The sequence below is a fragment of the Saccharibacillus kuerlensis DSM 22868 genome (assembly GCF_000378145.1).
Lineage (GTDB): Bacteria > Bacillota > Bacilli > Paenibacillales > Paenibacillaceae > Saccharibacillus > Saccharibacillus kuerlensis.
In genome coordinates this window covers 115,344-157,405 of the sequence record NZ_KB899285.1, presented here as the reverse complement: position 1 = coordinate 157,405, position 42,062 = coordinate 115,344, and the positions used below count along the sequence as shown (strand labels likewise).

The following is a 42,062-nucleotide window of genomic DNA, read 5'->3' as shown; positions in this document are numbered from 1 at the left end:
CGAATCTTTTCGGAACGAACAGGTGCTTATCTTAGGGCCTGTATGCAAACCTGTTTCCGCAAAATCCGAAAGAGTTTATTGAAGGTGCAATAGGGGGAAAGAAAATAAGTGCGCCTGTACACTTATTTTTCTCGAATTTTTAACTTTCGCTGAAATAAGTGCTCCTATACACTTATTTCAGCGTTTTCGCGTTTCTAACCTTACTTTTATGTGAAATAGTTGCACCTGCGCACTTATTGTACAATTTGGCGAGCTTTTGCGGAAAATAATTGCATAGGAGCACTTATTGAACTTTACGTCAAATCTTATTCATGGAATCTTATTAGACGCTTTTTATCAGAAGTATCCTATTCATCGTTTCTTGTTGAACGCGTCTTATTCAGCATTTCTTATGGGACGCATCCCATTACGGCATATACGCGAACCAATAATCGGCTTCGTATTTACGTTCAAAGGCTTCATTTAAACTTGGAAACCGGACCTGGGCGTTGAAAGCATCTTCTATTCGAAAAAGTTGATGAGTTTGCGTACACGTCCTAGAGAAGAATAAACCTTTTTTTGAGGAAGTTATCAAGTTCAGCAGCCATCACTTTCTCTTTCGGGTAATGATAGTTATTGATGGAATAGATATGTGCTTTATTCAAGTTAAACGGTAAAAAAAGCGAGGTTATCCTATTGTTCACCCTTATGGCTGCAAAGTGTCTTCGTCTCCTGCCCAATCAGGCAAAAAAGACACCTCTGATTCCCGTTGAGCCCGTGAAAGAGAAAAGAGAAATGAAAGTTGAGACATCCGTAAAAATTACAGATATTTCCCTGTACTATCCCTTGGAAGCCACACAGGAAAAGTTTCCGGTTTATATCAATTTTCACGGCGGAGCATTCATCATGTATGAAAAGGAAATGGATGATCCGTACTGCCGTTACCTGGCCAACCGGACAGAATGTGTCGTTGTGAACGTTGAGTACGCAAAAGCGCCGGAGTACCCTTTTCCCAAACCGCTTGAACAAGTCTATGAGGTTTTTCAATGGATCAAGCAAAGAGCCGAAGACTTGAATATTGATGTGGAAAAAATGATGGTTGGCGGGCAAAGTTCAGGGGCAAATCTGGCCGCTGCTCTCTGTCTCTATCTGGAAGAAAAAAGGGAGAAGCAGCCGCTGCTCCAAGTACTATCATGCCCGATGCTGGATTTTGCCACTCCGCATGCGGACAAACCGGAACCGGATAAATGGCGTGCCCGGTATCCCCAAGCAGCCAACTTTTTGAACATGTGCTATGTACCGGAAAAAGGTCAAGCAGAGCATCCTCTCGCTTCTCCCGTTCGTGCTGTCGTAAGTGACCGGTTAGCCCCTGCCCTTATCCTCATCGCGGAGTATGATGCATTCAGGCCGGAAGCGGAAGTTTATGCGGGAAAATTAAAAGCAGCCGGGGTAAACGTTCAGGAAGAAATATTCAAAGACTGCAAACATGCTTTTACTCATACGGGTTCAAAAGAAAAAGCGGAGGAAGCCTGGGCAATGGTCGCATGTAAAATCAGAGAAGCGGCCGAATTTTCTACATATTAAAGGGCTCTCCAACAGCTTGTCTCTATCAGAGGTTCAAGTTTGTTTTAGGAAGGAATTGGCATGTAGAATAATAGAAAGTGCATACCGGCTTGGCGCAAAAGTGAACAACATTTTCGATTCATAGGAAGGAGAAACCCCAACAAGTGAAAACGACAAACAAAAACGTATTGGTTATTGGAGGCGGACTTGGAGGACTGTCGGCTGCGATTTCGCTGGCACAGGCAGGATACGGTGTCTCATTATATGAAAAAAACGATCACATCGGAGGAAAGCTGAACCGACTGGACCAGGATGGTTTCGGCTTCGATTTGGGCCCCTCCATCCTTACGATGCCCCGGGTCTTTGAAGATTTGTTTGCTGCCAGCGGCAAATCCATGAAGGATTATGTTCGGATTGAAAAGCTGGATCATCAATGGCGTTCCTTTTTCCCTGACGGAAACATTATAGACTTGTATGAAGACCTAAAAGAAATGCAGGAGAAGAACTCTTCCTTAAGCGAAAAAGATATGCGTGAGTATCAGGATTTGCTCAACTACTCAAAAATGCTTTACGAGATGACGGACAAAACCTATTTCCAGCATGGCGTCGATACAACAAGAGAAATCATGAAGCATACGACTCTGTTTACCGCTTTGAAAAACTTTGATTTGTTTTCTACCGTTCGCCGAGCCATCGACAAACGGATCAGCAATAAACAGTTCAGCGATATGCTGTCCTACTTCATCAAGTACGTGGGTTCGTCTCCTTATGACGCACCGGCCGTTTTGAATATGATGATCTACATGCAGCATGATCAGGGAGTATGGTATGTACCCGGCGGTTTGAATAAACTGGCGGAAGGTTTGGTGAAACTTGGCGAGGAAGTCGGGGTTGACTTCCACCTCGGCAAATCGATCGCCAAGCTTGAAAAAAAGAACGGCGAAATCACAGGAGCCGTCTTGGAAGACGGAACAAAGCTGACCGCGGATTACTACGTTTCAAATATGGAAGTCATACCGGTTTACGAACGGTTACTGGAGGAAGACAGTCATTTTGTAGATAAATTAAAGAAAAAATTCGAACCGGCCAGCTCCGGTCTCGTGATGCATTTGGGCGTCAAAAAAAGCTATCCGCAGCTTCGCCATCATAATTTCTTTTTCGCAGAAAATATGAAGCAGCAGATGCAGTCCATCTTCCATGATCATAGACTGCCGGATGACCCGGTTATTTATTTAGTCAACGTTAATAAAACAGATCCGTCGCAGGCTCCGACAGGACATGAAAACATAAAAGTACTGCCCCATATTCCTTACATTCAAGATCAGAAACCGATCACCCAGCAGGAATATGAACAATTTGCGGAGCGGACCTTAATCAAATTGGAGAAAATGGGCCTCCACGATTTGCGAGCCAATATCGTGACAAAAGATATATGGACACCGGAAAATATCAGGCAGATGTATGGCTCTGACCGGGGTGCCATTTATGGAACCGTGTCAAACCGCAAAAAAAACAAAGGCTTCAAGCATCCGAAACAAAGTGAACGCTATACCAATTTATATTTTGTCGGCGGAACCGTAAACCCGGGAGGCGGAATGCCTATGGTCACTTTAAGCGGCCAGCTTGTAAGCAAGAAGATCGTCCAGAGAGATCTTTCCCATGCCGGACAATAACAGTGATTTTTTAAAAGCACTGCCGGAAAGGCAGAGAGAAGAACTTTTGTCCAAGGGAAGCCCTTCAAATGAGGTGCGTAAAGGGCAGCTTTCAAAGCTGAAAAATATTCTTTTGGAGCGCGAAAAAGAATTTACCGATGCCCTGTATGCAGATTTGGGAAAACCGGCCTTTGAATCTTTTTCATCCGAAATTGCCGTTCTATTGAACGAAATCGATTATGTATGCAAGCACATCACCAAATGGAATCGGCCCAGAGGATCTCGGCATCTGAAATTGGGCTGCGTGGAAGTGCTGAACAAAAAGAGACATCCGTATGGGAGCGTACTCGTCATCGGTTCGTGGAATTATCCGGTCCAGCTTACCTTAATGCCTGTTATTGGGGCCATTGCCGGCGGGAACTCCTGCGTGATCAAACCATCTGAATACGCACCCGCAACCGCCGAACTCCTCAAGAACATTATCAATCAAACGTTCCCTCTTGAGCAGCTGCACGTTGTGACAGGAGACGCACAAACCGCCAGCCTGCTGACTGCAGCCCCTTTTGACTTGATTTTCTTCACGGGCAGCGGACAAACCGGGAAAGCGGTGGCCGATCAGGCAGCCAAGCATCTTACACCGGTAATTCTGGAACTCGGCGGGAAAAACCCGTGCATCCTTGACGAAACGGGCTTTTCAACAGCAGCTGTCAGGGACATCGTCTGGGGTAAATTCCTGAATGCCGGCCAAACCTGTATTGCACCGGATACCCTTTTTGTCCATCACTCCATTTACGAAAAAACGCTGGACGAAATTTCCGATGCGCTTTCCGCTTTCTACGGAGAGCATCCTCAGGCAAGCGGGGATTACGGAAGGATTTGTACCGATGCTCATTTTCAGAAGGTGGTTGGGTTTATCGGACAGGGCACTGTCCGGCACGGCGGTGAGCATGATCGCGTAGGCCGGTTCATCTCCCCTACCGTGCTAACGGATATGGAACCGGGGAGTCCAGTGCTGCAGGAGGAAATTTTCGGTCCGGTGCTTCCGGTTATTCCCTATACCGATTTGGAAACTTTATTATCCAGCGGCATTCTTCAGCGCGATGCGCTTACGGGATACATCTTCAGTAAAAACAAACGTCAAATTGGGCTGTTCAACGACTATATGCGCTCATCCACGATCAGTGTCAATCAAGTGATCCATCATGCCGCAAGCCCCCATATCTCATTTGGAGGGGTCGGCCAAAGCGGCTACGGCGCTTACCACGGCAAAACTGGTTTTCTGGCTTTCAGTTATGAAAAAACAAGTGTCCAAACCTATCATTATCTGCGTTTTAACGGTAAATTTCCGCCGTATTCCGACCGCAACATGAGCGCATTAAAAAAGTTAAGAAAATGGCTGCTGTAACGAAATGAATGAAGCAAATATGAGATGGAAATGAGGGTTCGCATGAGTAAAAAGGTGATTGTCATTGGAGGGGGGGTAGCAGGTCTTGCCACTGCCATAAGGCTGCAGCATGCGGGTTATCAGGTGGAAATCTATGAAAAAGGGTTAACACCTGGAGGCAAAATGAATCGCATTGAATTGGACGGGGGATACACATTTGATTTGGGGCCGAGCATCGTGATGCTGCCGGAAATCTACCGGGAAGTCTTTGAAGTGTGCGGCCGCAATCCGGACGATTACATTCCGATGCAAAAACTGGATCCGATTTATCGGGCTTATTTTAGTGATATTCCCGACCAGCCTTTTGACATCTCCTCCGACATGACCAAGCTCACTCAAACGATCGAAGCGATTAGCGAAGAAGATACAGCAGGCTTTTTTCGGTATATGCATGAAATTTACCAAAAATTCATCATAGCCAAGCATTACATTCTTCAAAGGCCTTTCCGCAAAAGATCCGACTTTTATAACCTCTCGATGCTAAAAAAAGCAGTCAAGCTGAAACCTTACGACACCGCGGATCAGTTTGTCGGTCGCTATATCAAGAACAAAAGGCTGAGACAGATGATTAGCTTTCAAACGCTGTACATCGGCATCTCCCCTCTGACCAGCCCTTCTTTTTATACCATGATTCCCATGCTTCAATTCCTATACGGAGTGTGGTTTATCAAGGGCGGGATGTACACCATGGCGTTGTCGATGGAAAGACTCTTCAAGGAACTTGGAGGAATCATTCATTATGGACAGGATGTACAGGAGATCTCTATTCAAAATGGAAAAGCGGAAGGGATTGTCGTGGACGGACAAAAAATTTCTTCGGATTATGTCGTGTGTAATGCAGACTTCCCGTATGCGATTAAACACCTGGTACAAGACAAGCCTGCCAAAGGAAAACATACCGACCAGAAAGTCGACAGCATGAAGTATTCTTGTTCCTGTTTCCTGCTGTACCTCGGGATGAACCGAAAGTATGAAGAAACGGACCATGTGCACAATTTTATTTTCAATGAAGACCTGGATAAGAATCTTAAAGATATTTTTGACGGCAAAAAACTAACGAATGCTTCTTTTTATGTGTACATCGCTTCAAAAATAGATCCGTCTATGGCCCCCGAAGGAAAAGATGGATTGTATATCCTGATGCCCGTATCGAATGCAGCTGAATCTAATTATGAATGGGACGAGGAGACAGTTTCTTACTATCGCGGTTACCTCTTAAATGAATTGAAGAAGATTCGCGGCTTCGAAAACATCGAGAATGAGATTGTAACCGAAACGCATATCACACCACTCGATTTCAGTTCAAAGTTCAATGCGCATCATGGCGCCGCGTTTGGTTTGCAGCCTATTCTAAAACAAAGCAACCACTATCGTCCGCAAAGTAAAGCGAGCCATTGCGAAAATTTGTACTTTACCGGAAGCAGTACACATCCCGGTGCAGGCGTCCCGATCGTGCTCCTGTCAGCCAAAATCACTGCCCAGGAATTGATCCAAGACGATACAGGCAATCTGTTTGATTATTCGGTGAAATAACGATTTATCAAGAATTATAAAAATCGCCTGCTTACACGTAGAGAAAGGATACTGGTGTTATGACGGCTGTGGAAATCATTAAACTGGCGATTGGATTTGCGGCGGTTATAATTGGCGTCCTCATGTTCTGGTCGCTGCCGGTCCCTGTTTCCTCCTCCAAGTCTGCGACCCGCCTTCCGTTCCTGTCCATCATTATTCCGGCCAGAAATGAAGAAGGCAGAATCCTGCCCCTGCTGCAGTCACTGCGGGAGCAGCGGTTCACACAATTTGAAATTTTGGTTGTTGACGACGATTCAACGGACAGCACTGCGGCTGTTGCGGAAAGCTTCGGTGCCAAGGTTCTGCAGAATAATGGAGCAGGAAAATCTTCAGCCTGCTGGTATGGTGCCGAGCAGGCCCAAGGAAGCTGGTTGTTGTTTTTAGACGCGGATACAAGATTCGAAAGCGCAGACGGGTTAAGCCATCTGCTGCATTTCTATCAGGAAAAGGGTGCTCGAGGCGTTACGGCACTGCAGCCCTTTCATACTGTTGAGCGCTTGTATGAATACATCTCCGTTGTCTTTAATATCATCGTTGTGGTAGGAATGAATCTTTTTACCATTTGGGGATCACGGTTCAGAACGGCCGGTTCGTTCGGTCCATGCATTTTATGCAATCGGGATGATTACTTCTTGTCCGGAGGCCATAAAAAAATCGAGGGCGCTATCATGGATGATCTGGCACTGGGAGAAGCATTTCTTGAACAGGATCTTCCTGTTCGCTGCCTCGGCGGCAAAGGCATTATATCTTTGCGTATGTACCCGGAAGGCGTAAGAAGTCTGATCGAGGGCTGGTGCAAAAGTTTCGCTGTCGGCTCCAAATCCACTCATCCGATTGTTATGCTTATGGTCATCTTATGGATTTCCGGCAGTTTCATCGCTGCAGCAGCCCTAATCTCTTCCCTTATCGCATGGAACCCTGCCTCCATCCTGTTCAGCGGGATATTATATATCCTGTATGCTATTCAAACCGCATGGTTTGCCGGCAGGATCGGTAATTTCAAAATGGCGGTTTTTCCTTTTTATCCGATCTTGTTTTTGTTTTTCGTAGGCATCTACTTGTATTCCTTCATCAGGGTGAACATTTTCCATTCCGTGAATTGGAAGGGTCGTAAGATCAAGGTGTGAACGTTCTTGATAAAGAGAACACCAAAGAACACATCCTCAATGGACTTAACGATACAGTTCGGTCCGGCGGTCTTCGAAAACTGGAATGTGTCCGCGTGCTTCCCCTGTCTCTGCGGTATCGATCTCGGCGCTGAGCAGCTCGTCATCCTTGCCGGCTTCCGCCACAATGTCTCCCAGCGGATTGATAATCATCGAATTGCCGGCAAATTCATGATCCGGATCGGTGCCGCTTCGGTTGCAGCCGACTACCCAGCACTGATTCTCAATCGCCCGGGCCATAAGCAGAGCGCGCCAGTGCGAAAGTCTCTCCGCCGGCCACTGGGCAACGACGAACAGCACTTCGGCTCCTGCTGCCGCATGCAGACGAATCCATTCGGGAAAACGGATATCGTAGCAGATAACGCCCGCAGTCTTGATGCCATCCAGTTCGAAATCTCCGGTCTCTTTGCCCATCTGCAGATGAAGATGCTCGTCCATCAGCTGAAACAGATGCGCTTTGCTGTACTCCGCAATTTGCTGTCCTTCCCGGTCATAAGCGAGCAGCGTATTGAACACCCCGTCTTCGGTACGCTTGGCAGCCGATCCGCCGATCAGATGAACGTTGTGCTTGCGGGCTAATTTTGCGAGAAAAGCTTTGGTCTCTGCCGCATCGTCTTCCGCAATCTCGTTCAGCCGCTTCAGATCATAACCTGTTGTCCAGAGCTCCGGCAGTACCAAAATATCCGGCCCGCCTTCCATCGCTTTTTCGATTTGTTTCTCGACCGCTTTATAGTTAGCCTCCGGATCGCCGAATATCACGTCCTGCTGGATACAAGTAATTTTCCACTTCGCCATTTATTCAGCCTCCTGTTCCCTATTTACTTGCGATGAATTTGTCATGCATTTCCCATACATTTGAAATGCATTTACAATCCTGATTTTCGATCCTCTCGAGCTCTTTCAAATCGCTCTTCATCGTTGACACTCCGGGCAAAGCATGGGATAATTTGCACATATGTACGATCCATATGCTGCAATTTGTACATCTTATCAAGAGCAGGCGGAGGGACCAGCCCGATGAAGCCCGGCAACCGACCCCATTAGGGGCACGGTGCTAATTCTTGCTCGTTCATTCGAACCTCCGCGGCGCGGAAGTGACGAATGGGCGGAGAGATAAGAAGAGACTTTCGCTTATTCAAGCCTCTTCTTAATGGGAAGAGGCTTTTTTATGCTTCTCTCCCGATTATTGATCTGCGGTCCATCCGATTGTTGTTTCTTTTCTCCATTTTGCGTAAGCCCGGCAACTGCCGGTTCTTATATGGACGAGTGCTGCGTTCCACAGCGTACACTTCCGTCCTGTCGGCCGCTTTCCCGCGTCCGGCTGCCGCAACGTCGTTCAGTCTCCCACCGGCGGATTGTCCGGATCGTTCTGTTCTTTACCCGATCCCGACTGCATAACGCGTATGATTCCATCCTCAAATGCGATCATCCGGACCGCCGGTGGCCAAAGAACAGAAGCCCTCCGCAGACCAGCCTTCCGGCCGGCCCGGCGAAGGGCTCTTTTCTGTTCCCTATTCTGTTCTTTACCCAAAAAGATGTCAGATCTCTCCCGCCATCTCCCGCTGGAACTTGGCAATCGATTCGTATTCGTTCTCCAAACTGCGCGCCACAGAAATAAAGATCGGCAGCAGATGCTTGTAGACCTTCGCATTCGCTTCCATCGGTTCGTGCCGATGTGTGCCGCCGATCATGTCCTCAACCACATCCAGGGAAGGCACACGGCCAAGCGCATATAGACCAAGTACAGCTGCTCCCAGACAGGAACTCTCGAAGCTCTCCGGCACCACGACTTCCTGATCGAAGATATCCGCCATCATCTGCCGCCACAGCGGCGAACGGGCGAATCCTCCGGTAGCATGAATTTTCTGCGGTCGACCGATCTGCTCCTCCATGGCCAACATCACGGTATAGAGGTTGAAAATAACCCCTTCAAGCACGGCGCGGATCATATGCTCTTTGCGATGGTTCATCGTCAAGCCAAAAAACGATCCTCTTGCATCGGGATTCCACAGCGGCGCACGTTCTCCGGTCAGGTACGGATGGAACAGCAGCCCTTCCGAGCCGGCACGCACCTGCTCCGCAATTCGGGTCAGGACGTCATAAGGATCGATCCCCAGCCGTTTGGCCGTCTCCACTTCCGAAGCGGCAAATTCGTCTTTCACCCAGCGGAACAGCATGCCCCCGTTGTTGACCGGTCCGCCGATGACCCACAATCCGGGCGCAAGCGCATAGCAGAAGAAACGGCCTTTCGGGTCGGTCACCGGACGATCCACCACTGTGCGAATCGCCCCGCTTGTACCAATTGTTGCCGCTACAACGCCCGGACGAATGGCTCCCACACCCAGATTCGACAGCACGCCGTCGCTTGCGCCTACGATAAACGGTGTATCCACCGACAGCCCAAGTTCTTGCGCCAGCACTTCCGGAAGACCTTTGACGATATGTGTGGTCGGTACCGGCTGCGACAAACGCTCTGGCGTGATCCCCGCTATTTCAAGCGCTTCTTCGTCCCAATCCAGCTTCTCCAGATTAAATAGACCTGTCGCTGAAGCGATCGAATGATCAATCACGTACTTGTCGAACAGACGGAAAAAGATATATTCCTTGATCGAGATAAATTTTGCCGAACGTTCGAACCAATCCGGCTGATCGTGCCGCATCCACAGCAGCTTCGTGAGAGGCGACATGGGATGAATCGGTGTACCTGTACGCATATAGATCTTATCACCATTGAGCTCTTTCTTGAGTGTCTTCGTCCAAGAAGCGCTGCGGTTATCCGCCCAAGTGATGCACTGCGTTACAGGTGCTCCTTCAATATCGACGCCGATGATGCTGTGCATGGCCGAACTGAACGATACCAACAAGATTTGTTCCGGCTCTATACCCGCTTCCCGTACAGCTCCCGCGATCGAACGAACGACCGCCTGGTAGATTTCGTCCGGGTCCTGCTCGGCGACCGAAGGCGAAGGCGTGTGCAGCGGATAGCCGATATTGGCCTGCGCAAGCACCTCTCCTTTCTCTTTGAACACCACCGCTTTGGTGCTCGTCGTGCCGATGTCGACGCCAATCATCAGTTTATCGTTCATTTGCCGAGAACCTTCCTTCCGAATGCGGCAAAGCAGGCCGGAGATTCCGGCCCGCTATGCCTGCGTATTTGCCCTGCTCCCTGTTACTCTCTATCTATTAAACGAAAACGCTCAATGTAAGAATAAAAATTAAACCGACCACGGACAAGATCGTCTCCATTGCCGTCCATGATTTAAGCGTCTGAACGACGGTCATGCCGAAGAATTCCTTGATCATCCAGAAGCCGGCATCATTAACGTGAGACAATACAAGCGAGCCGGCACCCGTAGCCAGTACGACCAATTCGATGTTGACGCCGGTCGAAACGGCAAGCACCGGTGCCACGATTCCCGCAGCCGTAGTCATAGCTACTGTAGCCGAACCTGTTGCAACGCGGATCAGCGCTGCTACAAGCCATGCAAATACAATAATATTGATATGCGACTGGCTCGCAAGCCCCGCGATCGCATCACCGACACCGCTGTCGATCAGTACCTGCTTGAAGGCGCCGCCCCCGCCGATAATCAGGATGATCGAAGCGGTCGGTGCCAGACAGTCGTTCGTGAATTTCGAAACATCGGATTTAGTGAATCCCCGGGCGAAGCCAAGTGAGAAGAACGAGAAGACGGCCGAGATCAGCAGCGCAATCACTTCATGACCGACAAACTCCGCAAAGTGCGTAAACCCGCTTGTTCCTTCCGGATCGACAATACCTGCAATCGAGCCGAACAGCATCAGCAGTACCGGCAGTAGAATCGTGAACAAAGTAATACCGAAGCCCGGCAGATTGTCCGAGCTCTTGGCCGAGAACTGATCGGCCAGCTCGGAAGGCGGCGCAACGAGAATGCGCTTGCCGATAAACTTGCCGAATATCGGTCCTGCAATGATCGCGGTCGGAATACCGACGATCAAGGCGTACAGAATCGTTGTACCCAGATCGGCTCCGAATGCACTGATGGCGATCATCGGCGCTGGATGCGGTGGAACGAGCCCGTGTACCGTCGACAGGCCGGCCAGAATCGGAATACCAATATGCAGCAGCGACATGCCCGTCTTGCGAGCTACCAAGAAGATGATCGGAATCAGCAGAATAACTCCGACTTCGAAGAATACCGGAATACCAACGATAAAGCCAACGACGACCATCGCCCAGTGCACCCGTTTGATACCGAATTTGTCAATCAGCGTGTTGGCGATTCGTTCCGCGCCGCCCGATTCGGCCATCATCTTGCCCAGCATCGTACCAAGACCGATGACGATCGCGATCGTGCCAAGTGTGCCGCCAAGGCCGCCAGTGACCGACTTGATTAGTGTCTGCGCTTCCATTCCGGCCAGCAGACCGAGTGCAAGTGCAGACATCAGCAGCGTAACGAACGGGTTCCATTTATATTTGGCAATCAACAGAACGAGGAACACGATCGCAACGGCCGTCCAGATGAGCAGCGTCGCATTGTGGCTAAGCCCGAATATACTTTCCATAAGATCCTCCTTCAAGATGTGCGATGGCGCATTCAAGCCTATCTGCAATTTTGAACTTCATAACGCTTACAAGTTTATTTTTACCTGTTTCAACTATTTGAAAAGACAGGCTTACCTAAATAATTTCTCTCTTTCGGTATACTTGTCGACAAGTTGGCCGAAAAGAAGCCGCTGCCCCCTTTCTAAGGGAGGCTGCGGTCCAACGTTTCTCCGGAATCATCAAAATAGTTTTTTACAACTTTTCGAATGCTGTCGGCACTGCCTGTACGCAGTCCTTCAACGATCATCCGATGTTTGTCCGCTACCCAATTCATCCGCTCCTCGCCCTGCTTGAAGCCTTTTTCCGTCGTCAGAAGAATAACGGTCATAACGATGGGACGAATGCTGTTCCATAGGTGCAGGATACGGATATGATTCGCTTCCGTTACAATCCGTTCATGAAACGAAAAATCCTGATAGGCGAACTCTACATAATCCCCATGTTTGGCCGCCAATTTCATTCGGTCGATCGCCTGTTCAAGCTGCGAAGCCAGCGCCGCATTGTCCCGATTCGCCAGCCGCTGCTGGGCGAAGCTCTCGATCAGATAGCGTACGTCATACAGTTCTTTCACATCTTCGAGATTCAGTCCCACTACGACGGCTCCCATCCGCTCCAGGCGAATCAGCCCTTCGCCGGCCAACATTTTCAGCGCTTCGCGCACGGGCGATCGGCTGGTACCGAATGTTTCCGCAACGCGGTTTTCCGAAATGACCTCCCCGGGTTTGATCTCTTCGTTGATAATCTGCAGACGCAGCCGACTGGCGATCGATTCGCCGAGCGACACGCCCTGAAGCCAAGCGGAAGGATATTGCATGGTTAAACGACTCCCCGTTCCCGAATTTGCAGGCCGGATCACGCAGTTTTCTCGTCTCCGGCACATGCCATTCCCCTGATTTTAGCATACTTGCCGGGAAAGTTCTGCTCTGCCGGGCGGGTTATGCCGAGCAATTAATCTTCCTTCACAACGGCATGTCCGCCAAATTCGTTGCGCAGTGCCGCGACCACTTTGCCATGGAACGTATCGGTCTCCAGCGAACGGTAGCGCATCAGCAGCGACAGCGCGATGATCGGCGTTCCGACTTCCAGATCCAGAGCTTCCTGTACCGTCCACTTGCCTTCTCCCGAGCTCTGCATAACGCCTTTGATCTCGTCAAGATTCGGATCTTTGGAAAAGGCGTTTTCCGTCAGTTCCATCAGCCATCCGCGGATAACCGATCCGTTGGACCAGACGCGGGCTACCGCTTCATGATCGTAATCGAACGCGCTCTTCTCCAGCACCTCGAAACCTTCCCCGATCGCCTGCATCATGCCGTATTCGATACCGTTATGCACCATCTTGAGATAATGCCCGCTTCCGCTCGGCCCAGTGTACAGATAACCATTCTCGACGGCGAGATCCTTGAACAATGGCTCGATCGTCCCGAACGCTTCCTTGTCGCCGCCGATCATGAAGCAGCCGCCGTTCTGTGCACCGGACATGCCGCCGCTGGTGCCTGCATCGAAGAAGTGAATGCCTTTGCTGCGTAGGCCTTCCCCACGCCGAATCGAATCTTTGTAATGCGAATTGCCGCCGTCGATAATCATGTCGCCCTCTTCCAGCAGCGAAGCCAAACCATCCAATACACCATCGACGATTGGACCGGCCGGTACCATGACCCAGACTACACGCGGCTTCTCCAGCTGTCCGACCAATTCAGCTACCGATTCTGCGGCGAATGCGCCCTTCTGCGCCAATTCGCGTCCTGGTTCCGGGTTGACGTCATTGACGACAACTTGATGCCCGTTTTCCAACAGATTCAGGACAAGGTTATAGCCCATTTTGCCAAGGCCGATCATTCCGATTTTCATACTGTTCACTCCTTCTTCTGTTTCCTATATCCTGTATCCAAATAAACAAAACGATCGAAAAATAAACAAGTATACCTGTATACAACTTCTTTTTTATCTTACTCCTCTACTTAAGAATTTGTAAAGAGAAAATTGAAAGCGGTTTATTTGTATGGAAATTCACAGCCGGTGGAAGGAAAATGCTGCACAAACAAAAACGGCACCCTCCCCGGATGCCGCATGTACTTTCTGCTCAGGGGATGCTCTGTTCAACATTACCCCGATTCTTGATGAAAAAACAATATTTTCCTTTTGTTTGTAGAGTACTATAAATTTTTTGTAACAGCGAAAAGTGATTAGGGGCTGTATGCAAACCTATTTAAGCCATATCCGAATCGAGATTAGCACCAAAAAGTCTTAACATGTTCGCTGTCTTGTCATAACAAGCTGCTCCGGTACGTGCAACCTAAAGTACTGCATTCAGTCATTGTCTCCAGTCTTTGGGAAGCCGTTCTCCTTGTGTTTTTCGGACAGGGTGCAGGAAAGAATCAATGGCATTCCACTCTTCGTCGGTTAAAACGCATCTCGTCTCATGTCTTTAATTTAACGGATTTAAAAGCATTCTTGATGTTTGCGTACAGACCTTAAAAGGGATGTCATTCGCTCATCGAGCAAACGACATCCCTTTTTTATAAGCGAAGGCGTAAAGAGAAAAGAGAAAAGAGAAAAAAGAAAAAAGAAAAAAAGAGAGAAACGAAAAAGAGAGAAACGAAAAAGAGAAAAAGAGAAGTGAAAAAGAGTTCACCGGGAAGACACCGAAAAGACCCTGAATGATCGCCTAAAGCGTCGAATGGAGTTTGAAATAAGTGCACTCATACAACTATTTTGAAGCAAAGAGTGCTTTTTAAACAAATAAGTGCTCAGATACACTTAAATCAAAAGTTTAAGCGTGTTTTCTCTTTGGTCACTCCAAATAGGTGTACTCTTGCACTTATTTGCTCATCTACGCACGATTTGCCGTAAATAGCTGCAGCAGCGCACTTAATTTCAAAAAGCTCAAGCCAATTCGCAGTTTGCGTACACACTGTAGAAAAACGAATAAGCTTATTAAAAAGCTTAAGCGACCTTTTCCCCTTTGCCGCTTATAATCTTCAGCATATCATTCTCATAACCGACCCGGTAAGTCAATTTGTAGTCCGTATAAACGGTACCCGACTCCTTGAATTCTTCAGCCGTGATAGTTATCGTTACGATAACTTCCTGTCCGGAACGTTCGGAGAAGATGGAGTTGATCTGGATCTCACCGGTTTTTAGATAGCCGTCCCGGAATCCGTTGTAATCTGTTCCTGCCTGCCAACTGCTCCCCAGAAAAGAATAGGCCGTTACGTAATCTTTCGAGGACAGACTGATGTAATAAGCGGACAGCAGATACTCGGCATCATCCGTCATCGACCAGCCTTCATTGCTGACCCCTTCGCCGTCGGCACTTTTGCCGGAAACGAGCTTTGGCAGATCAATGCCCGGCTTCGCAGACCAGCCTTGAACCGTATCAAGAATCTCGGTAACGGGAATACTGAAGCCTATCGAGCTTTCCTCTGTAAACTTCGCTGAATTAATACCCAGTACGGCTCCCGTCCTCAAGTCGACCAGAGGGCCGCCGCTGTTGCCCGGAGCGATCGGAGCAGAGATTTGGTACAAGTTGTTGTAGACATACGGATCGATCGTAAGATCGCGGCCCGTTCCGCTGATGATTCCTGTCGTTACGGTATTTTGCAGTCCAAGAGGACTTCCGAGCGCCAACACTTCGTCGCCGATTTCTCCATTGACTTCAGCCATTTGGAGCGGCGCTTGGCCGGCCAGTTCAGGCACCCGGACTACCGCTATATCCGTCTCCGTGCCGGCACCGATGACTTCGCCATCCAGCGTACGTGCATCGGCCGTCTTGACCTTGACCTGCCGTGCACCTTCGACCACATGCGCGTTGGTAATTACGTCGCCCTGCTCGTTATACAGAAAGCCCGAGCCCAGCGACCCGTCTTCCAGTTTGATCATCACGACTTTCTTCTGTGTCGCGTTAATGACGTCCTTAAGCGCAGCCGGTTTTGGAGAATCGGGCTTTGCAGCTGCCGCCTGCTTATCTGCCATCTGCGCAGCTGCCAGAACCGGCGCACCCTTCAGCTCTTCCGGTACTTTTTCCAATACGTACCACGAAGCTCCGCCTGTTCCCGCCAGAACCAGCAGAGAGGCCAATCCGCTGAATATCCATCCTTTTTTCATGTTAGACCTCCCTATTCCAAGTACCAGGTAACGTTATCGACTTTAATCTGTACATAATCGTACCATCCGTAATCGTAGGTGCTGAACGTCCCGCTCGCGCCGGGAGCCAGGCGATACGGCGAAGCGAACGTTGAAGAAGAGAACAGATAAAGACCCGCAGCGTCATACGCCGAATAATGAATCTCAATCCCATAGATTGGCCGCGTTGCCACATTCGTCACGGTACCGGTCGTTGTAATGTCGCCGTATTCGGAGATCGTGACATTCATGTCGCTTACGTCGACGGCGGCCGTACGGTTGTTCAGATCGTCGGCTTGTGCCTGCTGCTGCGCACGTTCAATACGGGCCTGCTCTGCCGCTTCAAATGCCGCCTGTTCCGATTCAATCCGATCCTGCAGCGCAAGCAGGTTTTTGTCTTTGGCTGCATACTGAAGCCCCTGCTTCACTTCCTCGTGAGCCTGACTAAAGCTCTTGTCTTGAAGCAGTTCTTCGGCTTTCTTCGTACTGAGCGAAACGATCTTGGCAACAATCAGTTTCTCCACTTCGTCCGCTTCCGCCGCCTTTAACCGACCCACTTCGTCCAACTTGTGGGCCAGCGCTTCCACATCGCTCAGCTTGTCGAGCTCCTGCTTAACCAGCAGTACGGACAGACGGTCTCGATTGTCGGCTGCCATAGTTTTTTCGCGCTCAAACAGCGGCTCGCTTCGCCCGTTCAGCGATTTTTCCAGCACACCGAGCGATTTTTCCGCCGTTTCCAGCTGATTCTGCTTCAACTGCGACGAGACTTTATCCAGTTTCTCGTGCACCCGCTGCGCGGTCTCGATCAGCGTGCGATCGGTCTGGAGAGCCGCAAACTCCGGACGCAGCGCAGCAGCTTGATCCAGCATCGCCAGTGCTTCGTCGTATTTGCCATCCAATGCCAAAGCTCCCGCTTCCACATGAAGCTCCGATGTCTGCCCGTTGATCCCGGTTTCCCGCTCGTACAGCATATATACGCCACCGGCTCCAATTCCCAGCAGCAGGACCGGAATCATCCACATCGGATGGCGAAAGCCGCCCTTGGATTTTCGGGTTTTGCCTTTGGACCCGGTTCCAGATTCACTTGAAGAACGTTCCATCTCGGCAGGTTGCACCGAAGCTTCCGCTTCGTTGGATCGCCTTGTCAATTGACCGGAAAGCGGCATGTTCTCTTTCTTGAATTCTTCCATAGATTCTTTCTTATATTCGAACGGATCGCTACTCCGCTCTCTTGAGCTGGCTGTTCCGTTCAGAACAGCTTCTTCCGTCGCTGTAAGCAGGCGTGCTCCGCACGACGAACAGAACGCCGCATTCTCCGGCTGCTTCGCTCCACAATGATTGCAGTACATTCAGGACCCCTCCCGCAAATAGGCATTCTCATGCCCTAAAACATCAATCCAATACCAGTCCGAGGTCAATACCTCGAATGCTTGCTCGTCTGCTATTAATGTAGCATAATTCTTGAGGATTTAGGACAATAATTCCTATGAGTTGCCTCAAAGACAATATCAGTATGAACATGTTAAAATAAGGCCGTTCGCATTCGTTATTCCTGTATGTTGAACGCCGAGGAGGAATTTTTCTATGACGAATATGCCTTCCCATTACGGTGCCTACGCGGTGCCGAAGACCATAAGGAAACTGCTTGAACTGGAGCAGGAGTTGACAGTTCTCGGCCTATCGCTTGATCGGGCTTTTCCTTTCATGCTGTTGGAACATGATTTTCGTTATCACACCACGCCAATAGATGTCATTCCGCTGGCCAGTACCGGCATGGACGGTATTCATTACGCTTTCCTGACCGATTTTGGCCGAGTTTCGGATCTGGAACAGGCATGGATCGTAACTGTGTCGCCTATGGATTCCGATCGTCCCGTCTGGCCCGTCGCCGCCAACCTGCGCGAATTTCTTCAGGCCGCCTATACGGATGCCGACGCGTTGATCAATAACTTTGACACGGGGGAGTCCTATCGCGAGTATGTTCGAACTCGGAATCCAGTTGAACGAGATGAACAAGAACAGTTGGTCCGTGAACAACTTGTCCAACGTTTCGGCATCAAGCCAATTGCCGATATGGGCCAATACCTTGACGATCTTCGTGTCCGGCGTGCAGCAGAAGCTGTTCTTCCAACCGAAGATAGGCTCGGCGTTGTTCCCATAAATCCGGATCACGGGAATACCTGCGCTGCGGTCATCCCGTCTATCGACCGAGATTTCGATTGGGAAGAACGTCGTAATGAGATCGAACGATTCTGGCAGCAGGCTTCTGCGGATTCAAAACGTATCTTCTTGCGTCATGCACAGCTGCACTCGATCTTCCAGTTTCACGATTGTCTCAATTGGTTCTGCGAACGTCTCGAAGAAGAAGGTATGCAGGAATATGCGAAAAATTTGATGGATTCGTTCGGTTATTTCGAATATGAAGAAACTTCCGATGCAGCTGAATCTATCACCGAAGGCCTCATGTGGGATACCCTACAGATAGAAGATCAAGATGAAAAATCAAAGAAATAAGAACACAATCACCTGGATTTAAAGCAGCTTCCCCTTTCGCTTGAAAGCCATTTACTCACAATATCAACTCAAAAAGGAGTTTTTACATATGATCAAAAACGAAAAAATCAAAGCCGCCGAAGTCAACGTGACCGGCGTTAACGGCGAAGCTCTCGGCGTGATGGCAACGAGCGAAGCGCTCAAACTGGCCAAGGAATTGGGCGTCGATCTCGTCTGCACCTCCCTCTATTCCAGTCCGCCTCCATGCACCCTGATCTCTTCCGGCAAAGCAAAAGAAGCCAAGCAGCAGGAGAAGAAAGCCACCCGGCCGGCGAAGATTAAGGAAATCCGCCTGACGGCCAGCATTGAAGAGCATGATTATGAAACGAAAAAGAACCAAGCTCAGCGCATTCTCGAAGGCGGAGACTCGGTTCAGTTCGTTGTCAAAATGTCCGGCAAAGAAGGTCCAAAAGCGAAAGAACTGCTGGAAGAACTGCTGCGTGATTTAAAAGGTATTGGACAAAAAAAGACAGGCATCCAAGTCAGCGGCAAGCAGGCTGCGGTGCAGGTAGACCCGGTATGAAAATGGCAGATGATGCTCAATTGAACGATGAGCTCTACGCTCTGCTCGACGGCACGCAGCTGAACGAAAAAATGCACATCGCCATGACGCTGCATTCAGTTGATGAAGAAGGTTATCCGCATCAAGCGATGGTCAGTGCCGGCGAAGTCTGGGCAGAGTCGCGCAGTCGACTGCGCATAGCGCTGTGGATCGGCACGAGTACGACCGGAAACCTGCTGCGTACAGGCAGGGCGCTGCTTGCGGTCGTTCATAACGGCGTATCGTATACGGTGCGGCTGCAGGCTCAAGCGCTGCCGGAGCTGGAGCACGCCCAGCATCCTCGCGCGCGGTTCACTGCGGACGTGCTGGAGACCCGTTCGGATATCGCAAAGTACGCCACTCTAACCTGCGGAATTACGATTGAACTGCATGATCCTCAAGCGGTCGTTGTCCGGTGGAAAGAAACGCTGGAGGAATTGAAAAAATAAACGCCTACTGCCCATACCCATCCGTTCCGCCGCGATACTTGGCATACGCCCCGTAAGCGATATAAGCGGCACCAAGAACCATATAGGCATAGCGCAGCCAGTGGAACCAATCGCCGTTTTCAGGCCCAAGGATTGAAGAACCGATGTTGATTATAACGATCATTCCTCCGTTTTCCACAAGATGATATTCCGGGCCGCGGCGAATCGTACGGTAAGCAATAATTCCAATTGAAAGCAGCATTAATGCAAGCATTAAATAAATAAGCAAGTATGTCCCTCTTTCCATCATTTGGATCTCTTTATTATAAGCGAACCTTAAGCAGGAGACGATCCTATTTCGTAAGGAAGCAGCTTTGTTTCAGGTGAATTTTTCACTTTCCGGTTCCTAGAAATCTTCGCAAGATCAGTACGCAACGAAACGCTGCAGCTTGTCGGGATTACGCACGGCATAAACGGACTGAATGCGTCCTGCCGAGATTTCGATAACGAAGACCGTATCCGTATGTCCGTCTTCCTTGTATACAAGCCCCAACTGCCCGTTGACAGAGCGAAGCTGAAGTTCCGGCGCGATGCCGGTCGGCGCGCCCTTCCCTTCCGGGGAATGCGCAAATTTCTTGGCCAGTCCGGCCAGAAATGCGGTTACTGCTTGAGCGCCGACGATCGGACGGACGGCTGCGGTCACACGGCCTCCACCGTCGGAACGCAAGACGGCATCGGCATGCAGCATTTCGATCATTCCGTGCATATCGCCGGTTCGGGCCGCATGCAGAAACTGAAGGACGAGCGGTTCGGCCTTCTCGGCCGGCAGCAGACCCTGCGGCGGGCATGCTGCCGCAATCTTGGGTCGCAAGCGGCTCATCGTCTTGCGGCAGGCAGCTTCGGAACGGCCGGTCGCCTCGGCAATCGCCCTATAGTCGAAAGCGAAAGCCTCGCGCAGAATATAGACGGCTCTCTCAATGGGATCGAGAGTCTCCAACAGCAGCAAAATAGCAAAAGATACGCCCTCATCCTGCAAGTAAATGGCAGCCGGGTCACCGTCGCCGGTCGGAATCGGTTCGGGCAGCCAAGGGCCTATGTACAATTCCCTTTGCAGATGCTTTAGAACCAGACGCTGTTCCAAATGGTGAATCTCCGTCACAGCTCCCTGAACAAATTCAATGCCGTGCTGTTCCAGTTCAGTAAACGAGATCTCCAGTTCCTCTGGACGAGCGGCTCTGCGAAACAGCATGACCTTGCGTACATGGCAGGCCTCACGGTCCACCAGAATCAGCCTTGTCCCGGCCCATTTCTTCCCCACTGCACCGCCGCCTCCAGAAGTGGCGAACCCGGGCAGTCCTGCAGCTCTTTCCTTCGTTTCCCCCATTCCTTTCGCTGCTTCGATCCGCAATTCCTTTTTCAAGGAAAAAAGGGTTTGCAGCCCTGCGTAGCCGCCTCCGATCACTACAATAGTCATAGGTACACTTTCCCGCTGGCTCACCAACTTCCGATCCTCCAAACCTGCCTCCATGCGCTTCATGAGCATCTCTCCTTTTCTGTTTGTCCATGAAACGATTGAGCCCCTCAATATGTGACCGACATTTCTCATAACAAAAAGACCCCTTCTAAAAACGGGGCCTTCCTCCAAAAGTGTTCGCTCACCAAGCTGGTCATGTGCCTGTCAAAACGCTGTATCCTCCTCGCTTACTTCATCTCCAGCTGATTAGCCAACTCCATCAGATGGTCGAGACTGACCTCGCGGTCCAGCGGCATGATCATTAGACTGTAGCGCAGTCCATTCTCATCCCAAGTCAGACTGCTGATCTCTTCCATGTAATAGCCTTCCACACCTCTTACTGTTACCTTTTCGCCAAGTTCACTTTTCCCAGCGTCCTCAGGCGATTCAAACAAACTGAGACTAATTGGCGTTCCGCCCTCTTCAAGGTAAGTCAAGCTGATTTCTTTTCGCGCCAGCTCCCCTGTGCCTTCGAACAGCGTCACTTCCGTTTGCTTGAATGTGCTTTCCGGCAGCTGCAGAAAAGGCTGTCCAATTGCCGTTTCGGCTTCCTCCAGCGTTATCTGCTTCGGCCCCATCTCGTCAAGCGATACCATTTCGGCATCTGCGGGGATATCAATTTCGAACGTCTCTTGGTCAAATGCTGGCGACTCGTCGATTAATGTATAAGCGAATTCCGTCCGGGTATCGCCCGAGCTCGCACTCGATTTAACGATCATCCAATTTTGCGCATCGATCCAATATTCCTGTACGCCGACCAGTGTGTTCTTTTTTTCTTCATTCGGTACGGCTTTGATATGGTAAACATCCTTGTTCAGCCACTTTTCTTTGCCTACCGTTTCGATCGAGTGGCTATCACGCATACGCTCAAACTGAGCGACGATTTTATCCTTATGCGAGACAGCCTCTCTTCCGGTCCCTCCTGCATCCATTCTGTACACCAGATTTTGTTCCTGTTCATAAACGGTTACCTGCTTACCATCGTTGACCGAGATGCTGGTGTTATTCCCACTTTTCACCTCGTTACGGATACTGCCGCTGTCTGCGTTATACCATTCTTTTATCCGCATCGACTCCATCATCTTCTCTCCGTCATACAGCGTCATTTCGGCTTCCGCATAATAGGAAAACGGCGCTGTATTTTCCGAGACCGCTCTTTCCACGATTTCTGCCTCCGTATAGGCCAGTGCATTTCCTGTTTCACCGCAGCCGGCCAGTACAGCGCCTGCTACGAGGATTCCGCCCAGCAGAGCGGCAGCCTTCGACTTTTCGTTTGAAAATCTGCTCTTCTTCATTTCGCATCTCCCTTTCTTAATGTCTCTACAGGCTTTCTTCGTACCATTCTTCTATCGTCTGCTGCTTCGTTTCGATACCCTGTAGTCTGCACACAACCAATGTTCCATAGTTTTCCTCTGAAAAAAGTTTAATCTCCCCGCCATGACGCCGGACAATCCGACTTGCGATCGTAAGTCCAAGACCGAAACTTCCTGCGCCGGCCAGACTTCTTGAGGCGTTCCCCTGATAGAAGGGCTCGAACAGCCGGTTCAGCAGCTCTTCCGGCACCGGCTCACCCTCGTTCTGAACCAGCAGCAGCACATCTTCGGACTCTGCGCCACAGAGCTGCCGGACTCCGTCCGCAAAAGGTGGAAACAGCCACGCAGGCAGCTGCCGAGATGCCGACATGGCACCCAAAATCAGACGCCCGCCTACCGGGGTATGCCGAACGGCGTTACCGACCAGATTATCCATCATGCGCATCATCAGCTGAGGATCGACGCTCAGGCGACCGCCGGAAACCGATATTTCGGTCTCCAGCCGGACATCCCGTGACATCGCCAATGCTCCATAACCTTCCAGCAGCATCTCTAGAAATTCTTCGGCCTCGACTTCAACCTTTTGTTCCTCATCCCCGCCCTTTTCAAGCACAGCATATAAACTTAAATCGTCCAGCATGCCATGCATCCGGTCGGCCTGGGCGATCAGCTGCCTCCGATACTCACCCTCTTCCCGTTCATCCAGCAGCTGGCTGTCCAATCCTTCAGCATACGCCCGGATGGAAGTCAGCGGTGTCTTCAGATCGTGCGACAGGGCAGAGATCATGAATGCTTTCTCCTGCTGCTTGCGTTCCAGTTCCTGTCGGGAAGCCTCAATCGTTTGCTGCATATCTGTAAAATGTTTCATTAGGCGGCCCATCTCGTCGGAGCTTCGATAATCGGCTGTCGTGATCGGCTCTCCGGAAGCGAAGGCGTTCATTCTGTCAATCAGCAGCTGCATTGGACGAATAAGCTTACGACGAATGAGCAGCAGCATCACCATGTAGAGCAGCAAAATGAACAGCCCTAGTACCGACCCAACCATCATCGTCCGCTGCCTGATGTTTTCCTGCCATTCCCCTCGAGCGGCGGTAATCTCGTAAAGGCCGACCATTTCGCCGTTCTCGAATACCGGTTCTTTTTTGACATAGCTTCTCGGATTGATCTGCAATTCGTACAATTCGGCATACAAGTTTCGGTTCATTAGGGGAACGGCATAGTGCTCACTGCCCTCCATTGAAGAATAGAGCACAGTTCCCTTAGGGGTGAATAATTCGATTCGCAGCGAGTCGTCCACCTGTTCATCCAGTTCTTTGTAATCCGCCTCTCTAAAGCTCCGGTACAATTTGGGCTGCCTGACGATGGACTCTACCTGTGCGATCCGGTTCGATACGGCCATATAATCAGTAAATGAACGCTCCGCATCTAATTTCCCTATTAACTGGTAAAAGACGATGCCTGCTGCGAGCGGGAGCAGCATCAAGGCAAGGAAAGCGATCAGCAGCCAGGTCCGCAGCTTCATTCGGCTTCACCGATAAAGCGGTAGCCGCTTCCCCACACCGTCTGTACAAAGCGGGGAGCCCGGGTACTGTCGCTAAGCTTGGTACGCAGGCTCTTGATGTGTACCGTCACGGTATTGCTGCCTTCCGCGTCCGCCTGCTGCCAGACATGCTCGTACAGTTCGGGCTTACCGAATGCTCGTCCCGGATGAGCGGAGAGCAGTTCAAGCAGCGCCCACTCCTTGCCTGTCAGGTTCAGCGGCTCTCCGTCCAACAGGGCTAGGCGATTCCCCCGATCGATCTTCAATCCGCCGCGAAAAGACAGTACGCCGGATTTGTCCTCTTCGCTGCCGCCCATGTACTTCCTAAACTTTCGTAAATGGACATCTACACGCAGCGCAATTTCGGTCAAGCTGAAAGGCTTGGTCATATAGTCGTCCGCTCCAAGCCCAAAAGCCCGTACTTTGCTGTCGTCTTCACTTCTCGCACTCATGATGAGCAGCGGCACATCGCTTTTGAGCCGGATATTTTTGCAGAGCGTATAGCCATCCATCTCCGGCAGCATCAGATCGACCAGAATCAGATCGTATTCTTCCCTGCAAAAGTCTTCCCAACATTCCAGTCCCGTTGTTGCCCAGGTGACGAAGTAGCCTTCCCGACGCAGATGGTCGGTCACTACCCGGCCGATTCCCGGATCGTCTTCGACAATCAGCAGACGTCCTCTTCCGTCTGCCTCATTTCTCGTTTTATCCTTCACTTTGTATCGTCTCCTTGCCTTTATTCTAGGTTCTTCTCCCTCTGACTTCGAAAACTTCATACATTCTTTATAAATCTGCACAAAAAAAGGCATTCGTTCACTCATTTTAACATGGGTGAACGAATGCCTTTTATCCAAAAATGTCTTATATCAACCTTAGTCTCCCGCTTCTTCCTGCATATCCTGTCCGTTGTACAGACCGTTGTACAGACCGCTGTAGAAACCGCCCTGCTCCAGCAGCTCTTCGTGCGAGCCGTGTTCGAGCAGGCCGCCGTCCTTCAGGACCAGAATCTGATCGGCCTGACGGATTGTATTCAGACGGTGGGCGATAACGAAGCTGGTCCGTCCTTTCATCAGGCGCTGAAGACCCTGCTGGATCTTGATCTCCGTCACGGTATCGATGCTGCTGGTTGCTTCATCAAGTACAAGGATCGCCGGATCGGCGAGCATCGCCCGGGCAATCGCAAGCAGCTGCTTCTGCCCCTGGCTGATGCCGCTGCCGCCGTTCGTCAGCTTCTTGTCGTAACCGTCTTCCAGCCGAACGATAAACGAATGCGCGTTGGCCAGCTTGGCGGCCTCTTCGATCTCCTCGTCCGTTGCGTCAAGACGCCCGTAGCGGATGTTCTCGCGGATTGTGCCTTCGAACAGGAATGTATCCTGAAGCACGAACGCCATGTGGGAACGCAGGTTTTCCCGCTGGATCGTTCCGATCTCCTGCCCGTCGATCGTAATCTTACCGCTGCTCGTATCGTAAAAGCGCGACAGCAGCTGAATCAATGTCGTCTTGCCCGCACCGGTCGGACCGACCAGGGCGATCGTCTCACCAGGCTTTGCTTCAAACGAGATATCAGACAATATGCTGCGTCCTTCGTCATAGCCGAATGAGACATGTTCGAATTTGACTTCGCCTTCGACATGATCAAGCTTTACGGCTTTGCCTTCATCCTTGTTCTCCACTTCTTCGTCCATAATCTCAAATACCCGCTCCGCACCGGCAATTGCAGACAGCAGCGTGTTCCACTGGTTGGCCAGATCGTTCAGCGGACGAGTGAACTGGCGTGCGTATTCGACGAAGATAATGATTACACCGATCGTAACCTGCCCGTTGATTGCCAGAATACCGCCGAGTCCGGCGACCAGAGCGAAGCTGAGGTTGTTCAGGCTGTTCATCAATTTCGGAATCATGCCGGAGATCGTCTGCGCCCAGAAACCGGACAGCCGGATACGCTCATTGCGCACCGCAAATTCCTGCTTGACCCGATCTTCTTGGGAAAAAGCTTTGATAATGCGCTGACCCGACAGCGTCTCCTCGATGTAACCGTTCAAGTCGCCCAAATTGCTCTGACGTTCTTTGAACAGAGGCCCTGTGCGCCGCGTAATCCATCTCATGCCGATTGCCATCAGCGGGACTACGATAAAGGTCAGCAGCGTGAGCAGCGGACTGAGACTCAGCATGACACCCAGCGTACCGAACAGAATCAGAATACTGGAAAAGATTTGAATGGCGGAACTGTTCAGCGTAGCGCTGACGTTCTCCATATCGTTCGTAACCCGGCTCATCAGCTCCCCCTGTTGGCGTTTGCCAAAGAACGGGATAGGAAGCTTGTGCAGATGAGAGAACAGATCGACGCGCATCCGGTACACCGTCTCCTGTGCAATTTCGATCATCCACACGCTTTGCAGAAACATGGTAATGGGTCCCAGAAAGTAAACGACACCGAGCACGATCAGGAAGCGAACCCAGCCCATTCCCCAAAACGTGCCTTCGCCGCTCAAATAGTTGTCGACCGCGATCCCGATCATATACGGGCCGAGCAGCGCCAGTGCCGAGCTGATCAGCACCATGAACAGTACGAGTCCAAGCTTCAGTTTGCGACGGGCTAGATACTTCCAGATGCGGCTCAGAGTACCGGAGACGTTTTTGGCCCGCTTTTTCTGCTTGTATTCACCGCTTGCCTTCGACGGATCTTTGATTACCGCCGGACGGGGCTGCAGGAAAGGCTCGGTCAGCGCATTGGACTTAGGCATGCAGCGCTTCCCCCTTTTCAGATTGAGATTCGTAAATATGACGGTACAGCTTCGAGTTTTTCATTAATTCGTGATGCGTACCGCTTTCAATCAGTCGTCCCTCATCCAGCAGCAGAATCAGGTCCGCCGCCTCGGTAGAGCTGATCTTCTGGGTAATGAGAAATGTTGTACACGAGATATCTTCCAATGCCCCAAGCAATCTCGCTTCGGTGGCCAAATCCAATGCGCTTGTACTGTCGTCGAGAATCAGAATCGATGGACGACGCACCAGCGCTCTGGCGATCGACAGCCGCTGCTTCTGTCCGCCAGACAGATTGACGCCCCGCTGTCCGAGCTGGGTATTGTACCCGTTTGGCAGCTTCTCCACCGTATCGTGGATCTGGGCAATTCGGGCCGCCTGCATAATTTCTTCGAGCGTCGCGTCTTCCCGGCCCCAAGCGATATTTTCGCGAATCGATCCGGTAAACAGCAGTACCTCCTGTGGTACATAACCGATGCTGCGGCGCAGCAGATTCGTATCCCACTCGTCGATGCTGCGTCCGTCGATCAGAATCCCGCCTTTATCGCGATCGTACAAATGCGGAATAAGCTGTACAAGCGACGACTTGCCCGAACCGGTGGCGCCCATAATTGCTATTCGTTTTCCCGCCTCGATCTTGAACGAAATGTCTTCCAGCACTTTGATATCGCTGGTCGGATATTTGAACGAAACATGTTGAAACTCGACCGTTCCTTGGATGATCGAAGCGCCGCCGGACGGAGCAGAAGTTTCAGCGGCTTCAGCTGCGGAAAGGGATGCTTGGCCGAAAATCTGTCGTTCTTCGGCGTCCTTGGCTTCGGCAAAAGCGGCAGCCGATGCACCGCTTTCACGGCCAAAGGCGTTCTTCTGTTCAAATTCGCCGCTCTGCGTATCGAGCACCTCGCTTACGCGCTGCGCGGATGCACCCGCTCGCGAGAATGTAACCGCGATCCAGGAGAAAGCGGACAGTGCGCCGATCGTACGCAGCGCATAGTTGGCAACAGCGACCACTTCGCCGACGCTGGCGCCGCCTGCCGCAATATCCGCGCGGCCGAACCATAACACGGCGACAATGGCAGCATTCATCACGAGCATAATAAACGGCATTGTGGTCTCGGTCAGACGCAGCGCCGACACCGTATTTTTCATCAGCTTACCGCTTGAAGCGGCAAAACGATTGTTCTCGTGCTTCATCCGCACGAAGACGCGAATCAAGCGAATTCCTGTTAAGTTTTCCTGGATGACACTGTTCACTTTATCGAGCCGGCGCTGAACGTTCTTAAACATTCCGCCTGCCCGGCGCATGATCCACATAACGAACACGAGCAGCAGCGGCACGGTCAGCGCCAGCAGCAGACCCAGCTTGAAATTGACAATCATCGCCATCACGACGCTGCCGATTACGACCAGCGGCACCCGGGTCATAAATCTCAAGCTCATAAATACCGTATCCTGAAGCATCGTCACATCACCAGTCATCCGCGTAATCAGCGAAGACGTGGCAAAGCGGCTGAATACGGAGTACGAGAACGACTGCACCTTATCATACAGCGTCTCCCGCAGATCGCTGGCGAATCCCTGACTTGCAAAGGAAGCGAGAAACGAACTGGCCACACCCGCTCCAAATGCGACGATAGATCCTCCGACCAGGACAGCTCCCCACATCCAGACAACGCCAAGATCCGAGTTCACAATGCCGTCATCGATGATCTTCGAGATCAGATAGGGCTGCGCCAGTTCGACGGTAAGCTCAATGACCATCATCAGCAGCGCCAAAAGCGAGGCAGTGCGGTACTTCTTTAAAAAGGAAAAGACTAACGACATGATCATTCCTCCGAACCGTAAGGCAGTAGTGGCAAATAAACAAACGGCAGCAGCATAATAACCAACTAGAAAATGTATAAAAACGACCTGAGCAAGCAATATTCCCAGTATACTGTATATTCCCTGACATTGGCCTGACAATAGATATCATTCAATCGTTAACCTTTTTGCAAACAACTGCGTGTCTCCTTACCCTATGTTAAAATTTATTTACCCTTCATTTGCACAGAATAACTTCCTCTAAGAGCCATTACTAAAATTTTGCCTACTCCCAGCCTCTTCCCACATCCTTCCACTTGAACATGATTTGCCCTTTATTGAACGGGTAACTATACTCAAACTCAATCGAAGGAGTGTCTACCATGTCCAACTCTCCAAGAATGCAAGGAAAAGTATCGGTCGTTACCGGTGCTGGCGCCGGAATCGGACGCGCTGCCGCCATGCGTTTGGCCGAAGAAGGTGCATCAGTCGCCCTGATCGATCGCGATTCACAGTTTGTCGAGAGCGTCCGCGCTGAGATCGAAGCCGCCGGAGGCCAAGCCTTGGCGCTGACCGTCGATATTTCCGCTCCCGCCCAATATCGCGAAGCGCTGGAACAGGTCGTCTCTACCTACGGTAAAATCGACACTTTGTTTGCCAATGCAGGCATCCTCGGCGTTGTCGGTCCGATCGAATCGATCGAAGACGACGAATGGGACGAGACGATTACGAACAACGTCAAAGGAACGTTTACCAGTGTCAAATACGCGATTCCGTATCTAAAAGAAAACGGCAAAGGCAGCATCGTTCTGACCAGCTCGCTCAGCGGAACCCGCGTGTTTTCACAAAAAGGCTTCTCCGCCTACAGCACATCCAAAGCGTCGATCGCTGCGTTCGGTCAGATGGCCGCGTTCGAACTGGCACCATCGAATATTCGTGTTAATGTCGTCGCTCCGGGTACGATCGACACGAACATTTTTAGCAGCGAAGAGAAAGAACCAGAAGCGGAAACCATGAAAACAAAACCGGTCGAGTACCCGGAAGGCACCGTTCCGCTTCCGGAAGGCAATGGCAAACCGGAGCAGGTTGCCAACCTGGTCCTGTTCCTTTCTTCCGAGGAGTCGGATCATATCAGCGGCGCGGTCATTCATATTGATGGAGCAGAATCGCTGTTTGTCGGCTAACTTTTGATTTCGGCCAGCTGGTTACTGCGATCGATCAACTACAATCCAATCCTATCGGTTCTACGAAGAGAATAGACGCCGCTTATCTCTCGATAAGGGCGTCTTCTTTCTATTTTTATTCATTTCTCCACTTGTTTTTCGACTTGTTTTTCGATTCAGTTTTCGTTCATTTATTCTTGTTGATTTTTTGCTCTCGTTTATTTGATGACTGCTCCATTCCTGAACACTCTCCGCGCAATCTCCCTTTTACCATCCTCAAAGTCCAGCTTAAACATTTCTTCCGCCCGAATATCCTGCGACGAAAATCCGAGCATAACGTCGAGCTGAACATTCTCCAGCACCAGCTGCATGTCGCGGTCATGGTAGCCGAGCGAATCATAGGCAATGTCGAATTGCAGCGCGACGCGGCCTCCCGCCGGGATGCTCACACGTTTATAGGCCTTCAACTCGCGCTCCGGTTGAAGCACGCTGGCGTACTTTTTCCGCACATAAATCTGCACGACCTGATCGCCTTCGCGCTCTCCCGTATTCGTTATGTCTGCCGTGACCGCGATGCCGTCCACCGTCTGCTCAAACTGCACATTCTCCGCTTCAAAAATTGTGTAGCTCAACCCGTAGCCGAACGGATACAGCGGCGCCAAGTCCATCTCCAAATATTTGCCGCGCCAGAACTGCTTATGCCCGGTCGCGAGCTGCGAGTAGTGTACCGGCAGCTGTCCAAGTGCTTTAGGAAGCGTAACAGAAAGCTTGCCGCCCGGGTTGTAGACGCCGGTCAACGTTTCCGCGATCGCCTCCGCCCCCTTCATGCCCGGCTTCCAGGCTTCGAGGATTGCGTTCATCGATTGACTTTCCTCCAGCAGTTCCAGCGGACGGGCGTTGCACAAGACCAGCACGACCGGACGGCCGGTTTCTTTTAAGGCCCGCAGCAGTCTCTTCTGTTCATGGGAAAGACAGATTTCTACACGGTCCGTCGATTCACCGCTGTCGTTCTCACGTCCCATACCGCTCGTATCGCCGCATACGGCGATAATCACGTCGGCGTCTACCGCCTGTTCAACCGCGGATTCAATCTGGTAAAAGTCCGCGTCGCCGTTATAATCGGTCGTATCCTTGATCCCCGCCGCATAGACGACTTCCACCTCTGGAAGCGCATTTTTCAAAGCTTCGTAAACAGTCGGCATATTCTGATGATACAGGTCTTCATAGCGGGTATCCTTTTTCTTGAAAAAGAGTGTCCGTGCCAGCACTTCTTCTTCCGTCAGCCCTTCTGAGTGATAATACATATCTTCGATATGGGCCGGGTAAGAATAGTCGCTGTAGCCGAATTCCTTCACATGAGCGAGCGGTCCGATTACGGCCACCTTTTTGTAAGAAGGATTCAGAGGCAAAATGCCGTCTTCGTTCTTCAGCAGCGTCATGCTGCGCAGCGCCATCTCTTTCGACAATTCCACCATATCCGGCGTGCAGACCGATGAGTCTACGACCGCTTCGTCCACGTAAGGGTTGTCGAACAAGCCAAGACGGAACTTCAGATCCAGCACTTTACGTACAGCCGAATCGACGAGTTCGATTTTCACTTCTCCTTTTTCCACAAGCCCTTTCAAATATTTCTCGAACATGAAGTCCAGCTCGCACTCGATGCCCGCTTCCAACGCCAGCTTCACCGCTTCTTCTTGGGTCTCGCAGTATTCCTGGAACGACTGAATCAGCTGAATTCCGTTGCCGTCGGAGACGGTGAGTCCTTCAAAACCCAATTTGTCCTGAAGAAGATTCCGCAGGATGTGAGAAGATGCGTGCACCGGGATCTGGTCAATCTCATGATAGGCCGCCATGATCGACAGCGCACCCGCATCGCGAATCGCCGCTTCAAACGGAACGGCGTAGCCGTCCAGCAGCTCGCGGTCTGTAATATGTACCGGCCCGCAGTTGCGTCCTCCGTCGCTGATTCCCTGGGCTACGAAATGTTTGAGCGTCGCGATAATTCCCTGCGTTAGGTCATTCGACTGCAGTCCCTGTACATAAGCCGAGCCGTATTGGCTGACCAGATAGACATCTTCGCCGAATGACTCCTCGTAACGGCCGTAGCGGTGATCGCGAATCACGTCGACGACCGGACCGAGCGCCCAACGTTCGCCGGTGGCGATCATCTCGCGGCGCATGGCATCAGCCATCCGGCGTATCGGTTCTTCATCGAACATAGCGCCGGCACCGATATTTTGCGGAAACAGCGTATGATTCCGGCTGAGTACACCCGACGTCGCTTCGGTCATGAACAGGACCGGAATACCGAGACGCGTCTCTTCGACGAAATGCCTTTGAATCGTGTTCATGGCACGCGCCATTTCCGCCGGGAGCAGATCCGTCGCGCCGCCGATCCGTCCAATATAGCCGCAGCCGTGAGGAACATTTTGGCGTGTCAGCTGCGCAGAGAACAAAAAATTCTCCACGTCTGAGATCATGCTTCCGGTCCGTGCCGAAGTAAGCTGAGCGATTTTTTCTTCCAGCGTCATTTGTTCAAGCAGGTCACTCACACGATCTACTGCCGGTTTCGATGCGTCTTTATACGTCATTTTCTGTTCTGCCCCCTTTGGATTTTGCTGATGTTCACTCGTTTTGTAACCGCTTTACTTTATGAATATGATTATATAAAACCTTTTCGAAAAAAGCTATGCAAGCCATACAAAAAAGTCCGTCTCTCGAAAGAGACGGACTTCCTAATTAAGATTCGAGCGTGAACTCTGCTTGTTATCCAAACAAACGGACTTGCTTAGCGCAACAAATGCTCGACCATCAGAGCGGTCAGTTCACCGCGTGTAATTGGATCAGACGCGGTGCCCGGTGTTCCGACTATCCACACATTCACATCCGCTGCCAGTGCAATTAATTCGACCGCTTCCTGATTCGTCACTTCCTGATTCGGATGGAACATTTCGTCATCTGCAAAGCTGCCGAGCAGATTCCGCTGTTCAAGTCCCGCTACATAAGGCGCTGCCCACATCGGCACCTTATCGTTATATGGATGCTGCGAAGGATCGCCTTCAACATCCAGTGCACGTCCGAGCAGAGTCACGAACTCGGCGCGAGTCAAGCTTGCAGATGGACGGAATGTGCCATCGCTATAGCCTTTGATGAGACCAGCCTCGAATGCGGCTTCAATCTCCTCTTGGTTCTCGTTACCCTCGACATCTGTGAAAGCTGTAGCACCCGGTGGAATCGTCTCTGCTTGATCAGAATTAAGTACGCTGGAAATACCGTCACTATTTTCAGCCGCCTGTACGGAAGATCCACCCCATGCCGGTGTCAGACCTGCTACAAGAACTGCAGCCGCCAGTGAGGTACGAATGCTCTTTTTCGAATTGAATAGTTTCATTCTTTATTACCTCCTGTATAAAAATATTGGACAACTTCTTAACCGCTTCAATAAACCAATCGAATCAAAACAGGAACAAAAACGATTAAAAGCTATCTTCTCCTACTTAACCAGTGCTATTAAAATAAAACTTCTTCACAAAATACCGACCCGCTTTACCATATGCAAATAATACTCTGTTTCCCTCCAGAACCAGATTAAGGAACATCTGCCGAAGCCTTTTAACTAATAAAACATAAAGAAAGGCTGTCGAGACTTTCTCGACAGCCTTATTGTCTCCCGGAGGAGATAGCGTTTTTGGACTGCTCATGCGATCATACATGCTGCCGAGCTATCAAATTTATTCGCTAACAAACATATTCTAGAATACTTAAGGCAGTGTAATATCCTCTTCCAGGGTAAACGGAGTCATAAAGGCTTGAGCCTCAACGAGCGGCGCGATCATGGCTGCCATCTCGCTGCGTGTTACTTTCTTGTTCGGATTCAGCGTTCCTGTGCTCGTTACTTCAATCAGGCCGGCCGCATAAGCGGCTCCTACATCGTCGAGCGCCCAGAGTGGAATATTGCCGACTCCGCCAAGTCCTTCCGGAAGAGGCTGCGATTCCAAATGGGCGGCACGAGCAACCATTGCGACTGCCTCTGCTCGTGTAACCGGCTGTTTCGATCCAAAATTAATACCCTCTAGATAACCGCCGTAAATTCCGGCAGCCGACAGGCCGCCAACGTACCGAATAGCCCAATCCGGAATCGGATCTTTGAAATACACATCGAAGATGCTTCCTTTTGCATTCATGGCGCGGCCGAGAATGACACTGAAGTCAGCTCGTCCAATTTCCGCTTTGGGACGGAACTTGCGGTCTTTGGCCGCTTTGACGATTCCTTCATTATAAAGCATCATGATCGCCTCGCGGTTCGGATCTTTGGCGATATCGTAGAAAGGCTCCTTGACCGCTGGAGTTCCCGGAGACGAGGCTGCGGGTTTAGGTGACGCAGGCGCTGGGTCTGCTGCCGGCGGCACGACTGTTTCCGCTGCGTCTACTGCTGGAGCAGAAGGTTCCGGGAGTGTCCAATCTGTAGGTTCTGGGACCGTCCAGTCCGTGGGCTCCGGAACCGTCCAGTCGGTAGGTTCCGGGACAGTCCAGTCCGCAGGTTCCGGCAGAGGCTGGGTCGCAGGAGCGCTCGAAGAAGACGAATCCGTCGAAGCGGAAAGGGCAGGCGCCGCACTGGCGTTAGGTAGGCTTAAGGCTGGTGCAGCGAGCAGAGCGGCTGCAGCCAGAATCAAAATACGTTTACGAGAGCTCTTGTGGTTCGATTTATGCATGAATGAATTCTCCTCCTTTTCATTTTCCATCTTTTCCTACTCCCTCTGTATACCTTACAAAAAATCCTGCGACGATGCAAAATGAGACTCGTATTGCCACTGCCGCGGTTCCTACAAAAAAACGATCTGCCTCCTCAATGGAGGCAGATCGTTTGAACAACATGCTTGACTAGCGTTACGTTCTATTCTATCGCTGCTTAAGAGTCCGATCAGCCCTGAATCAGATGTTTCACGATCAGGCTGACTAGTTCACCGCGTTTGATCTGCGCTTGGGCTGTGCCGCTTGTCTGGATCGTCGACGGCTCTACTTTTGCAGCCAATGCAATCAATTCGATCGCTTCGGCATTTGTTACAGCCTGCTGTGAATTGAAGACTTCGTTCTTGAAGCTGCCGAGAAGATCCTGCGCTTCCAGACCGGAAATGTAAGATGCTGCCCAAGCCGGGACACTATCGGTATAGCTGTGCTGCGAAGCGTCGCCTTCGGCGCCAACCGCACGACCGAGCATCGTTACGAATTCGGCACGAGTCACGCTCGCTGCCGGACGGAACGTACCGTTCGCGTATCCATTTACGAATCCGGCAGCGTGAGCCGCTTCGATTGCAGCTGCATTGGCATTACCCGCGATATCCGAGAACACAGATGCCGAAGGCATCTCTCCTGCAGGGGCTTCGTCGGCCGAACCCGGAGCATCGGTAATGCGACCTTCCGTTTTCAGCGTCACGGTTCCGAGACTATCGAGGTGTTCGCGGAACACTTCATAGTCGACCAGATTAAGCTCGTAGAAGCGTCCGTCTTCCTTGGCTGCTTCCATCGAACGGTAGAAGTCGCCGCCTGCCGCGATGTACGAGTTGGTCGCCACGATGTAGTAAGCGTTCGGATCGATCGGTGTGTAGGTGCCGTTCTCGCCGAGAATCTGGATATCGGTAACGCGCGAGCCTTCCTGCGTAACATTTCCGGTTACGGAGTCGATTTGCTCGCCCGGACGGGTGGAGTCATAAGTGAACTTCATACCGGATACCTGCGGGAAGCGGCCTTCGCCTGTTTCCACACCGCTGACGCCATTTTCCAGTGCAGCCTTAATCTCCTCACCGGTCATTTTCAATGCGCTCAGGTTATTACCGTAAGGCATTGTGGTCAGCAGATGGCCAAGCGTAATATCGCCGGCAGGGATCGATGCACGAATACCGCCTGCATTCTGGATCGTGATATAGTCTTTGGCATCGCCGAGCTCGACAATACTTTCGACTTTTGCACGCATACCATCGGCTATGAGATTACCCAGATTCGTTTCCATCTTGCGGATGCTGTTGCGCTCTCCGTCCAGAGCAACGCTGGTTTTGCCGATGACTGTCGTTTTCAGCTCTTCAAGCTTCGCCGAGTATTCTTTCAGCTTGGCCGCCGAAGCTTCGTCGCTTTTAATAACATAAGATTCATCTTCATTTTGGGCATCCAGGCTGATCAGTTGACCTTTCCATTCGGTCAGTACGCCTTCGTCATCGAACTTTGCGTCCAGCTTGCCAAGATTTTTGTCATATTCGCCGGTCTGCACGATTACGACAGGAGCGTCTCCACCGTCATAAACAGTAGGCTCATCGAGCTTCGTATGCGAGTGTCCGCCAACAATAATATCGATGCCTTTGACTCCCTTTGCCAGCTCCATATCTTCGGAGTACCCAAGGTGGGTCAATGCAATAATCTTGTTCACGCCTTTGGCTGTCAGCTGATCAACCGTCTTCTGCGCACTTTCAACAGCATCTTTGAACTGGATGGTATCACCCGGAGAAGACAGCGCAATCGTATCGCTGGTCGTCAGGCCAATGATGCCGACCTTTTCGCCGTTGATTTCTTTAATAATTGCAGGATAGATCTTACCGTCTGCCGCCGGTTCGCCGATTGTCGTGCTCGCAAAGCCCGACAGATCTTTATCCGCGGAGAAATCGATATTGGAACTTACGAAGGGGAATTTCGCATCCTTGATGAACGGTGCCAGTCCGGCCGGTCCCTTGTCAAATTCGTGGTTACCAAACACCATCGCATCATATTTGAGCTGGTTCATGAAGTACAGATCGGCAAGACCGCCGTACTGATTGAAATACAGGGTACCCGAGAATACGTCCCCTGCATCCAGCAGCAGTGTGTGATCATTGCGCTCCGTGTTGATCGCGGTTACGCGCCGAGCGACGTTATCCAGATGAGCGTGTGTATCGTTCGTATGTAAAATGCGCAGTTCGAATCCATTTGATGCTGCCGTTTCCGCCGCTTGAGCGGACCGGCTGCCCAGCATTGGCGATAAGCTCGATACGAGTACCGCTGCCGCAAGTACGACACGGATATTTTTTTTCGCTTTGCTTCGCTTCATAAAATTTGTTGCCCCCTTAAACAAATTAATAGTTTTCTTGGCATTTCGACTCTTCCTAAACACGAACAAAAAGCTTCAATTCTCCTCAATCATATATAAACAAGCAAGCTAAAGTAAATAGATTTTACATAAAACGCTTTTATGAGTATATTTTTTTACATTTTCCGAACAAACCCTTACAGATCTTGTTATGTGACGACATTGCTTTAAGAGAATTTCTCCCTCATAATAAGTCAGATAAAGGCTTGAGCAGGTGCGTGTTTTTTAAAATTTAAATCAAGCTAATACCAATGAAGACACGCCCGACAGACTGGCCGAAACAAGGAGGAATCGTTTAAATGACGTTAAAAAGCCGCTTCGACTTCCACACACAGATCGACCGTCTGCAGAGCGCTTCCGAGAAATGGGATTCTCGAGAAAAGTTGTTCGGAGCACCTAATGCGCTGCCTCTATGGGTTGCAGATATGGACTTTGCTGCCCCGCAGGAAGTATTGGACGCGATGCACAAGCGGGTAGACCACGGAATCTTCGGGTACACGTTCCGTACGCCGGCCTACTTCGATACGGTTGTAAGCTGGATGCAGGAGCGGCATAATTGGAGTATTGATCCCGATTGGATTACGTTCACGCCGGGCGTTGTGCCTGCGCTTGCATTTGCCGTAGAAGCATTCACGCAGCCAGGTGACAAGATCGCAATTCAGACGCCGGTATATCCGCCGTTCTACAATATTGTGCGTGAAAACGGACGGCAGCTGGTGATGAACCCGCTGCAGGTCACCGAGGCGGGCAGCTATGAAATGGATTTTGAAGACTTGGACCGCAAGCTTGCGGATGACGTCAAGATGCTTATTCTCTGCAGCCCGCACAATCCGGTCGGACGCATCTGGTCGCGTGCCGATCTGGAGAAGCTGTCGGAGCTTTGTCTGAAGCACGATGTTCTTGTCGTCGCCGACGAGATTCACGCGGACCTGATCTTCGAACCCAAATCGCATGTGCCGTACGCTTCTATCTCAGAAGCGGCACGCGACAACTGTATCGTCTGCACGGCACCAAGCAAGACGTTCAACCTGGCCGGATTGTCGGTATCGAACATTATTATCCCGAACCGCAAGCTGCGGCTGAAGTTTGAACGGACCGTTGCCAAAATGCACGGACTCGGCTCCATCAATACGCTCGGCGCAACTGCGACGGAAGCGGCTTATAAGCACGGCGGACCGTGGCTCGACGAGCTGCTGACGTACGTACGCGGCAATATGGAGTACGTGCAGAGCCAGATTGAAGAGCATCTGCCGGAACTGTCCGTTAAGCTGCCGGAAGCGACCTATCTGCTGTGGATCGATTTCCGCGGCCTGAATATGGAAGCCAAGGACTTGATGCAGTTCCTGCTGCACAAAGCCGGTATCGCATTGAACGACGGAACGATGTTCGGTATCGAAGGCGCAGGATTTATGCGTATGAACGTTGCCTGCTCGCGCTCGATCGTGGAACAAGCGATGGAGCAGCTGAAGATGGCGGTGGCGGAGCTGCGGTCGTCCAAAGCCGAGGTCTAAACCTTTTTAACTATCGATCTGATCCGTAAGATAAAGAGCCTCCGAATGAGTTCGGAGGCTCAGGCTGTCGAGAAAGTCCTATCCGTAGAGAATCCATAGAGACTTCAGAGGAAATTCGTTCCGGTCGCGTGTTGAAATCAAGAAAAAGGATTAAATTTTATTGGAATTTTCTCGATTAGCGGTGCAAGTTCACATCCTGATCTTGGGTGAACTTGCACCACAAAGGCGAACGCTGGCGCTCCTTCACTGAATTTCCTCTTTCTTTTATTGGATTCTCACAAAAAAAGACTTTCTCAACACGTTGAGCCTCCGAATGAGTTCGGAGGCTTTTTTTGTGTTCGATTTGCTGCCGCTTGTTCTTCGGATATCAATCTTTGAACTGATCACACACCGGAAAAAGCACCGACTCCCGGCTTGCGCCGCACATTTTTCATCACAAAATGACTTTCCGGCAGCGCCGGCATCCGCGACAAGCTCAAGTCCAAATCCTGCTCCGGCACTTCATACTCGATACGGTTTGCCAGGTATTCCAGCGCCACCCGCATTGCATCAATCGTCAGCCATTCACCCGCGCAGCGGTGTCCGTCGTATCCGCCTCCGCCCTGCGGGATCAGGTCAAACGGGCCGCTGTCCCAATGCTCGAACCGTTCAGGCTTAAACTTGTCCGCTTCATCCCATAATTTGGGATCATGTGTCGTGCCGTATATGTCCAGCAGCACCATTGTGCCTTTTTCAAACTCGTGACCTTTCCACGTAAAGTCGTGGATGACCGAAGCGCCAAGGAACGGCGTAAACGGATAATAACGGCGTGTTTCCTGAACGAACCACTGCCGGTATTTCCCTTCGTCTGCCGCAAGTTTCTCCTTGTACTCCGGATACTGGTGCAGCGCCATCGCATTAAATACGACATAGTATCCGATTGCTACGATAGGGCGAAGAATATTGATCAGCTCGATCGCCGCCATTCGCGCATCCAGCTCACGGTCTTTCAGATCGCGGTGGAATGCCATCGCATAAGCCGCCGTTTCTTCAAATACCTTAAATTCGCCGGCACGCAGATCCATAATATATCCTTCCAGCCATTCCTCTGTCCGCCGCCGTGCACTGCGTCCCGCAGCATGCCGAGGCCCTATAGCCCCGAACGCTTCGACCATCGCACTCATATCTTCCGCCTTGGCGCGCACCGTTTCTTCGTCTATCGGCACTCCCGCCCAGCGGCAGGCCGCCCGGTACAGCAGTTCCGTAGATTCGCCGAACAGTTCAACTTCCTCAAGCTCTTCCCACCGAAGAATGGCCGCTTCCCATTCTTCCGCCAGCAGCTCGATGAAGACGTCGAGCCGCTCCCGTGACATCAGCGACATAAACATCATTTTGCGATGGCGATGCGCTTCGCCGTCCAGCGTCTGGATGGCATTCACACCGAATAAAGACTTCTGAATGCGCTTCGGAATCGCTCCGGAACGCTGGAACTTCGACGTATCGTAAAACAGTTCCGCCGCTTCTTTACCGCCAATACAGATCGCTTTCTGCCCGAGCAGTCGTGTTTGGAAAATGTCGGAATCCATTTCTCTGCGGCGCTTGAAAATAAAATCATATCCGTCTTTGAGCAGGGCAAGGCTGCTATCCAGCGTCTTTTCCTGCGGGGTTTGTCCATTTTTCGTCATATCAGGTGTATCCTCCTTCATGATCGTTCGTCACGTCCGGCTTGTCTTTTCGATGCTGAATTCGTACCCATTCGATTTATGCTATCTATTACCTCTTTTGCCCGGTAAACAAACGATAGAGTTTTTTTTGCGAATTTTGTCGAATGCGTGAAACAAAACGCTTCTTCTGCCGATAAGAATGTTAGCCTTATTTCGGCACCTTCACTGCTGATCGTGGACTACAACTACCAAGAAAGAAGGGATTTGCGGCTATGCCGACTAAATTTGAAAGACGTTCTTCCACTTTAATTTTTTACACCATCTTATCACTCCTTACCTCCCTGTATCCGCTGTTTGCCATATTTTGGTTGACAAAACTTGTTTCCCTTAACGATATGCTGTCCTTGTTTGGTGCCAATGCTTTGCTGATTGGCGGTTACTATCTACTCTACCGGTATGTCGCAGATAAAAATATTGGCAAATACGTACTTGTAATCGGCTGCTTTATCGTCGGCAATGTTTTGTTCCTGTTCATCCCAAGCAGCCTTGCTGTGATCGCTTTCTTCATCTACATGTCGCTGATGAACATCTATCTGTCTAAAAAAGTTGTAATCGTTGGAACGATTACGGCTCTCGTCTCGTTTACTGTTCAATTTCTGTTCAATCCGTTCGTACCGCCTCATCCAATTATCGAATATGCTGTAATCTACGTTGTCACAGTTATGATCGGCGCCACCAGCTACGCCGTATGTATGGTTGGTCGGAGCATGATTGAAGAATCTGAACGACAGAAAGACATGATTGAAGAACTGCTGGACGAAGTTGAACGCTCTACGGCAGAACTCAAATCTTTCGGCGAGTCGGTCGCTTCGGGCGCAAACGAAACGACTCGGATCGCCGAGGAAGCGGCCGGAAGTTTCGCAGAAATCTCCAAGGGCATAGAAGTGCAGGCGGAGAGCATTCAAGAAATTAACGAAGCCATGATTCAATCCGGTGATAACATTGAGCGGATCAGCTGGGAAACAAGCGAAATGAACAACTTGTCCCGCAGTACGACCCAGCTTACCGAGGAAGGCGGCCGCAAAGCGGAAGAACTTCGCGAAGATATGTCCCTTGTACGCGGCAGCATGACCGAAACGGTCTCACAGGTTGGCCTGCTGAACCGGTATGCCGAGGAAGCTCAAGCTATTCTGACTGCCATTACGGAAATTGCCAATCAGACGAACCTGCTGTCGCTTAACGCCAGCATTGAAGCCGCCCGTGCCGGCGAGCAGGGCCGGGGCTTTGCAGTCGTCGCCGGCGAAATTCGCAGCTTGTCCGGCAACGTCCAATCTTCTGCCGAAGACATCGCAGGCCTGCTTCAGCAGATTCGCAGCCAGACGGGTATCGTATCAGATTACGTCCGTAAGAGTGAATCGACGATCGAAGGACTGGAACGCCGCACGTACGAGACTGGTGAATTGTTCGAACGCATTACACAGGACGCTGCGAACGTACTCGGCAAGTCGAGCGAAATGCAGCAAAACATCGCCAACCTGAAAGAATTCAACGGAGATGTTGCCGGCCAGATCGCTGACTTCTCTGCCATTAGTCAGCAGACATCGGCTTCGGTGGAACTTGCGACCAGCGGCGTATACCGTCAACGCGATTCGATCCGTCGCATTTCCGACAGTGTGACTCAGCTCGACGTCATGATCGAAGCGCTGCGTGGGCTGACTGAGCGCTCCCATGAAGATGAGTCTGAAGGGAAATCGGTGGTCAAAACGGCTTAATCCCTCAATTTCGTTATAATAAAAAAAGCTGCGAAGGCGCATTGTGCGCTAACGCAGCTTTTTGTTTTTCACTTTTAAACCGGTAAAACACTCTGCGGTTAGCCGCGGTCTTCCTTTTCCTCCACCTTTACCAAATCGTCCAGCCGGATCTCCCGGATATTTTCGACAATCAGATCCGCACGTGTTAAATCCTGATTGCCGGAATTAGGATTGATGAACCCGATACAGCGCATACCCGCCGCCTTCGCCGCGTCGATGCCATGTTTGGAATCTTCCAGTACAATGCAGCGCACCGGATCAACGCCGAGCAGTTCAGCTGCACGCA

Annotated in this window: 31 protein-coding genes and 1 riboswitch (1 of these 32 only partly in view); of the genes, 11 read left to right on the top strand and 20 right to left on the bottom strand. The window is 50.8% G+C overall.

Annotated features, from left to right (window positions below; genetic code table 11):
* Positions 1-774 precede the first annotated feature (774 nt).
* The 5 genes from F456_RS0111705 (at position 775) to F456_RS0111685 (ending at position 7,337) form a co-directional block, all read left to right on the top strand.
* Complete coding sequence (locus F456_RS0111705; RefSeq protein ID WP_018977222.1) at positions 775-1,563, top strand: alpha/beta hydrolase; 789 nt, start codon at positions 775-777, stop codon at positions 1,561-1,563.
* 143 nt (positions 1,564-1,706) lie between these two features.
* Positions 1,707-3,215, top strand: coding sequence for a phytoene desaturase family protein (locus F456_RS0111700; RefSeq protein ID WP_018977221.1), 1,509 nt, complete (start codon positions 1,707-1,709; stop codon positions 3,213-3,215).
* A complete protein-coding gene (locus F456_RS0111695) occupies positions 3,202-4,599 on the top strand; it encodes an aldehyde dehydrogenase family protein (RefSeq protein WP_018977220.1) in 1,398 nt (465 codons plus the stop codon). Before F456_RS0111700 ends, F456_RS0111695 begins: the two co-directional genes overlap by 14 nt.
* A 42-nt stretch (positions 4,600-4,641) precedes the next feature.
* A complete protein-coding gene (locus F456_RS0111690; protein WP_018977219.1) occupies positions 4,642-6,171 on the top strand; it encodes a phytoene desaturase family protein in 1,530 nt (509 codons plus the stop codon).
* Between the two features lie 59 nt (positions 6,172-6,230).
* Positions 6,231-7,337 carry a glycosyltransferase gene (locus F456_RS0111685; RefSeq protein ID WP_018977218.1) on the top strand — a complete coding sequence of 369 codons (1,107 nt, stop codon included), beginning with the start codon at positions 6,231-6,233 and terminating at the stop codon, positions 7,335-7,337.
* Between the two features lie 45 nt (positions 7,338-7,382).
* Here the strand turns inward: F456_RS0111685 and F456_RS0111680 are convergent, their stop codons facing one another.
* From F456_RS0111680 to F456_RS0111635, 7 genes are all read right to left on the bottom strand, one after another.
* Positions 7,383-8,171: a carbon-nitrogen family hydrolase gene (locus F456_RS0111680; protein WP_018977217.1), complete on the bottom strand. Its 789-nt coding sequence runs from the start codon at positions 8,169-8,171 to the stop codon at positions 7,383-7,385.
* A 189-nt stretch (positions 8,172-8,360) separates the two neighbouring features.
* Positions 8,361-8,496, top strand: a riboswitch (SAM riboswitch).
* Between the two features lie 418 nt (positions 8,497-8,914).
* Complete coding sequence (gntK, locus tag F456_RS0111665) at positions 8,915-10,462, bottom strand: gluconokinase (protein ID WP_018977214.1); 1,548 nt, start codon at positions 10,460-10,462, stop codon at positions 8,915-8,917.
* Between the two features lie 97 nt (positions 10,463-10,559).
* Positions 10,560-11,921 carry a GntT/GntP/DsdX family permease gene (locus tag F456_RS0111660; protein WP_018977213.1) on the bottom strand — a complete coding sequence of 454 codons (1,362 nt, stop codon included), beginning with the start codon at positions 11,919-11,921 and terminating at the stop codon, positions 10,560-10,562.
* A gap of 182 nt (positions 11,922-12,103) precedes the next feature.
* Positions 12,104-12,775, bottom strand: coding sequence for a GntR family transcriptional regulator (locus F456_RS0111655; RefSeq protein ID WP_018977212.1), 672 nt, complete (start codon positions 12,773-12,775; stop codon positions 12,104-12,106).
* 134 nt (positions 12,776-12,909) lie between these two features.
* Positions 12,910-13,809, bottom strand: coding sequence for a phosphogluconate dehydrogenase (NAD(+)-dependent, decarboxylating) (gene gnd / locus F456_RS0111645; RefSeq protein WP_018977210.1), 900 nt, complete (start codon positions 13,807-13,809; stop codon positions 12,910-12,912).
* 1,095 nt (positions 13,810-14,904) lie between these two features.
* Positions 14,905-16,065 carry a S1C family serine protease gene (locus F456_RS0111640; RefSeq protein WP_018977209.1) on the bottom strand — a complete coding sequence of 387 codons (1,161 nt, stop codon included), beginning with the start codon at positions 16,063-16,065 and terminating at the stop codon, positions 14,905-14,907.
* 11 nt (positions 16,066-16,076) lie between these two features.
* Positions 16,077-17,432: an FxLYD domain-containing protein gene (locus F456_RS0111635; protein WP_018977208.1), complete on the bottom strand. Its 1,356-nt coding sequence runs from the start codon at positions 17,430-17,432 to the stop codon at positions 16,077-16,079.
* Between the two features lie 235 nt (positions 17,433-17,667).
* Here F456_RS0111635 and F456_RS23620 point away from each other — a divergent pair, with 235 nt between their 5' ends.
* The 3 genes from F456_RS23620 (at position 17,668) to F456_RS0111620 (ending at position 19,626) form a co-directional block, all read left to right on the top strand.
* Positions 17,668-18,597: a hypothetical protein gene (locus F456_RS23620; RefSeq protein ID WP_018977207.1), complete on the top strand. Its 930-nt coding sequence runs from the start codon at positions 17,668-17,670 to the stop codon at positions 18,595-18,597.
* 88 nt (positions 18,598-18,685) lie between these two features.
* The gene (infC, locus tag F456_RS0111625; RefSeq protein WP_018977206.1) at positions 18,686-19,159 is read left to right on the top strand and encodes a translation initiation factor IF-3; all 474 of its coding nucleotides are present in this window, start codon (positions 18,686-18,688) and stop codon (positions 19,157-19,159) included.
* Positions 19,156-19,626, top strand: a complete 471-nt coding sequence (locus F456_RS0111620) for a pyridoxamine 5'-phosphate oxidase family protein (protein ID WP_018977205.1) — start codon at positions 19,156-19,158, stop codon at positions 19,624-19,626. The genes infC and F456_RS0111620 overlap by 4 nt, the downstream gene beginning before the upstream one ends.
* Positions 19,627-19,630: 4 nt before the next feature.
* Here the strand turns inward: F456_RS0111620 and F456_RS0111615 are convergent, their stop codons facing one another.
* The 7 genes from F456_RS0111615 to F456_RS0111585 all read right to left on the bottom strand — a co-directional run bounded on the left by F456_RS0111615 (position 19,631) and on the right by F456_RS0111585 (position 28,558).
* Complete coding sequence (locus F456_RS0111615) at positions 19,631-19,894, bottom strand: hypothetical protein (protein WP_157060072.1); 264 nt, start codon at positions 19,892-19,894, stop codon at positions 19,631-19,633.
* A gap of 135 nt (positions 19,895-20,029) precedes the next feature.
* Positions 20,030-21,142 carry a sigma factor-like helix-turn-helix DNA-binding protein gene (locus tag F456_RS23615; RefSeq protein ID WP_018977203.1) on the bottom strand — a complete coding sequence of 371 codons (1,113 nt, stop codon included), beginning with the start codon at positions 21,140-21,142 and terminating at the stop codon, positions 20,030-20,032.
* A 164-nt stretch (positions 21,143-21,306) separates the two neighbouring features.
* A complete protein-coding gene (locus tag F456_RS0111605; protein WP_018977202.1) occupies positions 21,307-22,413 on the bottom strand; it encodes a LolA family protein in 1,107 nt (368 codons plus the stop codon).
* Between the two features lie 25 nt (positions 22,414-22,438).
* Complete coding sequence (locus F456_RS0111600) at positions 22,439-23,953, bottom strand: sensor histidine kinase (RefSeq protein WP_018977201.1); 1,515 nt, start codon at positions 23,951-23,953, stop codon at positions 22,439-22,441.
* On the bottom strand, positions 23,950-24,687 hold the full coding sequence (locus F456_RS0111595; RefSeq protein WP_018977200.1) for a response regulator transcription factor: 738 nt from the start codon (positions 24,685-24,687) through the stop codon (positions 23,950-23,952). Before F456_RS0111595 ends, F456_RS0111600 begins: the two co-directional genes overlap by 4 nt.
* Before the next feature lie 156 nt (positions 24,688-24,843).
* Positions 24,844-26,715, bottom strand: coding sequence for an ABC transporter ATP-binding protein (locus F456_RS0111590; protein ID WP_018977199.1), 1,872 nt, complete (start codon positions 26,713-26,715; stop codon positions 24,844-24,846).
* Positions 26,708-28,558 carry an ABC transporter ATP-binding protein gene (locus tag F456_RS0111585; RefSeq protein WP_018977198.1) on the bottom strand — a complete coding sequence of 617 codons (1,851 nt, stop codon included), beginning with the start codon at positions 28,556-28,558 and terminating at the stop codon, positions 26,708-26,710. Before F456_RS0111585 ends, F456_RS0111590 begins: the two co-directional genes overlap by 8 nt.
* A gap of 362 nt (positions 28,559-28,920) precedes the next feature.
* On the opposite strand from F456_RS0111585, the gene F456_RS0111575 reads away from it, so the two are divergent.
* Positions 28,921-29,721: an SDR family oxidoreductase gene (locus tag F456_RS0111575; RefSeq protein WP_018977196.1), complete on the top strand. Its 801-nt coding sequence runs from the start codon at positions 28,921-28,923 to the stop codon at positions 29,719-29,721.
* A 197-nt stretch (positions 29,722-29,918) separates the two neighbouring features.
* Here F456_RS0111575 and F456_RS0111570 read toward each other — a convergent pair whose 3' ends face one another.
* From F456_RS0111570 to F456_RS0111555, 4 genes are all read right to left on the bottom strand, one after another.
* Positions 29,919-32,291, bottom strand: a complete 2,373-nt coding sequence (locus F456_RS0111570; RefSeq protein WP_018977195.1) for a glycoside hydrolase family 3 N-terminal domain-containing protein — start codon at positions 32,289-32,291, stop codon at positions 29,919-29,921.
* Between the two features lie 197 nt (positions 32,292-32,488).
* Positions 32,489-33,091 (bottom strand): S-layer homology domain-containing protein, encoded by a 603-nt coding sequence (locus F456_RS0111565; protein ID WP_018977194.1) that lies wholly within the window; start codon positions 33,089-33,091, stop codon positions 32,489-32,491.
* A gap of 370 nt (positions 33,092-33,461) precedes the next feature.
* The gene (locus tag F456_RS0111560; RefSeq protein ID WP_169577840.1) at positions 33,462-34,412 is read right to left on the bottom strand and encodes an S-layer homology domain-containing protein; all 951 of its coding nucleotides are present in this window, start codon (positions 34,410-34,412) and stop codon (positions 33,462-33,464) included.
* Positions 34,413-34,621: 209 nt separating this feature from the next.
* Positions 34,622-36,772, bottom strand: a complete 2,151-nt coding sequence (locus F456_RS0111555; protein ID WP_018977192.1) for a 5'-nucleotidase C-terminal domain-containing protein — start codon at positions 36,770-36,772, stop codon at positions 34,622-34,624.
* Between the two features lie 338 nt (positions 36,773-37,110).
* On the opposite strand from F456_RS0111555, the gene F456_RS0111550 reads away from it, so the two are divergent.
* Positions 37,111-38,322 (top strand): MalY/PatB family protein, encoded by a 1,212-nt coding sequence (locus tag F456_RS0111550; RefSeq protein WP_018977191.1) that lies wholly within the window; start codon positions 37,111-37,113, stop codon positions 38,320-38,322.
* A gap of 383 nt (positions 38,323-38,705) precedes the next feature.
* Here the strand turns inward: F456_RS0111550 and cypC are convergent, their stop codons facing one another.
* Positions 38,706-39,986, bottom strand: coding sequence for a CYP152 family fatty-acid peroxygenase CypC (gene cypC / locus F456_RS0111545; RefSeq protein ID WP_018977190.1), 1,281 nt, complete (start codon positions 39,984-39,986; stop codon positions 38,706-38,708).
* 251 nt (positions 39,987-40,237) lie between these two features.
* Between cypC and F456_RS0111540 the strand changes: the two genes are divergently transcribed.
* The gene (locus F456_RS0111540) at positions 40,238-41,737 is read left to right on the top strand and encodes a methyl-accepting chemotaxis protein (protein WP_018977189.1); all 1,500 of its coding nucleotides are present in this window, start codon (positions 40,238-40,240) and stop codon (positions 41,735-41,737) included.
* Between the two features lie 98 nt (positions 41,738-41,835).
* On the opposite strand, the gene F456_RS0111535 is transcribed toward F456_RS0111540, so the two are convergent.
* Positions 41,836-42,062, bottom strand: the final stretch of a protein-coding gene (locus tag F456_RS0111535) for an HAD family hydrolase (protein WP_018977188.1). It continues 445 nt past the right edge of the window; the window shows 227 of its 672 coding nt (coding positions 446-672); its start codon lies beyond the right edge, outside the window — the gene reads right to left on this strand; it ends in the stop codon at positions 41,836-41,838.

Excerpts from the sequence above, each read along its gene's own strand:
- F456_RS0111705 (WP_018977222.1), top strand. The coding sequence starts at position 775 with ATGAAAGTTGAGACATCCGTAAAAATTACAGATATTTCCCTGTACTAT.
- F456_RS0111695 (WP_018977220.1), top strand. The coding sequence starts at position 3,202 with ATGCCGGACAATAACAGTGATTTTTTAAAAGCACTGCCGGAAAGGCAG.
- F456_RS0111690 (WP_018977219.1), top strand. The coding sequence starts at position 4,642 with ATGAGTAAAAAGGTGATTGTCATTGGAGGGGGGGTAGCAGGTCTTGCC.
- F456_RS0111685 (WP_018977218.1), top strand. The coding sequence starts at position 6,231 with ATGACGGCTGTGGAAATCATTAAACTGGCGATTGGATTTGCGGCGGTT.
- F456_RS0111680 (WP_018977217.1), bottom strand. The coding sequence starts at position 8,171 with ATGGCGAAGTGGAAAATTACTTGTATCCAGCAGGACGTGATATTCGGC.
- gntK (WP_018977214.1), bottom strand. The coding sequence starts at position 10,462 with ATGAACGATAAACTGATGATTGGCGTCGACATCGGCACGACGAGCACC.
- F456_RS0111660 (WP_018977213.1), bottom strand. The coding sequence starts at position 11,921 with ATGGAAAGTATATTCGGGCTTAGCCACAATGCGACGCTGCTCATCTGG.
- F456_RS0111655 (WP_018977212.1), bottom strand. The coding sequence starts at position 12,775 with ATGCAATATCCTTCCGCTTGGCTTCAGGGCGTGTCGCTCGGCGAATCG.
- gnd (WP_018977210.1), bottom strand. The coding sequence starts at position 13,809 with ATGAAAATCGGAATGATCGGCCTTGGCAAAATGGGCTATAACCTTGTC.
- F456_RS0111640 (WP_018977209.1), bottom strand. The coding sequence starts at position 16,065 with ATGAAAAAAGGATGGATATTCAGCGGATTGGCCTCTCTGCTGGTTCTG.
- F456_RS0111635 (WP_018977208.1), bottom strand. The coding sequence starts at position 17,432 with ATGTACTGCAATCATTGTGGAGCGAAGCAGCCGGAGAATGCGGCGTTC.
- F456_RS23620 (WP_018977207.1), top strand. The coding sequence starts at position 17,668 with ATGACGAATATGCCTTCCCATTACGGTGCCTACGCGGTGCCGAAGACC.
- infC (WP_018977206.1), top strand. The coding sequence starts at position 18,686 with ATGATCAAAAACGAAAAAATCAAAGCCGCCGAAGTCAACGTGACCGGC.
- F456_RS0111620 (WP_018977205.1), top strand. The coding sequence starts at position 19,156 with ATGAAAATGGCAGATGATGCTCAATTGAACGATGAGCTCTACGCTCTG.
- F456_RS23615 (WP_018977203.1), bottom strand. The coding sequence starts at position 21,142 with ATGAAGCGCATGGAGGCAGGTTTGGAGGATCGGAAGTTGGTGAGCCAG.
- F456_RS0111605 (WP_018977202.1), bottom strand. The coding sequence starts at position 22,413 with ATGAAGAAGAGCAGATTTTCAAACGAAAAGTCGAAGGCTGCCGCTCTG.
- F456_RS0111600 (WP_018977201.1), bottom strand. The coding sequence starts at position 23,953 with ATGAAGCTGCGGACCTGGCTGCTGATCGCTTTCCTTGCCTTGATGCTG.
- F456_RS0111590 (WP_018977199.1), bottom strand. The coding sequence starts at position 26,715 with ATGCCTAAGTCCAATGCGCTGACCGAGCCTTTCCTGCAGCCCCGTCCG.
- F456_RS0111585 (WP_018977198.1), bottom strand. The coding sequence starts at position 28,558 with ATGTCGTTAGTCTTTTCCTTTTTAAAGAAGTACCGCACTGCCTCGCTT.
- F456_RS0111575 (WP_018977196.1), top strand. The coding sequence starts at position 28,921 with ATGTCCAACTCTCCAAGAATGCAAGGAAAAGTATCGGTCGTTACCGGT.
- F456_RS0111570 (WP_018977195.1), bottom strand. The coding sequence starts at position 32,291 with ATGACGTATAAAGACGCATCGAAACCGGCAGTAGATCGTGTGAGTGAC.
- F456_RS0111565 (WP_018977194.1), bottom strand. The coding sequence starts at position 33,091 with ATGAAACTATTCAATTCGAAAAAGAGCATTCGTACCTCACTGGCGGCT.
- F456_RS0111560 (WP_169577840.1), bottom strand. The coding sequence starts at position 34,412 with ATGCATAAATCGAACCACAAGAGCTCTCGTAAACGTATTTTGATTCTG.
- F456_RS0111555 (WP_018977192.1), bottom strand. The coding sequence starts at position 36,772 with ATGAAGCGAAGCAAAGCGAAAAAAAATATCCGTGTCGTACTTGCGGCA.
- F456_RS0111550 (WP_018977191.1), top strand. The coding sequence starts at position 37,111 with ATGACGTTAAAAAGCCGCTTCGACTTCCACACACAGATCGACCGTCTG.
- cypC (WP_018977190.1), bottom strand. The coding sequence starts at position 39,986 with ATGACGAAAAATGGACAAACCCCGCAGGAAAAGACGCTGGATAGCAGC.
- F456_RS0111540 (WP_018977189.1), top strand. The coding sequence starts at position 40,238 with ATGCCGACTAAATTTGAAAGACGTTCTTCCACTTTAATTTTTTACACC.